At 64.4% G+C, this 56,696-nt stretch carries 48 protein-coding genes, 2 tRNA genes and 1 pseudogene (1 of these 51 running past the window's edge); 21 read left to right on the top strand and 30 right to left on the bottom strand.

Annotated features, from left to right (window positions below; translation table 11 throughout):
- The 4 genes in view from ACLQ7E_RS06840 to ACLQ7E_RS06825 are tightly spaced (at most 15 nt apart) and all read right to left on the bottom strand, a layout consistent with a single transcriptional unit that may run on beyond the window.
- Positions 1 to 455 carry the 5' portion of an amino acid ABC transporter ATP-binding protein gene (locus tag ACLQ7E_RS06840; RefSeq protein WP_411731821.1) on the bottom strand. The gene continues 310 nt to the left of window position 1, outside the view, so 455 of the gene's 765 nt are visible here — the first part of the coding sequence; it begins with the start codon at positions 453 to 455; its stop codon lies off the left edge, out of view.
- Complete coding sequence (locus tag ACLQ7E_RS06835; RefSeq protein ID WP_411731820.1) at positions 452 to 1,378, bottom strand: amino acid ABC transporter permease; 927 nt, start codon at positions 1,376 to 1,378, stop codon at positions 452 to 454. The genes ACLQ7E_RS06840 and ACLQ7E_RS06835 overlap by 4 nt, the downstream gene beginning before the upstream one ends.
- 15 nt (positions 1,379 to 1,393) lie before the next feature.
- Positions 1,394 to 2,329, bottom strand: a complete 936-nt coding sequence (locus ACLQ7E_RS06830) for an ABC transporter substrate-binding protein (protein ID WP_411731819.1) — start codon at positions 2,327 to 2,329, stop codon at positions 1,394 to 1,396.
- Positions 2,330 to 2,331: 2 nt separating this feature from the next.
- Positions 2,332 to 3,627 (bottom strand): alpha-hydroxy acid oxidase, encoded by a 1,296-nt coding sequence (locus tag ACLQ7E_RS06825; RefSeq protein ID WP_411731818.1) that lies wholly within the window; start codon positions 3,625 to 3,627, stop codon positions 2,332 to 2,334.
- Between the two features lie 130 nt (positions 3,628 to 3,757).
- On the opposite strand from ACLQ7E_RS06825, the gene ACLQ7E_RS06820 reads away from it, so the two are divergent.
- Positions 3,758 to 5,443, top strand: coding sequence for a PucR family transcriptional regulator (locus ACLQ7E_RS06820; RefSeq protein ID WP_411731817.1), 1,686 nt, complete (start codon positions 3,758 to 3,760; stop codon positions 5,441 to 5,443).
- A 40-nt stretch (positions 5,444 to 5,483) separates the two neighbouring features.
- Here ACLQ7E_RS06820 and ACLQ7E_RS06815 read toward each other — a convergent pair whose 3' ends face one another.
- Positions 5,484 to 5,879, bottom strand: coding sequence for a RidA family protein (locus tag ACLQ7E_RS06815; RefSeq protein WP_411731816.1), 396 nt, complete (start codon positions 5,877 to 5,879; stop codon positions 5,484 to 5,486).
- A 103-nt stretch (positions 5,880 to 5,982) separates the two neighbouring features.
- Entirely contained in the window at positions 5,983 to 6,459 is a 477-nt protein-coding gene (locus ACLQ7E_RS06810; RefSeq protein ID WP_411731815.1) for an Lrp/AsnC family transcriptional regulator, read from the bottom strand.
- A gap of 403 nt (positions 6,460 to 6,862) precedes the next feature.
- Between ACLQ7E_RS06810 and ACLQ7E_RS06805 the strand changes: the two genes are divergently transcribed.
- From ACLQ7E_RS06805 to ACLQ7E_RS06790, 4 genes are all read left to right on the top strand, one after another.
- Positions 6,863 to 7,072, top strand: coding sequence for a helix-turn-helix domain-containing protein (locus tag ACLQ7E_RS06805; RefSeq protein ID WP_411731814.1), 210 nt, complete (start codon positions 6,863 to 6,865; stop codon positions 7,070 to 7,072).
- Positions 7,073 to 7,151: 79 nt separating this feature from the next.
- Positions 7,152 to 7,224, top strand: a tRNA-Ala gene (locus tag ACLQ7E_RS06800).
- A 415-nt stretch (positions 7,225 to 7,639) separates the two neighbouring features.
- Positions 7,640 to 8,794: a N(5)-(carboxyethyl)ornithine synthase gene (locus tag ACLQ7E_RS06795; RefSeq protein ID WP_411731813.1), complete on the top strand. Its 1,155-nt coding sequence runs from the start codon at positions 7,640 to 7,642 to the stop codon at positions 8,792 to 8,794.
- An 87-nt stretch (positions 8,795 to 8,881) separates the two neighbouring features.
- Positions 8,882 to 9,553: an alpha-ketoglutarate-dependent dioxygenase AlkB family protein gene (locus tag ACLQ7E_RS06790; RefSeq protein WP_411731812.1), complete on the top strand. Its 672-nt coding sequence runs from the start codon at positions 8,882 to 8,884 to the stop codon at positions 9,551 to 9,553.
- 23 nt (positions 9,554 to 9,576) lie between these two features.
- Here the strand turns inward: ACLQ7E_RS06790 and ACLQ7E_RS06785 are convergent, their stop codons facing one another.
- Positions 9,577 to 10,446, bottom strand: coding sequence for an endonuclease/exonuclease/phosphatase family protein (locus ACLQ7E_RS06785; RefSeq protein WP_411731811.1), 870 nt, complete (start codon positions 10,444 to 10,446; stop codon positions 9,577 to 9,579).
- A gap of 353 nt (positions 10,447 to 10,799) precedes the next feature.
- On the opposite strand from ACLQ7E_RS06785, the gene ACLQ7E_RS06780 reads away from it, so the two are divergent.
- Complete coding sequence (locus ACLQ7E_RS06780) at positions 10,800 to 12,053, top strand: NAD(P)/FAD-dependent oxidoreductase (protein ID WP_411731810.1); 1,254 nt, start codon at positions 10,800 to 10,802, stop codon at positions 12,051 to 12,053.
- 204 nt (positions 12,054 to 12,257) lie between these two features.
- On the top strand, positions 12,258 to 13,487 hold the full coding sequence (locus tag ACLQ7E_RS06775; protein ID WP_411731809.1) for an MFS transporter: 1,230 nt from the start codon (positions 12,258 to 12,260) through the stop codon (positions 13,485 to 13,487).
- A gap of 21 nt (positions 13,488 to 13,508) precedes the next feature.
- Here ACLQ7E_RS06775 and ACLQ7E_RS06770 read toward each other — a convergent pair whose 3' ends face one another.
- Entirely contained in the window at positions 13,509 to 14,066 is a 558-nt protein-coding gene (locus tag ACLQ7E_RS06770; protein WP_411731808.1) for a TetR/AcrR family transcriptional regulator, read from the bottom strand.
- Positions 14,067 to 14,542: 476 nt separating this feature from the next.
- Between ACLQ7E_RS06770 and ACLQ7E_RS06765 the strand changes: the two genes are divergently transcribed.
- A tRNA-Ala gene (locus tag ACLQ7E_RS06765) sits at positions 14,543 to 14,615 on the top strand.
- Between the two features lie 62 nt (positions 14,616 to 14,677).
- On the opposite strand, the gene ACLQ7E_RS06760 is transcribed toward ACLQ7E_RS06765, so the two are convergent.
- Entirely contained in the window at positions 14,678 to 15,094 is a 417-nt protein-coding gene (locus ACLQ7E_RS06760; protein ID WP_411731807.1) for a hypothetical protein, read from the bottom strand.
- Positions 15,095 to 15,412: 318 nt separating this feature from the next.
- Here ACLQ7E_RS06760 and ACLQ7E_RS06755 point away from each other — a divergent pair, with 318 nt between their 5' ends.
- Positions 15,413 to 16,579 carry an SH3 domain-containing protein gene (locus ACLQ7E_RS06755; protein ID WP_411731806.1) on the top strand — a complete coding sequence of 389 codons (1,167 nt, stop codon included), beginning with the start codon at positions 15,413 to 15,415 and terminating at the stop codon, positions 16,577 to 16,579.
- 34 nt (positions 16,580 to 16,613) lie between these two features.
- Here the strand turns inward: ACLQ7E_RS06755 and galK are convergent, their stop codons facing one another.
- Positions 16,614 to 17,759: a galactokinase gene (galK, locus tag ACLQ7E_RS06750; RefSeq protein ID WP_411731805.1), complete on the bottom strand. Its 1,146-nt coding sequence runs from the start codon at positions 17,757 to 17,759 to the stop codon at positions 16,614 to 16,616.
- A gap of 11 nt (positions 17,760 to 17,770) precedes the next feature.
- Complete coding sequence (galT, locus tag ACLQ7E_RS06745) at positions 17,771 to 18,907, bottom strand: galactose-1-phosphate uridylyltransferase (RefSeq protein ID WP_411731804.1); 1,137 nt, start codon at positions 18,905 to 18,907, stop codon at positions 17,771 to 17,773.
- Positions 18,908 to 19,171: 264 nt separating this feature from the next.
- On the opposite strand from galT, the gene ACLQ7E_RS06740 reads away from it, so the two are divergent.
- On the top strand, positions 19,172 to 19,948 hold the full coding sequence (locus tag ACLQ7E_RS06740; protein WP_411731803.1) for a DeoR/GlpR family DNA-binding transcription regulator: 777 nt from the start codon (positions 19,172 to 19,174) through the stop codon (positions 19,946 to 19,948).
- A gap of 21 nt (positions 19,949 to 19,969) precedes the next feature.
- Here ACLQ7E_RS06740 and ACLQ7E_RS06735 read toward each other — a convergent pair whose 3' ends face one another.
- The 6 genes from ACLQ7E_RS06735 to ACLQ7E_RS06710 form a co-directional block, all read right to left on the bottom strand.
- Positions 19,970 to 20,497 (bottom strand): methylated-DNA--[protein]-cysteine S-methyltransferase, encoded by a 528-nt coding sequence (locus ACLQ7E_RS06735; protein ID WP_411731802.1) that lies wholly within the window; start codon positions 20,495 to 20,497, stop codon positions 19,970 to 19,972.
- The gene (locus ACLQ7E_RS06730) at positions 20,490 to 21,890 is read right to left on the bottom strand and encodes an SRPBCC family protein (protein ID WP_411731801.1); all 1,401 of its coding nucleotides are present in this window, start codon (positions 21,888 to 21,890) and stop codon (positions 20,490 to 20,492) included. Before ACLQ7E_RS06730 ends, ACLQ7E_RS06735 begins: the two co-directional genes overlap by 8 nt.
- Positions 21,891 to 21,921: 31 nt before the next feature.
- Positions 21,922 to 23,442: a S10 family peptidase gene (locus ACLQ7E_RS06725; protein ID WP_411731800.1), complete on the bottom strand. Its 1,521-nt coding sequence runs from the start codon at positions 23,440 to 23,442 to the stop codon at positions 21,922 to 21,924.
- A 163-nt stretch (positions 23,443 to 23,605) separates the two neighbouring features.
- Positions 23,606 to 23,983, bottom strand: a complete 378-nt coding sequence (locus tag ACLQ7E_RS06720; protein ID WP_411731799.1) for a DUF4282 domain-containing protein — start codon at positions 23,981 to 23,983, stop codon at positions 23,606 to 23,608.
- Between the two features lie 116 nt (positions 23,984 to 24,099).
- Positions 24,100 to 25,617: a sodium/proline symporter PutP gene (putP, locus tag ACLQ7E_RS06715; RefSeq protein ID WP_411731798.1), complete on the bottom strand. Its 1,518-nt coding sequence runs from the start codon at positions 25,615 to 25,617 to the stop codon at positions 24,100 to 24,102.
- A gap of 179 nt (positions 25,618 to 25,796) precedes the next feature.
- Positions 25,797 to 26,741, bottom strand: a complete 945-nt coding sequence (locus ACLQ7E_RS06710; RefSeq protein WP_411731797.1) for a LysR substrate-binding domain-containing protein — start codon at positions 26,739 to 26,741, stop codon at positions 25,797 to 25,799.
- A gap of 228 nt (positions 26,742 to 26,969) precedes the next feature.
- Here ACLQ7E_RS06710 and ACLQ7E_RS06705 point away from each other — a divergent pair, with 228 nt between their 5' ends.
- From ACLQ7E_RS06705 to ACLQ7E_RS06695, 3 genes are all read left to right on the top strand, one after another.
- Positions 26,970 to 30,506 carry a bifunctional proline dehydrogenase/L-glutamate gamma-semialdehyde dehydrogenase gene (locus tag ACLQ7E_RS06705; protein ID WP_411731796.1) on the top strand — a complete coding sequence of 1,179 codons (3,537 nt, stop codon included), beginning with the start codon at positions 26,970 to 26,972 and terminating at the stop codon, positions 30,504 to 30,506.
- A gap of 216 nt (positions 30,507 to 30,722) precedes the next feature.
- Positions 30,723 to 30,941: a hypothetical protein gene (locus tag ACLQ7E_RS06700; protein ID WP_411731795.1), complete on the top strand. Its 219-nt coding sequence runs from the start codon at positions 30,723 to 30,725 to the stop codon at positions 30,939 to 30,941.
- Positions 30,942 to 31,367: a PIN domain-containing protein gene (locus ACLQ7E_RS06695; protein WP_411731794.1), complete on the top strand. Its 426-nt coding sequence runs from the start codon at positions 30,942 to 30,944 to the stop codon at positions 31,365 to 31,367.
- 149 nt (positions 31,368 to 31,516) lie between these two features.
- Here ACLQ7E_RS06695 and ACLQ7E_RS06690 read toward each other — a convergent pair whose 3' ends face one another.
- From ACLQ7E_RS06690 to ACLQ7E_RS06675, 4 genes are all read right to left on the bottom strand, one after another.
- Positions 31,517 to 32,752 (bottom strand): ABC transporter permease, encoded by a 1,236-nt coding sequence (locus ACLQ7E_RS06690; RefSeq protein ID WP_411731793.1) that lies wholly within the window; start codon positions 32,750 to 32,752, stop codon positions 31,517 to 31,519.
- Positions 32,749 to 33,630 carry an ABC transporter ATP-binding protein gene (locus tag ACLQ7E_RS06685; RefSeq protein ID WP_411731792.1) on the bottom strand — a complete coding sequence of 294 codons (882 nt, stop codon included), beginning with the start codon at positions 33,628 to 33,630 and terminating at the stop codon, positions 32,749 to 32,751. Before ACLQ7E_RS06685 ends, ACLQ7E_RS06690 begins: the two co-directional genes overlap by 4 nt.
- Positions 33,631 to 33,767: 137 nt before the next feature.
- On the bottom strand, positions 33,768 to 34,466 hold the full coding sequence (locus ACLQ7E_RS06680) for a response regulator (RefSeq protein ID WP_411731791.1): 699 nt from the start codon (positions 34,464 to 34,466) through the stop codon (positions 33,768 to 33,770).
- Entirely contained in the window at positions 34,463 to 35,851 is a 1,389-nt protein-coding gene (locus ACLQ7E_RS06675) for a sensor histidine kinase (RefSeq protein WP_411731790.1), read from the bottom strand. The genes ACLQ7E_RS06680 and ACLQ7E_RS06675 overlap by 4 nt, the downstream gene beginning before the upstream one ends.
- 119 nt (positions 35,852 to 35,970) lie before the next feature.
- Between ACLQ7E_RS06675 and ACLQ7E_RS06670 the strand changes: the two genes are divergently transcribed.
- Positions 35,971 to 37,806, top strand: coding sequence for a glycoside hydrolase family 15 protein (locus ACLQ7E_RS06670; protein WP_411731789.1), 1,836 nt, complete (start codon positions 35,971 to 35,973; stop codon positions 37,804 to 37,806).
- A 20-nt stretch (positions 37,807 to 37,826) separates the two neighbouring features.
- Here the strand turns inward: ACLQ7E_RS06670 and ACLQ7E_RS06665 are convergent, their stop codons facing one another.
- Positions 37,827 to 39,005 carry a metallophosphoesterase family protein gene (locus ACLQ7E_RS06665; RefSeq protein WP_411731788.1) on the bottom strand — a complete coding sequence of 393 codons (1,179 nt, stop codon included), beginning with the start codon at positions 39,003 to 39,005 and terminating at the stop codon, positions 37,827 to 37,829.
- Positions 39,006 to 39,460: 455 nt separating this feature from the next.
- On the opposite strand from ACLQ7E_RS06665, the gene ACLQ7E_RS06660 reads away from it, so the two are divergent.
- Complete coding sequence (locus ACLQ7E_RS06660) at positions 39,461 to 39,835, top strand: VOC family protein (RefSeq protein ID WP_411731787.1); 375 nt, start codon at positions 39,461 to 39,463, stop codon at positions 39,833 to 39,835.
- A 111-nt stretch (positions 39,836 to 39,946) separates the two neighbouring features.
- On the opposite strand, the gene ACLQ7E_RS06655 is transcribed toward ACLQ7E_RS06660, so the two are convergent.
- Positions 39,947 to 41,224, bottom strand: a complete 1,278-nt coding sequence (locus tag ACLQ7E_RS06655) for an MFS transporter (RefSeq protein ID WP_411731786.1) — start codon at positions 41,222 to 41,224, stop codon at positions 39,947 to 39,949.
- Positions 41,225 to 41,366: 142 nt separating this feature from the next.
- Between ACLQ7E_RS06655 and ACLQ7E_RS06650 the strand changes: the two genes are divergently transcribed.
- Positions 41,367 to 41,915 (top strand): acyl-CoA thioesterase, encoded by a 549-nt coding sequence (locus ACLQ7E_RS06650; RefSeq protein ID WP_411731785.1) that lies wholly within the window; start codon positions 41,367 to 41,369, stop codon positions 41,913 to 41,915.
- Between the two features lie 33 nt (positions 41,916 to 41,948).
- Here ACLQ7E_RS06650 and ACLQ7E_RS06645 read toward each other — a convergent pair whose 3' ends face one another.
- Positions 41,949 to 42,329 (bottom strand): hypothetical protein, encoded by a 381-nt coding sequence (locus ACLQ7E_RS06645; RefSeq protein ID WP_411731784.1) that lies wholly within the window; start codon positions 42,327 to 42,329, stop codon positions 41,949 to 41,951.
- Between the two features lie 111 nt (positions 42,330 to 42,440).
- On the opposite strand from ACLQ7E_RS06645, the gene ACLQ7E_RS06640 reads away from it, so the two are divergent.
- Positions 42,441 to 43,304, top strand: coding sequence for an SDR family oxidoreductase (locus ACLQ7E_RS06640; RefSeq protein ID WP_411731783.1), 864 nt, complete (start codon positions 42,441 to 42,443; stop codon positions 43,302 to 43,304).
- A gap of 260 nt (positions 43,305 to 43,564) precedes the next feature.
- On the opposite strand, the gene ACLQ7E_RS06635 is transcribed toward ACLQ7E_RS06640, so the two are convergent.
- On the bottom strand, positions 43,565 to 44,749 hold the full coding sequence (locus ACLQ7E_RS06635) for a PucR family transcriptional regulator (RefSeq protein ID WP_411731782.1): 1,185 nt from the start codon (positions 44,747 to 44,749) through the stop codon (positions 43,565 to 43,567).
- A 240-nt stretch (positions 44,750 to 44,989) separates the two neighbouring features.
- On the opposite strand from ACLQ7E_RS06635, the gene ACLQ7E_RS06630 reads away from it, so the two are divergent.
- Both ACLQ7E_RS06630 and ACLQ7E_RS06625 read left to right on the top strand, forming a co-directional pair.
- Positions 44,990 to 46,324: an MFS transporter gene (locus ACLQ7E_RS06630; RefSeq protein ID WP_411731781.1), complete on the top strand. Its 1,335-nt coding sequence runs from the start codon at positions 44,990 to 44,992 to the stop codon at positions 46,322 to 46,324.
- A 49-nt stretch (positions 46,325 to 46,373) separates the two neighbouring features.
- Positions 46,374 to 47,675 carry an ArgE/DapE family deacylase gene (locus tag ACLQ7E_RS06625; protein ID WP_411731780.1) on the top strand — a complete coding sequence of 434 codons (1,302 nt, stop codon included), beginning with the start codon at positions 46,374 to 46,376 and terminating at the stop codon, positions 47,673 to 47,675.
- Between the two features lie 679 nt (positions 47,676 to 48,354).
- Here ACLQ7E_RS06625 and ACLQ7E_RS06620 read toward each other — a convergent pair.
- The 4 genes from ACLQ7E_RS06620 to ACLQ7E_RS06605 all read right to left on the bottom strand — a co-directional run bounded on the left by ACLQ7E_RS06620 (position 48,355) and on the right by ACLQ7E_RS06605 (position 54,399).
- Complete coding sequence (locus ACLQ7E_RS06620) at positions 48,355 to 49,641, bottom strand: M20 family metallo-hydrolase (protein WP_411731779.1); 1,287 nt, start codon at positions 49,639 to 49,641, stop codon at positions 48,355 to 48,357.
- 40 nt (positions 49,642 to 49,681) lie between these two features.
- Entirely contained in the window at positions 49,682 to 51,349 is a 1,668-nt protein-coding gene (locus tag ACLQ7E_RS06615) for an amidohydrolase (protein WP_411731778.1), read from the bottom strand.
- Positions 51,346 to 52,986, bottom strand: a complete 1,641-nt coding sequence (locus ACLQ7E_RS06610) for a thiamine pyrophosphate-dependent enzyme (RefSeq protein ID WP_411731777.1) — start codon at positions 52,984 to 52,986, stop codon at positions 51,346 to 51,348. The genes ACLQ7E_RS06615 and ACLQ7E_RS06610 overlap by 4 nt, the downstream gene beginning before the upstream one ends.
- Before the next feature lie 90 nt (positions 52,987 to 53,076).
- Positions 53,077 to 54,399, bottom strand: coding sequence for an MFS transporter (locus tag ACLQ7E_RS06605; protein ID WP_411731776.1), 1,323 nt, complete (start codon positions 54,397 to 54,399; stop codon positions 53,077 to 53,079).
- A 162-nt stretch (positions 54,400 to 54,561) separates the two neighbouring features.
- Here ACLQ7E_RS06605 and ACLQ7E_RS06600 point away from each other — a divergent pair, with 162 nt between their 5' ends.
- Both ACLQ7E_RS06600 and ACLQ7E_RS06595 read left to right on the top strand, forming a co-directional pair.
- Positions 54,562 to 55,746, top strand: a complete 1,185-nt coding sequence (locus ACLQ7E_RS06600) for a helix-turn-helix domain-containing protein (RefSeq protein WP_411731775.1) — start codon at positions 54,562 to 54,564, stop codon at positions 55,744 to 55,746.
- A gap of 26 nt (positions 55,747 to 55,772) precedes the next feature.
- Positions 55,773 to 56,351, top strand: a complete 579-nt coding sequence (locus ACLQ7E_RS06595) for an antibiotic biosynthesis monooxygenase (protein WP_411731774.1) — start codon at positions 55,773 to 55,775, stop codon at positions 56,349 to 56,351.
- Positions 56,352 to 56,430: 79 nt separating this feature from the next.
- Here the strand turns inward: ACLQ7E_RS06595 and ACLQ7E_RS06590 are convergent.
- A pseudogene (locus tag ACLQ7E_RS06590) lies at positions 56,431 to 56,696 on the bottom strand (diaminopimelate dehydrogenase); the annotation flags it as partial.

The raw sequence follows: 56,696 nt of genomic DNA, 5'->3' as shown, positions 1-56,696 counted from the left end.
GAGAGCTCCTGGGGGTAGGACCGGCCGCGGTCGCCAAGACCCACCCGATCCAGCAGCACCTGCGCCTCGGCGGTGATTTCCTTGCGGTTCCGGCCCAACACCTGGATGGGAGCCTCGATGATGTTTTCCATGATGGTCATGTGCGGGAAAAGATTGAAACGCTGGAAGACCATGCCAGATGCGCGGCGGGAAAGCGAGGTCTGGCGGTCCTTCATCTCGTGGAGGCGGCCATTGCGTTCGGTGTAGCCCACCAGGGAACCATCAACGTAGAGGCGGCCTGCATTGATCTTCTCGAGGTGGTTGATGCAACGCAGGAACGTGGTCTTGCCCGAACCCGACGGGCCGATCAGGCAGGTGACCGAGCCGCGTTCGACCTTCAGGTCGATGCCCTTGAGGATTTCGTGGGATCCGTAGCTCTTGCGGACTCCCTTGGCCTCGACCATGACGATGCTCATCGTGCGCTCCTGACTTTGCGTGGACGCTTGCGCATGATGATGGCGTCAAAGCCGCGTCCGTAGTGACGTTCGAGTTTTTCCTGGAAGTAGCTTAGGACGGTTGTCATGAGCAGGTACCAGAGGCTGGCGACGATCAGCAGCGGGATCGTCTGGTAGTTCTCCGAGTAGATGATCTGGGCCGAGTACAAAAGGTCCGAGATGGCCAGCACGGAGACCAGCGAGGTTCCCTTGAGCATGGAGATGACCTGGTTGCCTGTCGGGGGAAGAACCACGCGCATGGCCTGGGGCAGGATGATGCGGCGCATCAGCTTGGACCCGCTCATGCCCAGCGCCTTCGAGGCGTCGTACTGGCCCCGGTCCACCGAACCGATGCCGCCGCGGATGATCTCCGCCATGTAGGCGGCCTCGTTGAGCGACAGGCCCAGCAGCGCGGCCCCCAGCGGGGAGATCAGCACGTTGGCCGAGCCCAGTACGATCGAGGGGCCGCCGAAGGGGAGCCCCAGGGCGATGACCGGGTAGAGCGCGGCGATGTTGTACCAAAAGATCAGCTGGACCAGCAGCGGGGTGCCGCGGAAGAACCAGATGTAGGCCCGGGCGATCATGCTCAGGATCGGGTTTTCGCTCAATCGCATGATTGCCAGCACGGCGCCGAGGGCGATGCCGACGGTCATCGAGACGACAGTGAGCACCAGGGTCAACACGGCGCCAGTGAGGATGCGCGGGGCGAAGAGGTAGGAGACGACGACGTCCCAGTGATAGCGGTCGTTGAGCGCCACGTCGATGGCCGCCAGGGCCGCGACGACGACAACGAGAACGGCAATGGCGTTACGCACGGGGTGCTTCAACGGAATGACTGGTGCCGATTCCTCGAGGGCGGTGGCCGGAGCCTGCCCGGCCTGTTCAAGGGGTTTCTGGGTTTGCATGGAGTTCACTCCCACTTACTGCGCGAAGTTGACGCGTGCGTCGGTGATGGCGCTGGTTTCCAGGCCGTACTTGGCCAGCACCTGCTTGTAGGCATCGGACTTGATGATCTCGGCCAGAGACGCCGCCACGGGATCCTTGAGTGCGGAATCAATGGGAACGCCGGCCGCAACAGCCGTGAAGTCATACTCCGAGGCGATCTCGATGGTCGGATTCTGCGTGACCGCAAAGCCCAGGATGGGTGAGTCGGCAAGCACCGCATCCTGGCGTCCGCTGGTGAGCGCGGAGATGGCCTGGCGGGTGTCCTGGTACTGGTTGGAGACGATCTCCGGCTTGCCCGCCTCGGCGCATTCCTTGTTGTAGTCGGGGACGTTTACGGTGAGCTGGTAGGAGCCGGTGAGCAGTGCGACTTTCTTGCCGCACAGGTCCTGGTACTTCCCGATTCCGGCCGGGTTTCCTTGGGCCACGGCGACCGAGGTGCCCATCTGCATGTAGTCGACGAAGTCAAGGACCTTCATGCGTTCCTTGGTGGGAGTCATGGAGGAGACCGTCATGTCGTACCTGTCGGCGGCCATGCCTGGGATGATCGAGTCGAAGTTGGCCACCTGGATGTCGACCTTGAGCCCCAGGGACTCGCCGATCAGCCGGGCAATGTCCGGGTTGATCCCGGTCATGTCCTGGGTGCCGGGAATATAGAACTGCGTGGGCTGCTCGTTGGTGGGAATGCCCACACGGAGGGTCTTGGACGCCTTCACCGATTCCGGCAGCAGCGCGATGGCGGCCTCGTTGAGTTCGATCTCCGGCACGGCGGTGCCCGCCGCGGCGGATTCTCCTGAGGCCGGGGTCTCGGTGGCGGAGCAGGCCGTCATGGCCAGGAGTGCGCCGGCCGCCAAGGCGGTCGCTGCAGCAAAGCGGCCGCGCCGTGAACGGAGGCGGGTTGACTCGTTTTTCATGGTTACAGGCTCGTTTCTGCGTAGCTGTGGTTGGTCGGAGTGGGCGTCGTTGCCCGTGCGGTGGGGAATGCCTCGCTGTAGTGGCGCAGCAGCTCGCGGCCGTTGGCGCGAAGTTCCTCGATGCTGGTGACGCCGAGCATCATCATGGCGCGCATCATCTCGTCGCGGAACAGGTTGATGACGTGGGAAACGCCGGTCTCGCCGGCGGCGGCCAGGCCGTAGAGGTACGGGCGGCCGATGGAGCAGGCGGTTGCGCCCAGGGCAATCGCCTTGACCATGTCCGAACCGCGGCGGATGCCGCCGTCGACGATGATTTCCATCCGGCCGTCGACCGCTGCAGCGATATCCTCCAGCACGTCCAACGGAGAAGTCATGTGGTCGAGCTGGCGTCCACCGTGGTTGGAAACCTGGATGGCGTCGAAGCCGTACTCGGCCGCAAGTGCCGCGTCCTTCGGGTTGACCACGCCCTTGAGGATGATCGGGCCGCTCCAGCGCATGCGGATCTCGCGGAGGTCGTCCCAGTTGGTGGGCTCGTAGGCGCCCGCAAGCAAGGTGCGCCACATGTCCGGGCTGCTGGCCAACGGGCCCATGGGCTCCTCGGCGTCAAGGTTCGGGAAGGCAATGGCGTCGTTGGCCAGGAATCCCAGGGCCCAGCGCGGGTGCAGCGCACCCTCGACGACGGTCTTGGGCTTGATGGTCGGCGGGGCGGTGAAACCGTTGCGGTAGTCGCGTTCGCGGTGGCCAATGGAACGGCAGTCGACGTTGACGATCAGTGCCTCGTAGCCGGCGCGGGAAACGCGGTCCAGCACCGCCTGCAATTCGACCTTGTCGGCGATCGGCTCGAGGTTGAACCAGCGACGAAGGTTAGGGGCTGCGGCGCTGACATCCTCCATGGTGGTGGTGCTCAGGTGCGCCAAGCCGTAGGGGATTCCCTGGGCCAGGGCTGCACGTGCCACGGCGGTTTCGCCCTTGGGGTTGAACAGTCGGGTTCCACCGGTGGGGGAGAGGTAGAACGGCAGCGACGTCGGGCCGCCCAGGAGGGTGGTGCCGAGGTCCATCTTGTCGACCGAGCCCCACTTGGGCATGAACGACCAGTCATCGAAGGACGAGCGGTTCCGTCGCATCGAGAACTCGTCCTCGCCGCCGCCTTCGATGTAGTCGAAGATGGACTTGGGAAGGCGTTTCGATGCGAGTTTGCGCATGTCAGCCACGCTGTGGCAGCTTCGTCCGAGCCTTTCGGCCGTCGAGCGGGCCGGGCCCTGGATGGACGCGAGCGCCGTGATGTCTTTCAATCGCATGGTGGGGTTTCCTCAAATCCGTGGCTGGGAACTTTTACTGTCCGCTGCATCAATAGTGACCCACATCTCGACGCTGGGGTATGTACATAACTACACAAGGTTGCCGACATACTTGTGATAAATTCCAAGTATGGATTCACAAGAGCGAGACCGGACGGCTTCGGAACACGGTGCGGGCACGGTGCGGCTGGCCGACTGCATCCAGTTCATGCAGGCGGACCTCGTCCACGCCAATCCCACGCCGGAGAACCTGGCACACGAGGTCACCGACGTGCTGATGTACGACCCGTTGGACGAGTGGACGAACGCCGACAATCGCATCATCCTCGCCGTCGGGTTCGCCTACGGATCGGCGGATTTTGACCAGTTGCTGCACCGGGCTGCCAACAGCAACGCGGCCGCGGTCATCGTCAAGGCGCACGGGGCACACATCGAGCAACTTCGCGATGCCGCGGTCCGCCATGAATTGGCCGTATTGGTCGCACCCGGGAATGCGGACTGGACGCGACTGGTGGCACTGGCCAGGGCCTCGGTGGTCGGTGCCGCGGCGGATTCGGTATCAGGTGTCCGATTAGGGGACCTGTATGCATTTGCCAATGCAGTCGCATCGATGACCGACGGGGCTGCAAGCATCGTCGATCCCCTGGGGCGAATCCTGGGGTATTCCACCTTGCCGGGCCAGCCGATCGACGAGTTGCGCCGCGTCACGACCCTTGCGCTCCAGGAAAGCGGCGCACCGGCCTTTGATGCTGACTTCAAGGCGGTCTACGCTGCCGCCGAGGCGCTGTACATCCCCTCCACCAAGGAGGGAGTGGCAAGATTGGCGCTGGCCGTGAGGGCCGGGGGCGAGCTGCTGGGTTCCATCTGGATCATTGACCCGGGGGAAGGGCGCCATCAGGCGGCGCTGGAGGCGCTGAACCGCATGGCCCCGCTGGCCGGCCTGCACATGCTGCATGCACGTTCGGCCTCCGACTTTGGCGAGCGCCGAAACGGGGACCTCATTCGAACGTTGATCGACGACCCCGAGCATGCATCGTTTGCCGCTGCCCAGCTTGGCCTGGATATCAACCAAGGGCTCGCCGTCGTGGCCCTGACCATCGCCCAGCCCGAATCCGGAAGCCTCGATGCGGTGCGCGAAATCCATCGCTTACTGCACCTAGTCACCACCGTGTGCAACGTCAGGTTCACGACCAGCCACAGCGCCCTGATCGGCTCGGTGGTCTACGCGCTATTTCCCTGCCAGGGCGATGAACCGAGGGCAACACAGCGCCGCATCGTGCAGGAGATTGCTGCCTATGGGCATTCCATCAGTTCCCACCCGCTGGTTGCTGCGGTGGGAAGCGTTGCCCGCCGGATCCAGGACCTCCCGGAATCACGGGAGAGCGCATCAAAGACATTGCAGTACCTCTTGGGTCAATTGGCGCCAGCGGTTCGTGGCCGTGCCGGATTGACGTCAGCGGTGGCACTTTTTGAGGACCACCAAATTCCGCTGGGCCTGCTGCAGGTGGGGGAGTTCATGCAGGAGCGGGGGCTTGCTGAGTCCGACCAGCTGGCGGCTCTCCACGCCCATGACGCGGAGAACCAGACCGATTACGTGGAGACGTTGCGGGCCTACCTGGCCAGCAACGGCAGCATTTCTGCCATGGCAGGGACGCTCAATGTCCACAACAACACCGTCCGCTACCGCGTTGCGCAGCTGTCGAATATCTTTGGCCTGGACCTGGATGATCCGCAGAAGCGCCTGTGGCTGTGGTTGCGCCTGGCCACCGAGGATCTGGGCATGCAAATGAACCGGCAGGCAAGGCCCGGGAAGTAGCGCGGCCGGGAACCCCTGCCCGCCGGCTCGGGCGGAACGGCTAGTTTCCGGCCCAGGCGGTGGCTTGCACCTCAACCAGAAGCTTGGGTGCCAGCAATGGTGCGACGATGGTTGCACGCGAGGGGCGGTGGCCACCGAAGGTGTCGACCCAGGCACGGTTGTATTCGCCGGCCATGGAAGCGTCGTTGATGTAAACGGTCGTTGTGGCGACGGCATCGAGTCCAAGTTCATAGCCGGCCAGCACGGTCTGCAGGTTCTTGAGGGTCTGGACAGTTTGCGCGTAGATGTCACCTTCGCCAACCAAGACCTTGTTTTCGTCTTTGGAGACCATGCCCGAAACGAAGACAAAGTCACCGGCGCGGGTGGCGCTGGGGAACGGGCTTGCCACGGTCGTGATGCCTGCAACGTCGATATTAGTAAGGCCTGTGATGCCCATGGTGCTCCTCAATCGGATGTGGTTCGGTGGCAGGTCGCCGCCCAGAAAAGACTAGGGCATCAACCGGGCATTCACGGGGACATGGTGCGCGGGCGCGGGCCTGCTAGCCCAGGCGGTTGAGCAGGGCCGTGGTGCGATACGGGATCACGTCGCGCAGGATCATCGACGTGGAAGTCCGGGTGATGCCCGGGCAGAGACGGATCTCCTCGCTGACCCGGTAGAGGTCATCCGGATCCTTGGCGACGGCGCGGATCAGCAGGTCGGTGTCTCCTGCAGGGGCGACGCATTCGAGGACCTCGGGAATCAGGCTCAACGCCGCGATGGCTTCTTCCAGGTGCGACTGGTCAAGCTCCGCGCTGACGACGGCCGAGACTCCGCGGCCAACCGACGCCGGCTTCAAGCGGCTGGAGTTCGGGCGCAGGGCCCCGGAACTCGCCAGCCGCTCCATGCGGGTCTGAACGGTGCCACGGGCCAGGCCCAACCGCTGTGCCAGCATCATTGTGGGAACCCGTGGATCCTCGTCCAGGGCCAAGAGAATGCGCCTATCCGTATCATCCAGTTGGTACGATTCCGGCGTCATTCCGGCTCCTTCGCCTAGGTTCGGTCAGACTGACCAAGTTGTTCGGTAGCTACCGCTCCATGTTAGTCAAAATGATCAGTGATTCCCAACTGTGTTGCACGGTATGCCCGGTTGTTGCTTTAGTAGTTGTTAGAAGCTCAACCAAAGTCACAAGCTACGGCGAGCAGACCCCCGTAGCCGGACCGGATCCAGGCCGCGCTACGGGTTGGCCCACAAGGTCTCAGGTCGAATAATAAGAGTGGTCCGCAACGATTCCAAGAACTTGGAGCCATCGCGGACCACTCTTGTTTTTGACGCACTATCACCGCCACGTTGCCCTTGCAACGAGCCGCAGTTATCCACAAAACTGCTTGGGAGCGGTTCGCTGGTTCCGCGAGCGGGTAGCCTTCAATACATGAGGTTCATGCGTCTAGAAGATGTCGCCGACGAGTTGAATGTAAACCTGCCGCAGGTGCGGTCTTTGGTGCGCAGCGGGGACCTGCCGGCAATCAAGATTGGTGGACGCGGCGTGTGGCGCGTGGAGCGCAGTGAACTTGAGGCATACATCCAACGCCAATACACGGTGGCGCGGGAATCCATTGAAGCCGGAGCCGCCGACGGCGAGGAGACATAGGGATCTAGTCGACCATCAATTTTGCGTGCGGGCCACCACGGGTTTAGGCTGAAAATGTTGCGGCTCCAAGCCGTAATACGGGGCATTAGCTCAGTTGGTAGAGCGCTTCGTTCGCATCGAAGAGGTCAGCGGTTCGATTCCGCTATGCTCCACACTAGTAACCCTCTGTCCACGGAAACGTCGGGCGGAGGGTTTTAGTTTGCCCAGGTTCGCGGGTAAACGCGGCCATCCACTTCATCTCGGGTCACGAACGAGTAGCCGACATACCGCTTAGACGGATGTCGATGAACTGTACGTTGTGGCACACGGACATGTGCGGCCCGGTACGCGCCTTCGCGAGTCATATAGCGGCGTGACGGGCCACAAATGGCAAGATCACGGCGGACTTCTCGCGGACATATCGGCCACTGGATTGGCCCTTCGATGCTCCCGACAACGCCCAATGGCCCGGAGACTCAGGGGCTCGATGCCAAGACTTTTCGAACGCAGGAGAAGCCGACCCGTGTACCGTGAGCCCTATGGGGCGGGTCATTTTGGCCTGCTCCAACTAGGAAGAGAACAAGACGCATGGGCTTTAAGAACGAACTTACACTGGGTGTCATTGCCACTTCCAACAAGGTGGACGAGCAGCGTTTGCCGATCCACCCGTCGCACTTTGAACGGATTGACCCGCGCTTCAAGAACCTCATCACGGTAGAGACCGGTTACGGGGTGGCCTGCGGCATTGACGACGAAGAGCTCGCGCCGTTCGTCGGAAAATTTGCCACCCGCCAGGAAGTTATCGCAGGCAGTGACATCGTCCTCCTGCCCAAGCCCCAGCTCGCGGATCTGATGGAAATGCATGAGGGGCAGACCCTGTGGGGCTGGCCGCACTGCGTCCAGGACACTGCGCTGACGCAGCTGGCCATTGACAAGAAACTCAACGTGATTGCCTTCGAGGCCATGAACCACTGGGGCACGGACGGAAGCTTCGGGCTGCACGTGTTCCACAAAAACAATGAGTTGGCCGGCTACTCATCGGTCATTCATGCCCTGCAGCTCTGCGGCATCACGGGTGACTACGGACGCAGGCTCTCGGCAACCGTCATTGGGTTTGGCGCCACCGCCCGCGGAGCGGTCACCGCCCTGCGCGCCCACGGGATCCACGACGTGCGCGTCCTCACCGGTCGCTCCGTCGCGGCGGTCGCCTCACCCATCCACGCTGTCCAGATGGTGCAGTTCGACCACGACGGCGGACCGAACCTGAGCGAGGTCATCACCGACGAAGGACGAATGCCGCTGGCGCCATTCCTGGCCGAAAGTGACATCGTGGTGAACTGCACGCTGCAGGATCCAAACGCCCCGTTGATGTATCTGCAGACCGAGGACCTTGCGGCGTTTTATCCGGGCAGCCTGATCATCGATGTTTCCTGCGACGAGGGAATGGGTTTTGAATGGGCCAAGCCCACGACATTCGCCAAGCCAATGTTCACCGTCGGACGGAACATCAACTACTACGCAGTGGACCACAGCCCCTCCTACCTGTGGAATTCCGCGAGCTGGGAAATCAGTGAAGGTTTGTTGCCGTTCCTGGATGCGGTGATGGACGGACCGACGGCTTGGCAAGAAAGCGAAACGATTGCACGCGCCATCGAGATTCGAGACGGCGTTATCCAGAACCAGGCCATCCTGGAATTCCAAAACAGGTCTGCGGAATACCCGCATTTGATGGCAAAGAACTGATTCCCGAAACAGGTTCGGGAACGCGGCGGCAGCAGTAACCACGCAGGGGATTCCCTCACCGCCGCCAGAGCAACGGGAGGCGAAGACATGGGTACCCTCTTCTCCGAGAGCTTTCTGGGTCGGCCAAGACGGGAGCTTGCGCCCGGTGCCCATTGGGTTCCCGACTGGTTGGACACGGAGGAACAGCGTTGGCTGGTTGCTCGGTTCCACGAATGGGGACGGGGCCCGGTGCCGCCGCGTGCGGCAATGATTGGCGCCCATGAAATGTCGGTGCAAACCGTTTGCCTGGGGTGGCACTGGCGACCCTACGCCTATTCGCGTGAGGCCATCGATGTCAACGGCAACCGGGTCCTGGAGTTCCCCGACTGGATGGTGAGGCTTGGCCGCAAGGCACTCCTCGCCGCCACCCAGGACGCGGCATCCGCCGAGCGCTACACCCCGGACACCGCCCTGGTGAACTACTACGGGGCAGAATCCAAGATGGGCATGCACCAGGACCGCGACGAGCGGTCGGTCGCGCCGGTGGTCTCAATCTCCATCGGTGACACCTGCCAGTTTCGGTTCGGCAATACGCAGAACCGGAACAAACCTTACGAGGACATCCTGCTGGCCTCGGGGGACTTGTTTGTGTTCGGGGGACCGGCTCGCCTTGCCTACCACGGGGTCACCAAGGTCCTGCCCGGAACGGCACCCGCCGATTGCGGGCTAGAAACGGGACGAATCAACATCACCATGCGGGTCACGGGACTGGCCGACTGACCGGGTGCCCGGCCACGGCCTGCCTATTTCCCGGGCAGATTCAACACTGCTCGAACGGCGAAATGGTCGCTGAGTCCGGCTTCGACATTGGTGTTCGAGGTGACCTCGAGGCCGCGCACCAACACGTGGTCAAGGCGCATCATGGCAAAGGGCGACCGCGGCCAGGTGAAGCCAAGGAGGCCGTCATCCTGGTTGGGCTCCTCAAGGATCGTGGAGATCTTCTTGAAGGCGCGGTCGGTGCTGGTTGCATTGAAGTCGCCCACGGCAACCATGTTTTCATGGGGATCGGACCGCACCGCTGATGCCAACTGCACCAGCATTTCGTCGCGATCGACGTGGTCGTTGGGACGGGCCGAGGCAGCATGGATGACATAGAGCCGGAGGCTTCCGTATTCAGTGTCGACCTGCGTTGACAGGGCACGCTTCCATCCCAGTCCGAGCTCGAGCGATCGGGAATTCGAAAGTGGATACTTGCTCCAAACCCCTACCGTGCCCACCACGAAGTGATGCGGGTAGTCTTCCTCGAGGGCAGCGGTGACACGCTGGGCGCTGCCGGCATCGAGTTCCTGCAAGGCAATGACGTCGCTTCCGTCTGCGGCCAGTTCAAGGGCGGATTGTGCGGCAGCCCCGGTACCCGCCTTGATGTTCTGGCTGCTGAGCGCCAGTGTGTGGGCACCGGGTTGGGGTGCCGACCAAGACAGCGGAACAATGGCAGGGCCAAAGATGAAAAGCCAGGTCAACGTTGGGACCAGGAGCACCGCCAGGGAGGTTCTGCTGCGAGATGCCAAGGCCAGCAGCAGCAAGGCCGGAACCGCCAGACCCATCCATGGCGCGGCGTTGTCCAGGAGCAAGCCCATGCCCAGGACGTCGGGGACCCGTGTGTGGTAAGCCATCAGAAGCGCACAGGCCAGAGACCCAATAAGCACCAGGAAGCGCAGGAACCGGTGGGTACGCGATCGCCGGCGCCGCATACTTTTCGCAGCGCCAGACCGGGCAGAATAATCAGACATCGCTACCAAGGGTCGCACATTGGCCTGTGCGGTGCATGAACCGCGGCTGTGACTCGGCCGAGGCCAACCCGGACTGGATCGGGACCGGCGCCGGGGCAAACCGGTGGTCGGCTGCCGACCTCTCGACTCTGGGGGTGCAAGGTGAGATTCTAAAACTAGGAATACTAATCGCTACAACGACTTTCCGGACCTGGCCGGTTTGTTGGGTGGCACCATTCTGGCAGGAGATGAGCACCATGAGTGAATCGGCAATGACTGAACCGGCGGCGCAAGGTGAATTGGGTACCGTGGTGATTGGCGGCGGACTTGCCGCGGCCCACTGCGTCCACTCATTGCGCGAGGGCGGCTACACCAAGCCGATTACGCTCATCGCCTCCGAGAACGAAGTTCCCTATGAACGGCCCCCGCTGTCCAAGGAATTCCTCCAGGGAAACAAACAGGCGCAGGAGCTCGAACCGTTTGCCGCCGACTGGTATGCCGACACGGACGTGGACCTGCGACTGGGCGTCACCGCCGAATCCATCGACACTGCCGCCAAGGCAGTCTCACTGGGCGGATCGGCCCCGGTGGGATATGAAAACCTCGTGATCGCCACTGGCTGCCGTTCCCGGCTGGGCGGCCGCAACGCGAACATGGCCGGTTGGGACCTGCCCGGCGTCTACACCTTGAGGTCGCTGGAGGACTCCAAGAAGATCAAGGAGCAACTGGTTTCCGGCAAGCGCCTGGTCATCATCGGCGCCGGGTGGATCGGCATGGAGGTCGCCGCCTCGGCGCGCACGGCCGGAGTGGAGGTCACCGTCATCACCCCGGACCAGGTCCCGCTCGCGACTGCCATGGGCACCGAATTCGGTGCCCACGTGGCGCAGCTACACATCGCCAACGGAGTCCAGTGCCGCTTCGGGACAGCCGTCAGCGGCATTGCCTCGGACCCGGAAAAGGGCCTGGTGGTGCAGACGCCAACCGGTGACATCCCCGCGGACTTTGTCTTGCTGGCCATCGGCGCGGTGCCCAACAACGAACTGGCCGTGGCCGCCGGTCTCGAGGTAGGCACCGGAGTGGTGGTCGATGAGTACCTGCGCAGCAGCGACTCCAACATCCTGGCCATCGGCGACATCGCCGAGGCCTACAACACGACCTTGGGCAGGGCGATGAGGGTCGAACACTGGGACAACGCCATCCGCCAGGGCAAGCTTGCCGCGGCCACCATCCTGGGACGCGACGAATCCTACGACTGGTTGCCGTACTTTTTTACGGACCAATTCGATCTGGGCATGGAGTACGTCGGCGACCGCGGAGCCGACGACGACGTCGTGGTGCGGGGCGACATGGCCGCGGGGGAGTTCGTCATCTTCTGGTTGCGCCAGGGTGTGGTCACCGCGGCCATGAACGTGAACATCTGGGACGTCAACGATCACCTGCGCAGCATGATCGGCAAGAACATTCCCGTCTCCACGTTGCAGGACACCGGCAACGACCTGATGACGCTGTAGCGCCAGGCACGGAAGTCGTTGGACCGGCACGCCGGCGGCCGGCCCGGGCGGCGTGGCCGGCACCGGATTCGCCAAGACGGTCGTGGCCGTGGGCGTGCTCACGATCGTTCCTGACGGCACCGGTGGCCACGTAGGCTTGAAGTGGCGGCGACGAGGCCAGATGCACTGCCGCCTACCCACCGCTGAACCATTGAAAAGGTACCCGTGAATTCCGACGCAACTGCCCTGGGCAACAGCAGGCCGACCCGCAGCACCCAACTATCCGGAAGGGCACTGTTCCTGGCTGTCGTGGCGCTTGCCATGGGCGGGTTCGGGATCGGCACCACGGAATTCTCCATCATGGGCCTGCTCCAGGAAGGTGCCGCAGACCTGGGCGTCAGCAATGCCCGGATGGGCTTGCTGATCTCCGCCTACGCACTGGGCGTGGTTGTCGGCGCCCCGATCCTGACCGCATTGGGTGCCCGTGTCGCCCGCAAAACCATGGTCCTGTGGCTCATGGCATTGTTCACCCTCGCCAACCTCAGCTCTCTCTTTGCCGCGAACTATGAATGGATGCTCGTCTCCCGGTTCCTTGCCGGTCTCCCGCATGGGGCCTACTTCGGCATTGCCGCAATCCTTGCGGGAACCTTGGTGCCTGCATCGATGCGCGGTCGCGCCATCGCGTGGGTGATGATGGGCCTCGCGGTCGCCAACGTCATCGGCGTTCCGCTGGTGACCTTCCTGGGCCAGAGCCTTGGCTGGCGATGGATGTTCGCAGTGGTCGGGCTGGTGGGGGCGTTGACTTGGGTTGCCATCCGTGTTTTTGTGCCATTTTCCCCGGCGCACGAAGGCGCAAGTATCCGCAGGGAGCTTTCGGCCCTGCGCAGCGGACAGGTCTGGATGGCCATGCTGACCGGCATTGTCGGCTTTGGCGGGTTCTTTGCCGTGTATTCCTACATCAGCCCGATCCTCACCGACGTTACGGGGCTGCCGATCACGGCCGTGCCGCTGGTGTTGGGACTCTATGGCATAGGCATGGTCGTCGGCTCGGTGATCGGCGGACGCATGGCCGATTGGTCGGTGCTCGGCGCCATTTACGTTTCGACCACCGCCATGGTCATCTTCATGACCTTGTTCGGTCTACTCTCCACCCACGCGGTGCCCGCGCTGATCCTGGTCTTCATCCTCGGTGGCACCGGGTCACTTCTGGTACCCGCCCTCCAGGCCTTGCTCATGGACTCAGCGCCGCACGCCCAATCACTGGCCGCCTCGCTGAACCACTCGGCACTGAACGTGGCAAACGCACTTGGTGCCGCGCTGGGTGCCGCCGTCATCACCGCCGGATTGGGGTACCGGGCGCCCTCGTTCCTGGGCGCCGGCCTCGCATTGGTCGGTCTGCTGCTGGCCCTGGCCACGGGCTGGCGTGCCAAGCGACTTGCTGCGGCAAAGAAGTAGCATCACAGCTACTGCCGCGCGCTATGCGTCGGCGGCCGCGGCGCGAAGTGTCTCCAGTTTCCGCTCCGTTGCTTCATGGGTCTGTTCCATCAACAGCTTCATGGTTCCAACGACGTCAATGCTTCGGTCCACCAGCCACTGCTGTTGCAGTCCATCGGCCGTGGCAAGGACCATTCGGGTCACCGCATGGAGGTACTGGAGTTCTTCGGCCGACGGCGCGGGCTTGTCGGCGTAATAGGAGTCTTCGGAAATCTTCAGCAGCCGGGCATTTCGTTCGTGGAAGTACGCCGCGGCGGGATGCTCGGGATCCGCGGCAGCGGCCGCCATGGTTACGTACAGGGCAATCAAGCCCGGTTCGTGGTGGCCCTGCCCCAAGATATCCGCTAGGCGTCCTTCTTGTTCCTCGATGGTGCCGCTGATTTCATTGCGGGCGTCGCGCTCGCGCAGGATCTGGACCAGCAGGTCTTCCTTGGAGTCGAAGTAGTGCATCACTCCGGCCAGGGACAGGTCGCAAAGACTTGCGACCTTGCGTAGCGATGTTCCCCGGTATCCCTCGACGGCAAACACCTCCAGCGCCACAGCTAGAATCTCGGCGCGCTTTGCGATGCCCTTTGCGTATGAACCACGTATTGCCATGTTGATAGAGTAGCGAGATTTTGAGCCAAATCTTACTAACCTTTCGACTGTCGGTATTTGGTAGGCGGCCTGACTTGCAATGACTCGGGGAAATCCATCCTTGGGAACTCGGGGCGCGGCGGACACGCCAAGGCGGCAGATGCCAACGCGGCAGGGCTCGTCCGGCCATTCCATGCCGAGATTTCGGCGCATCCGAGGGTTCCGAGCGTGTCCAGCACGGCTGTGATCGACGTCATGATCGGTTGGGTTGCTGGTGTTTTTTTCCGCATGTTTTCGCGCTTCGGAGTTGTCGCCTGTTGATATTTCGTCTGCGCGAAACGGAAGTGGCCCAAGCTCGATTGGCGTTCGGGTGCCATCGTGCTGTAGATTATTATCTCGGTTCGGCAGCCTTTCGGGAAAGCCTGAAACCAATCCTTTTCGGGGGTATGGCGCAGTTGGTAGCGCGTCTGCATGGCATGCAGAAGGTCAGGGGTTCGAATCCCCTTACCTCCACGAAATACAAAAGGCCTCAAACATTGCGTTTGGGGCCTTTTGCGTTTCCCATGTCATTGGGCTCAGCTGACCGCCCGATATCCGGAATAGCCGATCATGGCCCTGAGCCACGTCACCAGGGGATCGATCCCTGTGTGCGGACGTCCATCATCCCCGACGGTAAAGACCGGTACCTCGCCGCGCATGTGCCTGGGCAGCAGGCGAAGAATGCGGTCGGTGTCGCCGCTTCCGGTCAGTAGCAACGCAACGGGACGGAATCCGAAGACCGCGTTGACCAGCGCCAATCCATGCATGCGCGAAAAACGCAGCGGACCGACCAACACCATTCCGTCAAAGTAGATGAGCTCGTGGGCCGACGAACTGGTGACCTCGAGGATCTCGCTGCGCAATTCGTAGGAATGCAGCTTCTCGGCCAGCTCCGCGGCACGCAACTTGGCCAGTGCATCACGCTGGTAATAGACGATTGCAACGCGATCCATGTGAATCCCTCATCCCTGCGACAAATGCATCCCACGGGCCCTAAAACCCGCGGATCATTCCATTTCAAGCTAGGCCCGAATCCCGTGAATTGGCTGGGAAATCGTCGCCGGCATGCAGTGCCAAGCTGTTATTTTTCGCCGACGAAGGCATGGCATGTTGCACGATTTGGAAACGGGTTGGCCCACCGCATTGCTTGGGCAGACCGGCGGCCCCATACTTGCCGCAAGAGTCTTCTTGGGGAAGCAATCAGAGGGTGGATTAAGATGCTGTGGCATTGGGGACAAAGCAATCTCGCTTGGGGTGCCTGCGGAATTTTCGTGGCAGCGGCACTTGTGATTTCATCGGCACCGGCGCTGGCCACCGGAACAGTTCAGGTTCAGGGCGCAGCTTCGACTTCAGTGATGGTGGCAACCGCGTTGCCGGCCAAGGTCAAGACCACGGCGAACCTGAACATGCGCACCGGCCCGAGCACCGCCTATCGAATCCTGCTGACCATTCCCCAGGGGACCACTGTGACGGTCACGGCGCAGGCATCCACTGGTTGGTACAAGGTCAGCTACGCCGGACACACTGGCTGGGTCAGCAACCGCTACGTCAGCATTGTGGGCTCGTCGGCACCGGCACCGAGCACGCTGCCTGCCACGGTGCGAACCACGGCGAACCTCAACCTACGTACCGGACCAAGCACGGCCTATGCGATTCTGCTGACCATTCCCCAGGGCACCACCGTGAAGGTGTTGGCCCGCGCATCCAATGGCTGGTACAAAGTCAGCTACGCGGGACGCACGGGTTGGGTCAGCAATGCCTACGTAACCACCAGCACCGGCACCTCGACGCAGGCACCCAGTGCGCCGCAATCCACGGGGCCAAACCGCACCTCGAGGGTGGTGCTGACCTTTGACGATTGCCCGCGAACGCTCAGTTCCTTCAACGCCACCATCAAGTACGCCGCCGACCACAACATGGGCTTGGTTATTGCCCCGACGGGCAATTGCCTCTCATCATTCAGGTCGCGCTACGGAGTGGATCTGGCTGCCTTGGCCCGGGCCAAGGGGCAGTGGGTCATCAACCATTCGATAAGCCATCCTGACCTGCGGCCCCTGAGTTGCGCTGCCGCCGCGGCCCAGCTCGGCGGATCCGGGGTGCACACCAACTTTGGCCGCCCACCCTACGGAGCCATTGATGCCAGCGTGCGCTGCGCCTACGACAAGGTGGGCATGGCGATTTGGACCTGGTCGCGCGACACCAGGGATTGGAGCACGAAGTCCAAGTCCATCACGGTGGCCCGGGCCTCGGCAGCAATGCCGCGGGACACCGTCCTGATGCACATGCAATGGCAGGGCTTTGCCCCGGACTCGCTGCGGCAGATCAAGGCCAACCTAGCCAACCGCGGAGTCAATGTCTGCCGCGCCTACCACGGGTCCGATGGAGTCGGAGCTGTTGCCAGGACCCCGATCCTGTTGCCCTCCTCGCTGCCCTGCTAAACCAGGCGCTCGGAGCCGCGCTCGAAGAGAGTCGTCACTGGCGTCGTGCCCCGGGGCCGGGTACCACGGAGAAGATTTCCGGGGTGATGTATCCGGCCTCGGCAAAGGCGCGCCGCACCGCCGCGGCCACGCCCTCGGCACGCGAGGCCTCGAGCAGCGCGATCGCCGATCCGCCGAAGCCGCCGCCGGTCATGCGCGCACCAATGGCGCCGGCGGCCATGGCGGTGTCGACGGCCAGGTCCAATTCATCGCAGGAGATTCCGAAGTCGTCGCGCATCGAGGCGTGGCTGGCGAGCAGGAGCCCGCCGATGGCCACTGGTCCACGGCGTTCCAGCAGTTCGACGGTGTCCAGCACCCGCTGGTTCTCGGTGACGATGTGCTTGACCCGGCGGTAAATCTCCGGTGCCAAGGTTTCCCTGGCTTCGTCCAGCCGCTCGATGCCGACATCGCGCAGGGCGGTGACGCCCAGTTCCCTGGCGCCCCGCGTGCAGGCGAGCACCAGTTCCTTGTAGCCGCCCGAATCGTGCGAGTGGCTGACCCTGGTGTCAATGACCAGGACCTGCAGGCCGTTGGCCGCCAGCGGCAGAACGACCTGGCGGGCCTCCCTGGTGCGGCAATCAAGGAACAGGGCATGGTCGGGGGTGCTCAGCAGCGAGGCCGATTGGTCAAGGATGCCGGTGGGCGCCCCGACGAACTCGTTCTCCGCCAACTGGCAAATCAGCACGAGCTCCTCACGCGTTAGGCCCAGACCCAATTGCTCGTTCAGGCCCAACGCCACGGCGCATTCGATGGCGGCCGAGGATGACAGGCCGGCACCGACCGGAACCGTCGAATCCAGCAGGATGTCCGCGCCGGGCAGGGCAAAGCCGCGTTGTTCCATCGCCCAGAAGACCCCAGCAACGTAGCGGGCCCAGGGGTCCACCATGGAGGGAACCAGGCCGGTGGCTTCCGCCTCGACCACCTGCCCGCCGCGGGTCGAGGCAATGCGCAGCAGCCGCCCGGACTCCTCGGGGCGGATCCTCAGCCCGATGCCCGCCACCTTGTCGATGGCGAACGGCAACACGTAACCCTCGTTGTAGTCGGTGTGTTCGCCAATGAGGTTCACCCGTCCCGGCGCGGCAAAGCACGCCTCGGGGGCGAGGCCGTAAAGGGCGGTGAAGGCGTTTGCCAGGGTGGTCATTGAATCGTCCTTCACAGGGCGTGGGCGTGGGATTCGAGGCGCGCGGCGGCTTCGCGCAGGGACTCGGCGGTGTCTTCGGGGGTGACGTCCCCGATGAAGGCTCCCATGGCGGCCTCGGACCCGGCAAGGTACTTGAGCTTGTTTTCGGCTCGTCGCGGCGAGGTCAACTGCAGGTGCAGCCACGCCTCGCCTCGGTGCTCATGGTACTTCGGGGCCTGGAACCAGCCGGCGATATACGGAGTGGGGGTGGGATAGAGCGCATCCACGGTGGAGAGCAACCGGTGGTACATCGATGCCAGCTCGTCGCGCTCGGGGCCCGTGAGTTCGCCGAGGTCGGCCACCTGGCGATGCGGCACCAGATGCACCTCGATAGGCATGCGGGAGGCATAGGGAACGAAGGTCGTGAAGTGGGTGCCACGCTCAAGGATGCGCCGCCCGTCCGCGACCTCGAAGTCAAGCACGTCGGCCATGAGGTTGCGCCCGGTGCGTGTTTGGTGTGCGGCCGCCCGCGCCAGGTGGTTTTCGGTGCGCGGGGTGACGTAGGGGTAGGCGTAGAGCTGTCCGTGCGGATGGTGCAGCGTCACCCCGATGTCGGCGCCGCGGTTTTCGAAGGGAAAGACCTGCTCGACACCCTCGAGTCGACCCAGCTCCCGGGTGCGGTGTGCCCAGGCCTCGATCACGGTGCGGATGCGGCGAATCCCGAGGGAGGCCAACGAATCGGTGTGTCCGGGGCCGAAGGAGATGACCTCGCAGCGGCCGTGGGACGGGCGTGCCGCGCCGAGCTCGACCGGGGAATCGACTGAGTGCTGTTCGGGCCCGAAGGAGGGGAACCGGTTTTCAAAGACCACGACGTCGTAGGCGTCGGCCGGGATTTCACTTGCCATTTCCGGGCGCGTGGGACACAGTGGGCATTCGCTTGCAACGGGCAGGTGCGTGCGTGTTTGGCGGTGCGCGGCAAAGGAAATCCATTCGCCGCTCAGGGCGTCGTAGCGCAGCTGCGATGTCGCCGGACGGGCCGGCAACTCTCGGGTGTCCGGCGGTGCCAGGAAACCAGCGGGAGCATGGCCACCGTCGAAGAAGTACAGCAGCTCACGTCCGTCAGCAAGTTCGGCACGAACGGGGTGCGACGGGTTCGGATTCTGCTCCACGGCGTCTCCTGGGTGATGTGCGAAAGGGATTAAATTCAAACAAATTCGATCATATTCTATCGGAAAGCGACGCGACGCGGAAGGCCCGAGCCTTCAGGTTTCGGCGATCCCTGCCGGTCAGTCGTCGACCCAAGCCAGGGCCCCGCGGAAACCCGAGGACGGTTGGCAGGACATATTTCGCGCAACTTCGAACATATTCCCACGTGCCGTGTTCGTTTCTCGCTACCATGGAGGGCAAGCAAACGCCCGACCGAACGGATCGCCATGACAGAGATGCTGGCCAGTGCCCGGCAGCAGCGCATCATCGATGCCCTGCGCGAACGCGAGCAGGTGCGTGTCACCTCCCTGGCTTCGGAGCTGGGCGTCTCGGAGATGACGGTGCGACGCGACCTGAACGCGCTGGCCGCCCGCGGCGCCCTGGTCAAGGTCCACGGCGGGGCCACGCTGGATGCCGCCCCGACCAGCAACGAGCCGGGGTTCACGCACAAGCTGGCGCTGGAGTCCGGGGAAAAGCAGGCCATTGCCCACGCTGCGGTCAAGCTGATCAGGCCGGGCATGTCCATCGCGCTGAACTCCGGAACCACCACCTTCGCCCTCGCTGCCCAATGCACCGGCATCAAGGACCTGACCGTGGTGACGAATTCTCCACGGATCGCCGAGGTCTTCTATGCTGCGGCGAACCCGAGCCAAAACATCATCCTCACCGGCGGGACCCGCACCGTCTCCGACGCCCTCGTGGGGCCGCTGGCGCTCTCGGCCCTGGGCCAGCTGCACGTGGACCTGCTCTTCCTGGGCGTGCACGGCATGACTGCCGAGGACGGGTTCACCACGCCCAACATGCTCGAGGCACAGACCAACCAGGCGTTCATCAAGGCCGCGGCACGGCAGATCATCGTGGCCGACCACACCAAGTGGGGAGTGACGGGGCTGTGCCAGATTGTCCCGCTGTCCCAGGTCGATGCGCTGATCACCGGACCCCGGCTCGAGGCGGAAGCGCAGGAAATCCTGCGCCAGTCCCTCGACACGCTGATCCTCGCCTGAGGCGGGGAGACGGGGACCCCCTTAGAACAAGGTAGCCTCGGCCTCGGGCAGGATCCCCTCATGGCGCAGCAGGAATTCCTTGGCGCCCAGCCCGCCGGCGTATCCGGTCAATGATCCGTCGGCGCCGATGACCCGGTGGCACGGAACCACGATCGAAATCGGGTTGCGCCCATTGGCGGTGCCCACGGCCCGGGTCAGTTTTTCATCGCCCAGCTCCAGGGCCAACTGGCCGTAGCTGCGCCAGGCGCCAAAGGGAATCCGGGCCAGCTGAGCCCACACCCGCTGCTGGAACTCGCTTCCCTGCGCATCCAGGGGCACGGCAAATGACGTCCTGGTCCCGGCAAAGTACTCGGCAAGCTCGACGGAACATTGGGCAATGAACGGGTCATCCGCCACCGCGGACAGGCGCGCGCCCAGCACCTCGGGGGCCAGCGGGTGGGCATGGTTTTCCATGTAGATCCCGGCGATCCCGCGCCCGGAGGCCACAAGCCGCAGCTCGCCAAGGGGGGAGTCCACCACGGCATGGCGCAGCAGGCGCCCGCTAGCCAAGGATCCGCCCCAGCGCTGCCTCGAAGTCCGGGAACTCGAACTCGAAGCCGGCCTCCGCCAGCACCGAGGAGGTCACATGCCGTCCGGTGGTGCCCAGCGCCGGGTCGGTGTGCAGCACCACTGCGCCCGCGGCCAACACCGGCCGCGGGGTGGGCAGCGAGAACCTGCGCAGGGGCCTGGGCGCCACCTTCGCACGCAGCGCCGCCATCATTTCGCGGTTGCGCACCGGGTGCGGGGCCGCCAGGTGGATGACACCACCGGGGAGGGTCAGGTCCCCCTCCAACCCGAGGGCGGCGCGAACGATGCGCAGCCAGTCGGCCAGATGGATCCAGCTGACCCATTGCTCCCCGCCGGCCACCGGGCCGCCAAGGCCGACGCCGGCCAGCAGCGACAGCCGGTCAACCAGGGGACTTTCCTGCTCGAAGACCAGGGAGGTGCGCAGGATGTTCAGTCGCCTGGTGTTGGCCCCGGAAGCCGCCGCTTCCCAGGGCTTGGCCACGCCCGTCATCTGGGGCAGGGCACGGGCGCCGGTGGGCAGCTCGGAGTCCTCGGAGAGTCGGTGTTCCCCCGCGTCTGCGAAGATCGCGGTGGTGCTCGATTGCAGGAATGCGGCCAGCGGGGCGGGCGCAGCACGGGAGGCATCCACCAGCGCACGGGTGGAATCGACGCGGGAGCTGCGCAGCAGGTCGATGTTGGCCTTGGTCGGCGGCAGGTCCACCAATTCCCCGGCCAGGTTCAGTACCGCGGTCTCGCGCCCGGCGCGGTACAGGACGGTGGACCAGGGGCCTTGGTTCTTCCCGTCCCACAGGACCTGGGTGAACGGGCTGTCGGCGCGAATGTTGCGGGTGAGGATGACGACCTCGTGCCCGCGGCACAATAGGTCCGCCGCGGCCCGCTTGCCCAGGAACCCGTGGCCCCCGGCAATCACGATGCGCAATTGCTGCGTAGTGGCCCCGCCGGCCAGGGCGTAGAGCCGGGCGCAGTTTTCGGCGAAGCTCGAGGCGATCGGCATGCCCCCGACGCGCGCGAAAACCGCGGACGCGGAACCTGCGACAGACACGCGCTGGGTGAGTTCGGTGCCGCCCGCCACCGCGCGCAGAGACCAGCTCACCATCAGGTGGCCGCCGGGCTGGGGCTGGCGCCAGGTGATCGAGGTGCCCTCCTCGACGCGGGTAAGCACGGCCGGAGGTGCGGTGGCCGAATGGATCTTGCCGATGAGGTTCCCGGCGGGGAGAAGGTCCAGCAGGGTCCCGGCGCTTGCGGGGACATCGTGTGGCCGCAAGCGCGCGATGGCCCCGTGCCACTCGGGAACCCGGGCCGGATCGCGCAACACCTCCCACAGGGTCGCGGGCGTAAGTGCGAGGAAATGGGTTTGCGTGCGCTGCCATGCCATGGTCCCAAGCATAGCCACCATTGCCGTGCGGCTAGGCCCGCGTGACGAATTCGGCCAGGGCCGCCAGTTGCGTGCTGCGGATGGCCGGATCCAGGTACATCATGTGCCCGGCCGCGTGGTGGTGGTGCGTGATCCGGGTCCGGGCCGCTGCCGGGACCTCCAGGTGCGCCCACACGTACTCGGCGGCGAAGTGCGGGGTGGCCCCGTCGTGATAGCCGTAGTCCACGTGCACGCGCAGCTCCGGGATGTCGATGAGCAGGCGCTCCAGGTCCCGGGTCACGTCGATCGGCTTGCCCTCGAAGCCGTCATAGCTCCAGGGGTGCACGCGGCCGGTGAGCACCTCGTAGGGCAGGTCGGATTCGTAGCCCAGTTCCGCGCGCACGTAGTGGTTGATGGCGGCGGCATAGGCAGGGGTGATGGCGCGCAGCGACGGGTCGTCCCAGGTGTGGGATTCCTGCAGGCGCGGGGGCACCCCGGTGAAGCGGCCGTCGATGCGGCCGACCATCAGCCCGTTTTCGCGCAGCAGCTCCGTGGCGAACTCCATGTATTCCCAGCGCAGGTTGGTGCGGCGGATGAAGGATTCGGACAGCGTGGTGAGTTCGGCGAGGTGCTTGACCACGCCGTCGTACTTGCGCTTGGAGAGCCGGTTGCCCAGGTGCAGCGCCACCACGTAGTCGCCGGAGGCGTAGTCCTCGGCGTCCCGCACTATCTCTTCCAGCGGCCGGTTGCCGTGGCGGCCGTGGTAGTGCGCGATCGCCGCGTAAGTGGGCAGGTGCAGGGCATAGGGGGTGTCGTTGCCCGGGGCAAAGTCCAGGGTGGAAAGGTTCAATACCGTGGAGATCAGACCCAGCCCGTTGACGGCCAGGCCGTGGGCATCCTGCAGGCGCCGGGCCACCGCCACTGCGCGCATCGTCCCGTAGGACTCGCCGATGAGGTACTTGGGGGAGAGCCAGCGCTGGTTGCGGGTGATCCACAGCCGGATGACCTCGGCCACCAGGTCGCGGTCTGACTCGAAGGAGTGGAACTCGTCGGTCGTGCCGCCGGCCACCACGCGGGAGAACCCGGTGTTCACCGGATCGATCATCACCACGTCGGCATGCTCAAGCAGCGATTCCGGGTTGTCGATGACGCCGTAGGGTGCCGGGACCATGTTTCCCACGTCCCCGGAATCGACGATGCGAGGGCCGAGCAGTCCCATGTGCAGCCACAGGCTGGCGGAACCGGGGCCGCCATTGAAGGCGAACACCACCGGGCGGCGGTTGGCCGAGGGCGGGCCGGCCGGTTTCTTGGCGCGGGGCTTGGCGCCCTGCCCGGCGGCGGGGGCTTCCTCGGTGTCAGCGGTGTAGGATACCAGGAAGATCTCGGCCTTGGCGTTGAACCCGTCGGCCTTTCCCTCGGCGTCCTCTTCCTTGCGCAGCACCATGCGGCCGGTGGTGCTGGTGTAGCGCAGCCCGGAGGCGGTGCGGTGGCTCCGGGTGACAAAGTCGTCCACGGCATCGGGCTTGGGCGTGGTTTGGGGCGCGGTCGGGGAGGTTGCGGAAGCATCAGGCATGCCAAGATCCTACCGCCGAGTTCCTACGTTTCGCAGTGAGTCCCGGGCAGCCGGCGCAGGGGGAACCTGGTAGGCAATTTGGGCAAAACAACGAGGGCGGTGGATCGACCGGCGCCTGCGCGCCCGCCGATCCACCGCCCCCATCGTGGCGTGGTTGCCAGCCTTAGGCCTGCGGGGCGTTCCCGTAAGGGTTTGCCGGGGGAGCGGTTGGACCGCCCGGGTAGGTGCCGCCGTCGTGTGGGGTGGCCCCCGGGGCGTTGCCGCCGGCAAGTCGCACCAGTTCACCGGTGTTCTGGGCGGTGCGGATCGTGGCGATCAGCGATTCCAGGCCCATGCGCGCCAGGGCCAGGTAGATCAGGACGACCAGCGGGCCGACGATGATCAGGGCGAAGAAGCCGAAGGCAACCTGTCGAGTGGCAAATGCGGAAATCACGATGCCCAGGTACAGGATGCCCAGCCCGATGGTGATCAGGATGTAGACGATCTTGACGAGCTTCGGGGTGACGAAGCTGTCGAAGTTGAAATCAAAAAGTGCCTTCACGGGTGAGGCTCCCTTTCTTTGTACAAGAGATTGATGATCTGTCGCTCCTAGTCAAACACAAGGAACCCCCTCACCGAAACCGGTGAAGGGGTTCATGTCGCAGCATGATGCGTTGGCTAGGAAACGACGTAGGGAGCGTTCTCCTCGATTTCATTTTCCATTGCGGTGAACTCTTCCTCGATGGTCGCGTTGTGCTTGTATGTGGCACGCGAGACCAGTACGGCAACGATGAGGTTCAGCACGAAGCCCGGAACAATTTCGTACATGTTAGAGGCGAGCGCGTCGATGTTGCCCCAGACGAACACGGTCACCGCACCGGTGAGCATGCCCGCAAGCGCGCCGGTGGAGGTGAGCTTGCGCCAGTAGAGGCTCAGCAGCACGATCGGGCCGAACGCGGCGCCGAAGCCTGCCCAGGCGAAGGAAACCAGGTCCAGGATGCTGGAGTCTCGGTTCAGTGCCAGTACCGCGGCGACAATTGCCACGACTAGCACGCCGGAGCGGCCGAGCATGATCTCGCGCTGGGGGCTCAGCTTCTTGCCGGCAATGTTGTACAGGTCCTCCACCAGGGCCGAGGAGCACACGATCAACTGCGAGGACATGGTGGACATGATGGCAGCCAGCACCGCGGCGAGCACCAGACCGGCCACGAAGGGGTGGAAGAAGATCTGGCTCAGCAGCAGGAAGACGGTCTCCGGGTCGGTGATTTCCTTCTCCGGACTGCCGGCGAAGTAGGCGATGCCGACCAGGGCGGTGACGATGGCGCCGATGGCGGTGAGGACCATCCAGCCGATGCCGATGCGGCGGGCGGTCTTGGCCTCGGACGGGGAGCGCAGGGCCATGAAGCGCACGATGATGTGCGGCTGGCCGAAGTAGCCCAGGCCCCAGGCTGCTGTGGAGAAGATGGCCACTGCCGCCAGGAACCCGTTCGTGGTGTTGAAGCTGGAGAACAGGTTCAGGGCCTCGGGGTTGACGTCCTTGATCCTGGTGACCAGATCTCCGGGGTTGCCCATCTGGAAGATGGCGACAATCGGAACGGCGATCAGAGCGGCGAACATCAGCAGGCCCTGGGCCACGTCGGTGAGGGTGGCGCCGAGGAATCCGCCGAATAGCGTGTAGAGCAGGGTGACGGCGGCGACCACAAACAGGCCGGTGAAGTAGTTCCAGCCGAAGGATGACTCGAAGAACTTGCCCGCGGCCACCATGCCCGAGGAAACGTAGAAGGTGAAGAACGCCAGGATGATCACCGAGGCGCCGATGCGCAGGAAATGGCTGTTGTCCTTCAGGCGCTTCTCAAAGAAGCTCGGGATGGTGATGGCGTTCTGCGCCACCGCGGTGTAAGAGCGCAGTCGCGGGGCCACGAACTTCCAGTTCAGCCAGGCGCCGATGGTCAGGCCGATGGCGATCCAGGCCTCGATGAGACCGTTGAGGTATATGGCGCCGGGCAGGCCCATCAGCAGCCAACCGGACATGTCCGAGGCGCCAGCAGACAGGGCTGCAACCCCCGGCTTCAGCCCGCGACCCGCGAGCATGTAATCGTCGATGTCGTTGGTGCGCTTGAAGGCAAAGTAGCCGATGCCGAGCATTGCTGCGAGATACACCGCTATCGCTATCAGCTGGAATGTTGAGTCGGACATGTTGTGGACCTCATGAAGGTTGGGCGAGCCGGGGAAGGGTGATCCTCGGCGTGTTTGCTGTCAGGGGCATGGTTGCACTGCCCCGTGGGACGTGCCGTTCGTTCGCAACCGACCTCGAGTATGACAGGAAAATTCGGTGTCGCGTGGCCGCTCTCACCCCGGCGTTACCTGTTTGTGACCTAAGTTACAACCTCCGGGTCGGTGTCCTGCGGTCCCGGAAGTGCGGCCGCCTGGGCGTGCAGGGCGCTGCGGACCGCGACCAGCCCCGGGTGCTGGGTGGAGGAGTGGCGCACGGAGGTGAAGATGGTGCGTTGTGGCGCCCCGGGCAGATCGACGATGCGCAGCTCGCGCTTGCGCGCGGTCCAGACCAGGTCCGGCAGCAGCGCCACGGCATTGCCGGATTCGACCAACCTGACGTGGGCCTGCAGGTCGGCTGTTTCGTAGCGCACGTCGGGTTCGAAACCGGCCATGCGGCAGGCCTGCTCGGCCCAGTGGCGCGATGCGGCACCGCGCGGTTCCATGACCCAGGGCAGGCCGGCGGCGGCCTCGATTGAAGTGACGTGGTGGAACTCGGCAGGCATCGCTTCGTCCCGGGCCGGCAGGGCCAGACGGATGGCGTCGTGGGCCAGGATCTTGCGGTCCAGGGTGGCATAGTGCGGGGCCGCGTGCCCGGGGTATTGCTCCGCGACGACCAGGTCGAAATCCCTCGCCCACGTCTCACGAAGCGCAGTTTCCGGTTCGTGCTGCACCATCTCCACCCGCAGGTGGGGGAAGTCCTGGCGCAACTCGCGCAGCACCGAGGGGATCAGTGAAAGGACTGCGGTCTGGAACACCGCCAGGCGCACCGTGCCGGCAACTGCCTGCTGGGTGGAGGCCAGGTCGGCCTCGGCCCGTTCCATGGAATCGAGCAGCTCGTCGGTGTGGGCCACCAGGACCTCGGCCTGCGGCGTGAGCTGCAGGCGCCGCCCGACCTTGCGCAGCAGCTTCACGCCTGTCTCCTTTTCCAGCAGGGAAAGCTGCTGGGAGATCGAGGAGGGGCTGTAACTGAGCGCGTCCGAGACCTCGGCAATGGTGCCGCGGATGCTCAGCTCTCGCAGCAACCGCAGGCGGCGGATTTCCAGCATGGTCGACTCCTTGTGGTGCCGGGTGATCGTGGTGGATCACGGTGGTTGGTGACACCCCAGAATACATTGGCAAACCCGAAGTAAAACCTTCGGTTTTGTTCACTTTTGCTGAATGGATGATTCGGGTCATACTGTCTGGTGAACCCCGCCTATCAATGCGACACCATACGTGTGCAAGATGGGTAGTGGTAGCTCCCCAGCCACCCTTTCTTCCTAGGAGAAGCAGCCGTGTCCCAATCGACTTCGCACGTGCGAGTAATCCCACCGGCCCAAGACGCCGATGGCACCCCCCTGGTCCGCCCGCAGGACCTGGCCGACGAAACCATCAAGTTGGTGCGCCATTGGCTCACCGAGGGCTCGAAGGTCCCGGTGGATGCCTCCGCCGCACAGTTGGCCGGCGTGTTGAAGGACCCCAACGGCCTGGACTTCACGGTCGGCTTCGTCGACGGCGTGATCCGCCCCGAGGACCTGAAGGTCGCCGCCCGCAACCTCAAGTCCCTGGCGCCGAAGGTCCCCTCCTTCCTGCCTTGGTACATGAAGTCCGCGGTAGCACTCGGCGGCACCATGGCCCCGATCCTCCCCGGCATCGTCGTCCCCATCGCCCGCAAGGTGCTGCGCGAGATGGTCGGCCACCTGATCATCGACGCCACCGACGCGAAGCTCGGCGCCTCGATCTCCAAGATCAGGAAGGAAGGCATCGACCTCAACGTCAACCTCCTGGGCGAGGCCATCCTCGGCGAGGGCGAAGCCGCCCGCCGCCTCGAGGGCACCCACAAGCTGCTGGCACGCGACGATGTCGACTACGTGTCCATCAAGGTTTCCTCCACCGTGGCCCCGCACAACCACTGGGCCTTCGACGAGGCCGTCGAGCACATCATCGAGAAGCTCGTCCCGCTCTACCGCCTGGCCGCCACCTCCGCGCCCAAGAAGAAGTTCATCAACCTGGACATGGAGGAGTACAAGGACCTGGACCTGACCATTGCGGTCTTCACCAAGATCCTTGACCGCGCAGAATTCCGCGACCTCGAGGCCGGCATCGTGTTGCAGGCCTACCTGCCGGACGCCCTCTCCGCCATGATCCACCTGCAGGAATGGTCCGCCCAGCGCACCGCCATCGGGGGAGCCCCGATCAAGGTGCGCGTCGTGAAGGGTGCAAACCTTCCGATGGAGCAGGTCGAAGCGAACCTCCACGGCTGGCCGGTTGCCACCTGGAACACCAAGCAGGACTCGGACACCTCCTACAAGTCGGTGCTGGATTACGCGCTGCGCCCGGGACACGTGGAGAACGTGCGCATCGGCATCGCCGGGCACAACCTCTTCGACGTTGCCCTGGCCTGGCTGCTGGCCCAGGGTCGCGGCGTCACCGAAGGCATTGAGTTCGAGATGCTGCTGGGCATGGCCACCGGCCAGGCCGAGGCCGTGCGCAAGGACGTCGGACGCCTGCTGCTCTACACGCCGGTCGTTCACCCGGGCGAGTTCGATGTGGCCATCGCCTACCTGATCCGCCGCCTCGAAGAGGGCGCCAGCCAGGAAAACTTCATGTCCGCCGTCTTCGAGCTGGACAAGAACGAGGCCCTGTTCGAACGCGAAAAGAACCGCTTCCTGGCATCCCTGGCGGACCTGGATGACAGCATCCCGGCCCCGCACCGCATCCAGGACCGCAACGTGGTCGACACCGAGGCCATCGAGGCCAAGCTGGCCGGCCTGGCCGATGGCACGCTCGACTTCGAGAACACCCCGGACACCGACCCTGACCTTCCGGGCAACCGCGCCTGGGGCCGCGAAATCGTCAACAAGATGGTCGACTCCACGCTCGGTACCGAATCGGTGGCAAAGTCCCTGATCCACACCGAGGACGAGCTGAACAAGGTCGTTGAGACCGCAGTTGCAGCATCGGAATCCTGGGTTGCCATGGGTGCCGCGGCCCGCGCCGCCATCCTGCACCGGGCCGGTGCCGCACTCGAGGCGCGCCGCGCCGAACTGCTTGAGGTCATGGGCTCCGAATGCGGCAAGACCCTGGACCAGGGAGACCCCGAGGTCTCCGAGGCCATCGACTTCGCCCACTACTACGCACAGCGTGGATTGGAACTGGAGAACGTCGACGGTGCCACCTTCGTGCCCTCGAAGCTGACAGTCGTCACCCCGCCGTGGAACTTCCCTGTCGCCATCCCTGCCGGATCCACCCTGTCGGCGCTTGCTGCAGGTTCCTCCGTGATCATCAAGCCTGCGGGCCAGGCAGCGCGTTCCGGCGCCGTCATGGTTGAGGCCCTGTGGGAAGCCGGCGTGCCGCGCGATGTCCTGCAGCTGGTTCAGCTTTCCGAGCGCGACCTGGGCACCGAGCTCATTTCGCACCCGAGCGTTGACCGCCTGATCCTCACCGGCGGCTACGAGACCGCCCAGCTCTTCCGTTCCTTCCGCAAGGACCTGCCGTTGTTGGCAGAGACCAGTGGCAAGAACGCAGTCATCGTCACCCCGAACGCCGACCTGGACCTGGCGGCGAAGGACGTCGCGGCTTCCGCCTTCGGCCACGCCGGCCAGAAGTGCTCGGCCGCCTCGCTGGTGATCCTGGTGGGCTCGGCAGCGGAATCGAAGCGCTTCCACAACCAGCTGATCGACGACATCCGTTCGCTGAAGGTCGGATACCCGCAGGACCCGCAGACCCAGATGGGCCCGGTCATCGAACCCGCACAGGGCAAGCTGCTGCGCGGACTGACCATCCTGGGCGAAGACGAAAAGTGGGTCCTCGAGCCCAAGCAGCTCGACGACTCGGGCAAGCTGTGGAGCCCAGGCGTACGCTCCGGCGTCAAGCGCGGTTCCGAGTTCCACCTGACCGAGTACTTCGGCCCGATCCTTGGCGTCATGACCGCCGAGACCCTCGAAGAGGCAGTCTCCATCGTCAACGACATCGACTACGGTCTGACCTCCGGCCTGCACTCGCTGGATTCCGATGAGATGGGCTACTGGTTGGAGAACATCCAGGCCGGCAACCTCTACGTCAACCGCGGCATCACCGGTGCCATCGTGCAGCGCCAGCCGTTCGGCGGCTGGAAGAAGTCGGCCATCGGCGCAGGCACCAAGGCCGGCGGGCCGAACTACCTGGTGGGCATGGGCTCCTGGGAGGACGCCCCGGTGGCACAGGCCGGCCAGCTTTCGGCAGCGTCCACCGCACTGCTGAATGCTGCACGCGGAACCGACATCGCCGAGGGTGATCTGGCTTGGCTTCAGGGCGCACTTGCGTCCGATGCGACCGCATGGACCACTGAGTTCAACACCGCCAAGGACGTCTCCGGCCTTCACGCGGAGCGCAACGTGTTCCGCTACCGCGCCCTGCCGGTGACGGTTCGCTTCGAGAACGAGACCTCGGGCCACGGCATCGCCGAGCTTGTTCGCGTCGTTGCCGCAGGCATCGCCGCCGGTTCCCGCGTCACCGTTTCCTCCGCAGTCGAGGTCCCTGCCGCGATCCGCACGGTGCTCGCAGAATCCTCCGCCACCGTCGTGGTTGAGGACGGCCAGGCCTTCGGCGCCCGCGCCGCACGCCTTGCAGCCAAGACCGGCCCGGATTCCGCAGCCCGCATCCGCCTGATCGGCGGCTCGGTCATGGACGTTGCCGAGGCCACGAACGGCAAGCCGGATGTTGCCATCTACGGCAACAACGTGGTCTCCGCAGGTCGCGTGGAGATGCTGACCTTCCTGCACGAGCAGGCAGTCGCCATCACCGCGCACCGCTTCGGCACCCCGAACCACCTGAGCGACTCGGTCATCTAGGTAACCGACTCCTCACGACGGAGGCCCGTGGTGTTCCCTTGCGGGGAGCGCTACGGGCCTCCGCTGGTTTGGTTCCATGCTCGGCGGGCGGGTGCAGCTGACCTTAAGCCGCCGTGGTTGCCACATCTGGTTTTCATGGCCAGGGCACCCCTTTCCCAAACGACCGCGGCTCTATATAATTGCCTATATAAGCGAACCGTAGGGAGTGTGGTTTCAATGGCAATCACTTCAGTCGATGTCGATAAGGCCAAGATCGAGGAAGCGAAGGCAATCTTGTCGGCTGGCTCCGCTCGGGAGACGATCGATAAAGCACTCGATGTCGTTTTGGCGTTGCATCACCAGCGGCTTGTGCTGGACGAAATGAAGGCAAATCCTCTCACCTCTGAGCACTGGCGGGCAACCATTATCGACTACTCCGATACCGCTGTCGCATAGGTGCGGGCTCCTGCGCTGTCGCTCCCTCTATACATAGTTGATGCGAGTGCTTGGTCGCGCTACGGAACAAGAATCGCGGTCACTGAGTACATCGATGAGGTTGTGAGTCGCGGCTTGATCATGACTTGTCCGCCAGCCTCGCTGGAATACTGCTTTATGGCGAGAAACAAGGCGGAACACGATGTCTTTCGGTCACGCATGGCCAACTTTAAGCAGCCCGATCGGCATCCAGCGGTATCAGACGTACTTGCGATCCAGTCTGCACTTTGGGGCAGCGGGCTCGTCCGTGCTGCAGGGTCCTTGGATACATTGATCGCTTCCTATGCTTTGCTGCACAACGCGACCATCATCTCCTGCGATCGGGATTATGCGCATATCTCAACAGCTCTTGATGGTGCGCTGAACTACGTTCACCTCCATCCGTAGCTCCTGCCAGGTGCAGACCTTTGGAATGTGATATCGGCGAGCTGCCGGTCAGGTCAGTGTCCATACACGGCGGTGCCACAAACAGCAGTGGCGCGCGACTCCCATTGTGGGATCGCACGCCACCGCCGCTTGTCTATTCAGGTCTCGGGTTAGTCCTCGAGCTTCAGCGCCTTGCGCCAGGACAGTGCCGAACCTGTCTGCATGATGGCCCTGCGGTAGATGCGCTCACCGAGCAGAACCATGGCCCAGGCCGCCGCGAGGGCGACCGCCAGCGAAGCTATCGGCTCCCACAGCGGAACCTCGCTGCTGAGCAAGCGGATGGGCATGGCCACCGACGAAACAACCGGAATGTACGAGGCGATGACCAGCAGGGATCCCTTGGCGTACATGCCTGTGAACAGCACTGCAACCAGAACCATGATGACCGGGCCGGTGGACTGCTGCAGGTCCTCGGTGCGTGAGGCCATCGCTCCCAACGCCGCCCACACCGCGGCCAGGATCAGGAAGACGGCCAGGAAGAAGGCCAGGAACCAGCCGGAGGTGGCAATGACGACCGAGATGAAAGGGATCTCCGTTGGCATCATGGTCAACGCCAGCAAACCAATGCCGACGAATAGGCACAGCTGGCCCATGGCCAGGATCAGGTTGCCGAGGATCTTGCCTGCCAGCAGCTGGCGGATCGGGATTGCCGTGGCCAGGATTTCGATCACGCGGTTCTGCTTTTCCTCGACCACCGAGTTGGCGATCGGCATGCCGAAGATCATTGCAGACATGTAGAAGAGGAACGAGAAGATGAAGCCCATGACCATGGCCATCGAGTTGCGTTCCTGGTTCCCCTCGAGCAGGACCTGGGTGACGGCGGAACCGGCGGTCAACTCATCGAGGGTGACGCCAAGCTTGCCCGCGTTGAAGTCCAACGCTTGGGCCTCGACCGCATCGGCGAGCAGGGACTGGATGTCGCCCGGCACGTCGTTGAGCCCGGTGAGGCTGTAGCCGTCCGGGGTGGGTGCGAGCACCAGATCAGCATCCTTGGCGTGCAGCGTCCCGAGTGCTGCATCCTCGGAAGCCACCGGCTGGGCGGTCAACTTGATCTTCTGGTCGTTGGTGGCGGCCAGCTCGTTGGCCGAAGCCAGAAGAGCTGCGGTCCTGCCGTTTTCGGCAAAAGCGATCGTCGAAGTGGTGGTCTTGTCTCCCATGATGCCGGCGAACACCACCGAGCCCACGATGAGCGCGACGGTGATCAGCGTGGTGATGATGAACGACTTGTCGCGGACCTTCACCGTCACCTCGCGCAGGGTCACGATCAACCACGGCGCGCCCTGCTTTTCGGCCGCAGGGGCTTGGAGAGGTGCGGCAGCTGGCTTGTTGCGTACATCGGTGCTCATCGGATGACCTCCCGGTAGATTTCTGCCAACGAGGGACGTTGCGGGGCGAATTCGGTGACTGCCCCGCGGTCGACCGCGGTGCGCAGGACACGCTGGGCCGTGGCGTCATCGGCGAACTCGACCAGGGCCCGCGGGCCGGCGACATCCACGACGCTCACGCCGGGCTGTTCGCGCAGCCACCCGGCATCCGGCGGGGTTACCACCACGTGCTTGGCGCTGGCGCGTGCCCGCAGGTCCGCAGCCGTTCCGGAGGCCACGATCTTGCCCCCTGCAAGCACCACCAGGTTGTCGCAAAGCTGGTCGATCAGATCCAGCTGGTGGCTGGAGAACAGGATGGGCACCCCGGTGGCCGCGCGCTCGGCCAGCAGCGAGGTCATTGAATCCACCGCCAGCGGGTCCAACCCGGAAAACGGTTCGTCCAGCACCAGCGCCGTGGGGTGGTGCATCAGTGATGCGGCGACCTGGACGCGTTGCTGGTTGCCCAGCGAGAGGGATTCGAGCTTGTCCTTGGTCCGGTCGGCGATGCCGAAGCGGTCCAGCAGGTCAAGGGCCTCGGTGCGGGCGTCCCCGCGGCTCATGCCGTGCAGCTGCCCCAGGTATTGGAGCTGGTCCAGGACCTGCTGCTTGGGGTAGAGCCCGCGTTCCTCGGGCATGTAGCCGAAGCGTGCCCGGTCGGCATCGGCGATCTGCGTGCCGTTGAAGTACACCGACCCGGAGTGGGACTTCAGCACACCCATGATGATGCGCATGGTGGTGGTCTTGCCGGCGCCGTTGGCTCCGACGAACCCGGTCATGCCGTCGGCGGGGACGGAAAACGACACATCGTCTAGCACCGTCCGATCCCCGAAGCGCCGGGTGAGACTCTTGACTTCCAACATGGTAATTCGATCCTCCGGTTTGCGCGGCGCCAGCCTGGGGGCGGGCCTGATCCCGTCTTCCAATCTATGCCGCGGCATGGGTTTCAAGGATCGTTCAAAGGAATGAAGTTCGGCCTCGACGTGGGATCGCGTCGGGCTCAGGCCTCCATCGAAGGGATGAGCCCGGCACGGTAGGCGAAGACCACGGCCTGGACCCGGTCCCGCAGTCCCGCCTTGGCCAGGATGTTGGACAGGTGCGTCTTGACCGTGGCTTCCGAGACGTAGAGCGTGGTCGCGATTTCCGCATTGGACAGTCCGCCGGCCAACTTGACGAGCACCTCGCGTTCCCGCGCGGTCAGCCCATCGAGGATCCGCTGGTCTTGTGGATCCGGAACGCCCGCCGGGGACTGGACCTGCGTCGGTTCCGGTCGCGCGGCCGCAGTGCCTCGCTGGATGATGCGCAGCGTGACCTCGGGGGCGAGCAACGCCTGTCCGCCGGCGGCGGCATGGACGGCCTGGATGATCACCTCGGGTTCGGTGTTTTTCAGCAGGAACCCGCTGGCCCCGGCATCGATGGCGGCGAAGAGGTAGTCGTCGCGGTCGAAGGTGGTCAGCACCACGACCTTGGCGCGGGTTGCGGCCGTGATCTGCGCGGTGGCGCCGACCCCGTCGAGCACGGGCATCTGGATGTCCATGAGCACCACGTCGGGTTGCAAGTCCAGGGCCGCTGCGACGGCGGACTGTCCGTCGGCGGCCGTGCCGACCACCTCAAGCGCCTCGTCGGTGCCCAGGATTAATTCCAGGGAGGAGCGGATCAGTGGCTGGTCGTCGCACACCAGGATGCGGATCTTGTTCATCGGTCTCTTCCGTTGTCCATAGTTGAAAGTGATGATGTGTTCAGGGCGCGCAACCGGGCGCGGGTGCGCCAGCCGCTGGGGGAGCGCGGTCCGATGTCCACCAGCCCGTGATGCAGCTCGGCGCGTTCGCGGATGCCGCGCAGGCCAAATCCGCCGCCTGCCGTTCCGGGCCGCGGGCTGCCGTCGTCGGTGACCTCGACCTCAACCCATTCCCCGGTGTCGTCGCGACCGCTGCGCAGGGACAGGACCGCGGTGCGGGCCGTGGAGTGCTCGCGCACGTTGGCCAGGGACTCGGCGGCGATCCGGTAGAGCGCCAGGCCCAGCCCGGCACCGACCTCGTCCAGGAATCCCACGCGGTGCTCGACCACGATCAATTCAACCCGCACCCCGGCGCGACCCGACTGCTCCACCAGCGCGGGAACCTCGGCCAGGGTGGGTTCCGGGGAACGTTGGGTTCCCGCCTCGCCCGATTCCTCGGCGTCCACTGCCTCGTGCCGCAGCACGCGCAGCAGCGACCGGGTTTCGCCCACCGCTTGGCGAGCGGAGTCCTCGATGCCTCGCATCAATTGCGCCGCCCGCTCCGGATCCCGGGGTTGGACCATGCGTGCGGCGGCTGCCTGCACCCCGACCGCCGAGATGTGGTGGGCGACCACGTCGTGCAGTTCGCGGGCAATGCGCAGGCGTTCGTCGATCACCGCGCGGCGGGCCAGCTCGAGGGCTTGCTCCGTTAGCTTCTCGGCCTGGTCCACCACCACTCCGTGCTGCCAGGCACCGCGCCACGACATCATTCCCAGGTAGATGGCCCCGCCGAAGTAGAAGAGGTTCACCAGGAAGTTGTAGCCGGCATAGGCGATCACCGGGTCGATGAAGCCCGAGGTCTCGATGGCCATCGGCAGGTCCAGCTCCGTGCCGAACACCAGTTTGGCGTTGGTGATTCCCACAACCAGCCACAGGAACATGGCCAGGATGACACCGGTCAGTGCGAAGCGCAGGGCGCGCCTGTCCCGCGCCCAGGTGACTGCCGAATAGAGCCCGACGAAGTAGGTGATCTGCGGCGCCAACTGCATCATGACCGCCGGCATCCAGATCCCGAATCCCATGAACATCGCCGAAAGAACCAGCATCGAGCCGATCGGGAAGCGACGGCGAACCGCCAATGGGGCCGTCAGCGCGCACATGGCCAGATAGCTTGGCAGCCTGTCCGGAGCATTCTCGGCGGGGGCAAAGCTGAGCACCATTTCCATGCCGATCAGCGCGGCGGCCATGACCAGCAGCGTCACCCAGACATCGCGCCGCAGCAGCCCACGCGTCGGCTGTGGGCGCTCCCATTCCTCGGGCGGAAACTCGCCGGGCAGGAAGTGTTGGCGCAGGGCCAGGAATTTCATGGTTCGTCCTCGGGGCACATAGCCGGTCATCATCCCACCATTGAACCTATCGCATGGCCAGCATCCCTCAAGCCCTTGTTGCCGCGCGGGAGCCAAAATACCTTGTCTGGAAGCGGCAAATGCGATTGGGTGGGGCCATGGGCACTTTGATCGAAGACTATGCGCTGCTCTCAGACCAGCGCACTGCGGCATTGGTCTCCCTCCGCGGCTCGGTGGACTGGCTGTGTTTTCCCCGTTTCGACTCGGGGTCTGTCTTCGCCGCCTTGCTGGGCACCAGGGAAAACGGCCGCTGGTTGCTGGCACCGCTTGAAGGTGAAGTGATCAGCCGCAACTACCTGGATTCCTCCTTTGTCCTGCGCACGCTGTGGGGCAGCGATACCGGGCAGGTCCTGGTCACGGACTTCATGCCCATGGGCAATGGCGGATCCAGCATCATGCGCCGGGTGGAGGGACTCTCGGGGTCCATGAAGTTTGAGCACGAACTGGTCATCAGGTACGACTACGGCCAGGTGCTGCCGTGGGTGCGGCGCAACTTCGACCCGGTGCAGGGCACCGAGTCGCTGGTTGCAGTCGCCGGCCCGCATGCGGCGGTGCTCCACGCCACCCGGCTTCCCAAGGCCAAGCACCATACCCACCGCGACGAATTCGAGGTGCGGGCCGGGGAAGTCTATGACTTCGAGTTCGCCTGCTACCTGGGCCATGCGGGGATTCCCGCGGCGAACGACCTGGGCCTGGCCATGACACAGACAGCCCGCCACTGGCGTGAATGGGCGGCCAAGATCCCGCCGCACGGTGACCACGAAGCGCTGGTGCGCCGCTCGCTGCTGGTGCTCAAGGCGCTGACGCACCGTGAGACCGGCGGCATCGCCGCCGCCCCGACGACCTCGCTGCCCGAGTTCTTCGGCGGCGAGCGGAACTGGGACTACCGCTTCTGCTGGTTGCGCGATGCCGCACTGACCCTGCAGGTGATGATGACCCACGGCTACGAGCAGGAGGCCCTGCAATGGCGCGACTGGCTGTTGCGGGCCATTGCCGGCGACCACCACACGGTGCAGGTGATGTACGGGGTCGCCGGCGAGCGCGAGCTGCCCGAACGCATCCTGCAGCACCTGCCCGGCTACGGCGGGGCCAAGCCGGTACGCATCGGGAATGCGGCAGTGCGCCAATACCAGGGGGACGTGGTCGGGGAGGTCATGGTGGCACTGGATGAGTTGCGCACCATGGGTGGGCACGAGGACCACTTCTCCTGGCCGCTGCAAAAGGCGATGATCGCGGACGTGATCGCCAACCTCGAGCGCAGGGACCACGGCGTGTGGGAAATGCGCGGGGACCCCGAGTACTTCACGCATTCGCGGGTCATGATGTGGGCGGCCCTGGAGGCAGGGGTGCGGGCCGTGAGGCACCACGGCCAATCCGGCGATGTGAACAGGTGGGAGGCCGCACGCGATGCGCTGCGCGCCGAGATCCTGGAGAAGGGATACAACGCGGAACTGAACTCGTTCACGCAGACCTACGACAACACCGAGGTCGACGCCTCGTTGCTGGTACTTGCCCAGGTCGGGTTCGTCGACTACGGGGACCCCCGCATGCTGGGCACCGTGGCGCGGCTGGAAAGCGAGCTGTTGGGCCAACACGGCTTCGTCCGGCGCTACCGGACCGAGGCCGGGACCGACGGGTTGCCGCCGGGGGAGTACACGTTCGTGGTCTGCACCTGCTGGCTCATCGAACAGTATGCGCATTCCGGGCGCATCGACGATGCCCGGCGGCTTCTTGCGAAGCTCGCCGGGATCGTCAACGACGTCGGGCTGGTGGCCGAGGAATTCGACCCGGTCTCCGGTCACATGGCCGGGAACTTCCCCCAGGCACTCTCGCACCTGGGGCTCATTCGTGCGGCCGATGCCATCGAGGAGGCGGCGGGGACACGTCCGGCCAGGCCGCGCCGCGGCCCGAAGTAGGGCGCTGTGGGTTTCCGCCGTTAGCGCTGGGGCAGGGGCAGCGGCTCGGCCAACGGCTGGCCCTTCGGATCCATGTCGATCCCGTAGTCCTTGGCGAAGAGGGTGCGGGTGCCGGAGTACACGCCCTCGTGCTTTTCGTCGAGTTCAAAGACACGCGCGCCGCGCAGGCTGTGCTCCTGCGCACCGCCCATGCCATAGGTGCCGAACCCGGTGCCGGGGCCGTAGCCCAGCTCGATGCCGTAGTAGTCGCCCATGAAGGTGTTGATGTGGTCGTGACCGCAGTACGCGCCGCGCACATCGCCGCGTTCCTGCATGGCGGCGAACAGACCCGAGTTGAATGCGCCGACGTAGACGTCCTCGTTCTTCACGCCCACGATTCCGTGCTTCGTCACGGCCTTGGCGTGGTCAGCGTCGTTGGAGGTGAACTGGGAACCGAACCACATGTGGTGGTGTTCCCACAGCGGGATGTGGAAGAACATCAACGACGGGATCTTGCCGTGCCGCACCTCGGTGGCGCGGGAGGTCTCACGGTACCAATCGATCTGTTCAGGGCGGATCCAGTCGTAGGACATCAAGCCCTCGAAGTCCTGCCCGGCGATCTTGTCGGGGGCGTAGCGGCCCGAGTCCAGCAGCCAAACGCCGAAGACCGGCTTGCTGCTGCGCGACGAGGCGATGAGCAGCTGGGAATTCGAGGAGCCAAAGGTCTCGTCGTCCTTGGTGTTGACGTTGTAGTCGTAGCCGTGCACGAACTCGAGGATCTTCGCCTCGGTCATCTTCGTGCCGTTCGACAGGGAATCCTCGTCGTGGTTGCCGAAGGTCAGGGCCCACGGGATCTTTCGGGATTCCATGGGCTGGACGACGTTGTTGATGGCCTGCTTGACCTCCGTCGCGGAGATGGGGGAGCCGTTGATGACGTCTCCGTTGATCAGGACGAAGCCCGGCTTCTCGGAGTCCAGCACGGCGTCCATGAGCTCGAGGGTGCGTCGGTCGGTCCGCGGCCCGTCCTGGGTGTCGTTGAACTGGACTACCTTGAACTTGCCGTCCTGGCCAAACTTCAGTTTTGCGCTCGCCGGCGACCCCTGCTTCTTGGGAGTGACGGCTGCGGCCGGACGGGCCCCGGCGGCCAGGATGCCGGTGAATGCGGCGGCCGTGCCACCGAGCAGAATGCCACGGCGGGGGACGGAAGAAGGGGTTGTCATGGTGCGCCTTTCAAACGGGTTTCGACCAGAGGGGATTATCGAACGCGATGGCTCGAGGTCGTGAACTAGACCTTAGGGAGGATTGGTGTCCGAAAGGTTAAGCCTTGGTGGCCCCCGAGTGCCGGAGGGCCAAGGAGTGAGCGCGGATGCGCCTAGTCACCCGACAGGCATCGAGGTTTTTGAAGGGTTCTCCCCTTGAAACCGCGCTTTCGCAGCATGCAAGAATTCTTGGTGTGCACAGATGAGCAGAGACTGAGGGAGGCCAAGGCCACACACGTTGTCGCCACAACATGGCGATTGGAGGTCCTGCCCCGAGCCTTCGGTGGTGACGATCTTGCGTGCAGCAAGAGCCCTTCCGTATCGGGCGCACACTCACCTTTTTCCATTGCCTGGCACGTGGGCCAGGCGTTGCCTTAGTCCTTCTGATTCACCGAATCGAGAAGTTGGAAAACACCATGAGCATTTCCTTCAACCACACCATCATTGCCGCCAAGGACCGCGAGGCTTCGGCACAGTTCTTCATCGATCTCACTGAGGCCCACCGGATCGTCAGATGGAGTCCCTTCACCAACATCCAGCTGGACGACGGGGCCATGCTGCAGTTCGCCGAACCGCCCATCGACTTCCCGCCGCAGCACTACGCATTCCTGGTCGACGACGCGCACTTCGACCGCACCTACGCGCGGATCCGGGAACGCGGCATCGAGCATTGGGCCGACCCGCAACGAACCCGCCCGGGCCAGACGAACACCGAACACGGCGGCCGAGGCGTCTACCTTCTGGACCCGGCGGGCCACTACATAGAGTTCATCACCCGCCCCTACCTGTAGCGACGGGCTGCCAGGGCCGGTGGCAGAAGCCGCTGCAGCTCCTGGAGGGGCGGGAAACCGGGCGGCGCCTGCGGCTTGCCGGCACCCGTGTGCCCGGCAATCCGACGCAGGTCAGGCGTCCGTCGGTTGTGGTGCCGCTTCACGATCGAGGGGATGCTCGATCTCGTCCCGGTACATTCGTCCGGCGAACCAAGCCACAACACCGATCACCGGCGAAGCCACGCCCGCCACCACGAAGATCGTCCACAAGGGAATGACCTCGGCAAGCGGCCCGGCCAGGGCCATGGACACCGGCATGAGCGCCAGCGAGACGAAGAAATCCAGCGAGGAAATCCTGCCCAGCATGTGGTGCGGCACCCGGCGCTGCAGCAGCGTGCCCCAGATGACCTGTCCGAGTCCGCCGGTGATGCCCGGGATGACCATGATGATTGCCAGCGCAAGCGGCGTGCTGGTGAGCCCGATCAAGGCCATCGGCAGCGTGCCGAAACCCCAGAACATGATCATGAAGGTGAGGTAGCGCCTCGGCAGCGGGAAGGAAGAGGTCACCATCGAGCCGATGGCGCTGCCGATGCCGTAGGCGGCGAGCATGAACCCGAAGGTCTTGGCGTCCCCGCCCAGCTGTTCCTCCACGACGAACGGCAGTAGCACCTCGATGGGGCCAATGAAGCTGAGCACCGAGACGACGGCGAAAAGCAGGGTCCAGAGCAGCCACGGGGTGCCCACGGTGTACCCGACGGCCTCGCGCAGGTCGGCCAGGACGCTCGGGCGCTTCTGGTTGGGTTCCAGGTGCGCGTCGTAGGCCTTGTGGTGCCCCAGCATGTTCAGGACCACGAACGCGACAAGGTGGCAGGCGGCGATCCCGAGAACCGCCATTGACGGATTGAACGAGGCGACCAGCACGCCGGCAATCGCGGGGCCGGCGGCCTGTTGCAGCACCGGGCGGAACATGCCCTCCATGCCGTTGGCGGCCAGCAGGTCCTCGGCCGGCAGGATGCGGGGCAGCAGCGCGGAATAAGCGGGGAAGAAGAACGCGGCGCCCGCACCCTGGATGAAACCGGCCACGGCCAGGTGCCAAAGCTCCATGGCGCCGGTCAGCGCCAGGATCGCCACGGTGGTCATCACGGCCAGCGAGACGGCCTCGACAGCGATGATGATCTTCCGGCAACTGACCCGGTCGGCGGTGATGCCGCCAACGAGCACGAAGCCAAGCAACCCCAGCGATGTTGCGGTGGCCACCACCGAAAGCTGGGCGGGGCCGCCGCCCAGGTGCTTGACCTGGTAGACCATGGCCACCGCCCACATGCCATGGGCAAACACACTGATGGCCATCGCGATCAGGAGGATACGGTAGTCGCGGTGGGCGAAGGGTCGTAGCGCGCGCGGGGCCATGGGTGGGTCCTGGAGGTGGGTGCGGAGGGTGGAAACACGGTGGTGTCCGTGATCAATCTTGAGGTAACCCATTGATGAATGTCAATCACTGCCTGCTGTGAGCTGGGTGACAGTAAAGTTACCCATGAGTAGGATGGGTTTCATGCATGCACTCCTTCGTCTCCTGATTCTGCTGTCCACGGCCCGCAAGCGCCCCAAGCTCTCCATGTTCGAGACCTCCTCGGTGCCGATGCGCGCCCTGCTCACCGACATCGACATGGCCGGGCACATCAACAACGGGATGTACTTTTCCCTCTTCGACCTGGGCCGCTTCGACCTCATGGTGCGTGCGGGGGTGTGGGACGAGATGAAGAAAAACAAGTGGACGCCGGTGGTCCAGTCCGAGACCATCACCTTCCGCAAGTCCGTGGTGTTCAACCAGAAATTCACGCAGGAAACCAGGATCCTGGGCATGGACGAAAAATCCATCTACTTCGAGCAGCGGATGGTCGTCGACGGCGAAATCTATGTGCAGGCCACCATCGCCACGCGTCTGCTGTCCAAGGAGGGCCCGGTGGCCAACGAAAAGATCCTTGCCACGATGGGGCTCGGCCCTCCGGAGGACCTGGTTCTTCCCGAGTGGGTGGCGCGCTGGCGCGCGGACACGGCATTGCCGGGCGCGCGCAGGCCTGCCCCGCACCTTTGGGTCTAGGGCGGATCCCGGAGGGCCCCAAGCCCCTGGGCCTCAGCGTTTCGGGATGTGGGTCACCAGCGACTCGGCCGCGTTCACGACCTGCTGTGCGTGCATCTTCGCGATGAAGTCCAGTGGACGGTCCTCGTCAAGCAGCGGGTTGGCGGTCTGCAGCCATGCTGCCGCCGCCCCCGGATCCTCCAGGCTTTGCAGGGTCAGCCACACCCGGTAGCCAAGGCGCAGGCGTTGTTCCGTCACGGCATCCAGCTCGGTGCCCTCCGGATGGGCCCAGCGGTGCGGGGCAGTGCGGTCCGTGGTCCCGGACAGCACCTGGACCTGGGGTGCGCCGATGGCGTCAATGAGGGTGCGGACAAGATCGTGGATGTCTGCCCGTGTTGCTTCCACATACACGGCGCTGTGGTTCAACGTTTTCATGCTTCCAGCATCGCCCCGCCGCGCCCGGAAATCCATGCCCGGAGACACATCGCCTGCCCGTGCCCGGGCGGCTTCCTATGCCGGGGCCGGGTTCAGTGATGGAATGTAACCATGAAGCTCATTCCGCCACCGCTGGCCGTGACCGGGTCCACCGGGGAACTCGGCGGCAGGGTCGCCGCGCTGCTCAGTGCCGCAGGCGTGAAGCAGCGCCTGCTGGCCAGGACCCCGCGCAAGGCGCCGCCGCTTGACGGTGCCACGGTGCTGCAGGCCGCCTACGAAAACACCTCGGCCACCCGCACCGCGTTGGCGGGGGCCGAAACAGTGTTCATGGTTTCCGCGTCTGAAAGCCGGGAGCGGCTGGATCAACATTGCGACTTCGTGGATGCCGCAGTGGAGGCCGGGGTGCGGCACCTCATCTACGTCTCGTTTGTCGGTGCCGCCCAGGATGCCGTGTTCACCCTGGCCCGCGACCACTACGCCACCGAGGAATACATCCGGGCCTCCGGGCTCCACCACACGTTCCTGCGCGACAACTTCTACGCCGATTTCCTGCCGGACCTGGTGGGGGAGGACGGGCTCATCCGGGGGCCGGCCGGCGACGGCAAGGCCGCAGTGGTTGCCCGGTTCGATGTTGCCCGGACCGCCGCGGCGATCGTGCGCGCACCGCAGAAGCATGTCGGTGCGACCTACGAGCTGACCGGACCCGAGGCCCTGTCGCTGGCCGAGGTCGCTCGGCTCCTCAGCGACCTCGGCCCGCGCCGTGTCACCTATGTGAACGAGAGCGTCCAGGAGGCCTACGCCTCGCGGGCCTCCTACGGCGCCCCGCCGTGGCAGCTCGACGCCTGGGTCTCCACCTACTTGGCCATCGCCGCCGGCGCCCTGGAAAGGGTCAGCGGCGACATCGAGCGGATCACCGGGGAACCGCCGATGTCCCTGGCGCAATTGCTGCGATCCGCGCGGGCCGGAACAGCCTAGGCCGAGGGGCAGAACGGCGTTGGCGGCTGTCACAGTGACCTTAGGAAATTTAGCGCCGGATGGCTTGATTTGGGCGACTGCCGACTAGTGGTGAGAACTTCAGAGTTGCACAGTTCTTTTTGCTCGCTGCTCGACCGTTTCCGGCCTCTGGTCCCTTTCCCTTCCCGATTGGGGGGCCCTGCTGCCCGACCTCGCTGGGTGATCGACTTATCGGGGTCGAGCAGGATTCAATCAATATATTGACGTTGAAAACCCTGCATTCACATCGCCCGTCGATTCTTCATGTCACCGCAGGAAAGAGCGATCTGTATGTAGGCGGCATCGACTGGTCTGGTCGGGTCGAATCCTGTGACTTGTTCAAACCTGCCGAGTCGGTTCAGTACCGTGTTGCGGTGGCAGTAGAGATAATCAGCTGTGGAACTTACTTTTCCGAAACGGAAATATCCGCGTACGGTTTCGACAATCGCTTCGGCTTCGTGTTCCGGAAGACCTTCCAGCCCAGCCAGAATAGATCGCGCTAGCGTTTCCCCCACTTCCCCGAGACGGGCAGCCGCGATCTGGGACCACGCGTCACGAAGCGTGATGGGAGACGGGGGCGGATTACCCACGCAGGCGGCCATGTCGGCGGCTATCCTCCATATTCTTGGAATATCTGCGAAGGAACGGGCGACAGGCGAGACAATGCATTGTTGCGTCTCTATCCATGGTGGAATCGTCGCCTGCTCGCGGGAGGGGAAATCCAAAAGGAGGAAGAGCGAACCGTCTCGTTCATAAAGGCTCTTCAGAGCGTTGGCCCGGGTGGCCGCCGCCCGGAAATCCTGTGAGCTGGTGTCCAAGGAGAGAATAATGAGGAATGCGCCTTGGAGGCTGAGGTTGAGTGACCGTGCAGTTTGGGCCAGCTGATGTTGATCATCCGGGGTCGAGGACAAAAGCCGGTGAAGGTGATACGCCTTCTCTTGCTCCCGCTCACGAGCCATGCTGGCGCGTTCGTTCATGTACCCGGTGTGCACGCCAATGGTATGGAATTCAACAGCTTCCCAGACGGATACTGCACCGCGGGTGAAATCTGCGAGCCTTTCGGCGGGCACATGCCGCAACATGGCCGTCCACAGGATTCTGAAATCCATCCGGACCGCTTTGAGCAGAGTTTCAATCGGCACACCCTGCTGGGCCCTCCGCTGGCCGATCGATTCTGAAAGACTGGTCAGCTGCCGCCTCAGGGGCAACCCACCGATGAGACACAGCAACAGCTCAAGTGACGCGGTGGCAGTGTCATACAGGTCTTCCGACGCTACGGTGGACGGCTCATAGCCGCTGATCTCCCTGACCTCTGCAACATAAGCCTCTGCCAAAGTATCGATCTCCGCCAGGCACAATTTTACGACTGCAAGTACTGACGGCGTAGCTAAGGGGAGATTGGGCAATCTGTACCGTTCGTTCGACATTTGCCCATTCTAGAGGCTGATACGGGTGTGTTTATCCATTGCCGCAGCCCCCTTACAAACGCCATTCTTGAATGGAAGCCCTAAAAAATTAGGCAATCGAGCGGGATACTTGCTCGCACGGCCCATCAGGGTTCTCCGGGGGGCATTAGCAATTTGCACAACAGAGTATTTTTCGATGGTGTTTTGGTCATCCTCGGAGCACCGGCCAAGAAATACGACACAGAGTAAACGGAGTTTTTCATGCAGGCATCAGAGAACGTCGAGCAGAACGTAGCAGCGGAGAGCGGGCCCGTAAAGCTTGGCAGCCATGATGCGGGGAGGATCGCACGGGCCGCGTTCGTCGGCACGGCGCTGGAATGGTACGACTATTTCCTATTTGGTACCGCGGCGGCCATCGTCTTCAACCGGCTCTTTTTCACGACTTTGGATCCGGGGGCGGCCACGTTGGCGGCCTTTGCCACCTTCGGCGTGGGCTTTGCCGCCCGCCCAATCGGGGCGGTCCTGTTCGGCTACATCGGTGACCGCATGGGTCGCCGCCCGGCGCTTCTGATTACCATCGTCATGATTGGCGTTGCGACCGGGCTCATCGGTCTGCTCCCGGATTTCGGCAGCATCGGTCTGGCCGCACCTATTGCCCTCGCAGTGCTCCGGCTGGTTCAAGGTCTTGCTGTGGGTGGCGAGTGGGGCGGGGCCATGACTATCGCCATCGAGCACGCGCCGATCGAGCAACGTGGACGTTACGCCGCGCTTGTTCAGATAGGATCGCCCGTTGGCACACTCATGTCTTCCGGGGCGTTCGCTTTGGTGCTTTTGCTGCCACCATCCGACTTCGATGCCTGGGGATGGCGCATTCCATTCCTTGCGGCCTTTCCGTTGCTGCTCGTTGCCCTCTACATTCGTCTCAAAGTCGAAGAATCGCCGATCTTCCAGGACCTTGTCAAGCTTGAGAATAAGGCAAAAATTCCTGCGCTCGACATCTTCAGGCATGCCTGGGGTCGACTCCTCGTCGCGGTTGCAGCCGCGCTCCTTGGCGTGGGCGGCTTCTACATCATGACTACGTTTGTGGTCAGCTACGGTGCCAATACCCTGGGCCTCGATAGGGGGCTCATGGTCAATTCCACCCTTGTCGCCTCGGTCGTCCAGATTCCCGTGACTATCCTTGCTGGCCGCCTTGCGGAACGCGTGGGTCCCGGACGCATGGTCTTCTGGGGCGCCTTGGCGACAGCCGCCGGAGCCTTCCCGCTGTTCTGGCTCATCGACAGTAAGAACCCCGCTGCCGTCGTCTTGGCCGTGACCCTGGGAATTGCCTTGGTAACTCTCGCCTACGCGGTGACCGGCGCCCTACTTACCGAACTTTTTCCCCCAAATCTTCGCTATAGCGGGGTGGCCCTCGGGTACAACATTGCAGGTGCCATCACCGGTTTCCTCCCACTCATTGCCATCGCACTTCTTGCCACCTCCGGTGGCGCGTCGTGGACGGCGGCGACTCTGCTGATAGTCATATCTCTGATAACTGCCGTCGGCGGATTCTTCGGCGAACGCCTCCGAGTGAAGGACAAAGAGCTTGTCAGCTAAGCGAACCTCAGCCACACCGAATCTTCCCAACTCTACAAAGGAGCCAGGCATGCTCAACCAAGACCACAAAGATCGAATCACCGCCGCCGTTGACGCCGCATTCGACCAACAACTCCACTTCACAGGTGAACTAATCCGGCATCCCTCCGTACGGACGGAAGAAGGAAGCGCGCAAGACTTCCTCTACGCGGCGATGCGTGACCGAGGGTTTGCGATGGACCGGTGGGAGCTGGACGAGAAGGCACTCAAAGAGCACATCGGATACGGGCCGAGCACCGTCACGTATGACGGAGTAACCAACGTCGTAGGCACGTTCACGCCCGAGATGGAGAGGGGGAAGTCACTCATACTCAACGGCCACGTTGACGTGGTTCCCGTCGGTCCCGAGGACCAATGGAATCGCTCACCTTGGGACGCTGCCATCATCGACGGATGGATGTACGGTCGCGGCAGCGGCGATATGAAGGCCGGACTGGCGGCCAACCTATTCGCCTTTGACGCGGTTCGCGCAGCCGGGCTCATCCCCACCGGGACGATCCATTTCCAGTCCGTCGTGGAGGAAGAATGCACAGGAAACGGTTCGCTGTCCGCGCTAATGCGCGGTTACACAGCCGATGCCGTGATCATCCCCGAACCGGAAGAAAACATGCTGGTGCGAGCGAATGTTGGGGTGATCTGGTTCAAGGTGCGGGTTGCGGGAAAGCCAACGCACGTTCGGGAGATGAGCGAGGGATTTAACGCAATCGATGCTTCCTATACGGTCATGGAAGCACTTCGTCGTTTGGAAACAGAGTGGAATGCAGAAAGGGATGAGCACCTCTACTTTGAGAACGTCGAGCACCCCATCAATTTCAACTTCGGCCTCATTCGAGGCGGAGACTGGCCCTCCAGCGTGCCGGCTTGGTGTGAATTCGACGTCAGGGCAGCGCTCTATCCGGGCGTTCCCGCCGAGAAAGCTTGGAAGGCCATCACCGATTGCCTCCAAGAATCGTCAAAGTCCTTGGGCACCGCCGATGCTGAAGTAACGGCAAACAAAACTGGGTTCTTTTCTGAAGGCTACGTACTGGAGGAAGGAAGCACAGCCGAGTTGGTCCTGGAACGTTGCCATCAAGATGTCTTCGACACGCCCTTGGAGACGTTCACGACCCCCGGTTACCTTGACGGGCGGGTCTTCACTCTCTACGGAAACATGCCGACCCTCGTCTATGGGCCCATTTCGGAAGCCATCCACGGATTCGACGAACGCGTCAATATCGAATCCGTTCGCCAAATTACCAAATCAATCGCCTTGTTCATCGCCGAATGGTGCGGCGTATCCGAAGAGGAGGCCAGAACCCAGAATCGCATCTAAGCACCGGCTAAACAGCAGCACGGACCCGTCTCGATCCGGTCTCAAGAATCTCGGGACGAAGCTCCAGTGTGCGTGGACTGGACTCGGCTTTAGCCCAGCCCATCAACCTCGACTCCGTCCCTGACGCGATAAGCCATGACGGGTTTCCCCGAATGCAGCAACGCTCCCGATAACGGATTTTTTGGGAGCGTTGCTGCATATTTGTTAACTTCAGGCATGACTTGTCAGCCGCCGCCAACAAATTTGAATGGTGCCAACTTAACCTGCCTGTCGCCAGTGATCTTGAAATCTGACAGTCGGGTCCCCAAAGCCTCGCTGGTCGGCACCGTGTCCCCGGGCAATCTGGCCGCGAATGGCTTGAGCAGGGCCCCTGCTGCCCAGAGGGGGCAAACCCGGGGCCGGGATTCCTGGGGCAGTGGTCGGGCCCCACTCGCCTATCCGTTGCCGGATTCGCCCGTTGCCCATGCACCTGCATGAAGTTATGGCAGGAGGAAGGCAACTTCTTCGCAAAGACCGCATTCTCCAGCTCGTGCGGCACCAGAAGCTTGCCCTGGATTCCCAGTGCTGCCTCCGGCGTCTTATGGATACCTCAAGTCAGCGTTTCCGGATGCTGGCCCACGCTGTGTGCGAGAAGCCATGCGGCCGGCAAGCGGCGGGCCGCACGACGTACGTGGCGTGATCAGCGCACGAGAGACGAATCCGCCGCGGATTCCCGCCCATTCTCTGCGGGGGACACGAATTCGCCGCGCACCACGCGCAGGAGCACCTCGGTGAGCAGGTCCACGCCGTCGAGCATGTCAGCATCGTGGGTCAGCTCGCGTTCGTTGTGGCTGATGCCCTCGACGCTGGGAACGAACAGCATGATGGTCGGGACGATGTCCTTCATGTTCGTTGAATCGTGTCCCGCGAGGGTGCGCACCACGCCGTGGCTCAGGCCCAGCGACTCGGCGGCCTCGGCGGCCAGCTTCAGCCCTGCCCGGTCGTAGGCCTTGGCGCCCCAGACATGCTCGGCACCGCGCTCGATCCGAACGTTGGCCATCTTCTCGATCCGCGCCACGCGGGCGTGCAGGTCGGCATCCGCCGCGGCAAGCACGTCGGGGTCGGTGGACCGCACATCCACCAGCAGGTTCACGCGGCTTGCCACCACCACCGGGGAGTTGGGGAAGACATTGAACTCGCCGCAGGAAGTGATGACCATGTGCTCGTCCGTGGAGTGTTCCAGGGCGATCTCGCGGGCGGCAACCACCAACGCGGAGGCCCCCAGCAGCGCGTCCTGGCGATCGGCGATGACCGTCGCGCCGGTGTGCGCCTGGTCGCCGTGCACCACGAACTCGTACTTGTTTGCGCCCCACGTCGATTCGACCAGCCCGATGCTCAGCCCGGCATCTTCCATGGAGCGACCCTGCTCGATGTGGATCTCCACGTAGGCGGCCACGGGAAGCTCGAGGTCGCCGATGGTGCCGATGGCTTCGAGTGCCTCACGCACCGTGACGCCCTGGGGGTCGGTGGTTTCCAGCACCTGGGCGGCCGGGAGCTTGCCGGTGTAGACGGAACTGCCCATCATCGAGGGCTTGAACCTGCAGCCCTCCTCGTTGAACCAGTTGATCACCACGATGTTGAACTGCGCCTCGTCACCGGCCAGGGATTCCTGGACGCGCTTGGCCGCGTGCGCCCCGGCCAACACGCCGTAGGCACCGTCGAAGCGGCCGCCCAGCGGCTGGGAATCAAGATGGGAGCCTACGGCGATCCACGGGGCGCCGGGGGCCAGCTCGAGCATCGAGTACTGGTTGCCGACCTGGTCGTAGTGCACGGTGAAGCCATGCCCCTCCACCAGGCCGCGGAACCAGTTGCGGTTCTGCCCGTCGGCCACGGTGGCGGCCTGGCGCTCCACGCCTCCACCGGCGGTCGCGCCGTGGCTGCTCATCGAGGTGAAATCGGCAAGGAATGCGCTGTTGTTCGAGGTCATGATGTCTCCTGCTAATTGGTTGGGCGGCGAGGTAGGGGGCTCAGGCGTTTGCCGGCACGTTGGCGGCGGAGCGCGCGTAGCTGGCCTTTCCGCCAACGAAGGTGCCCAGGACCTGCAGCGCTGCAATGTCAGTGGCGCGCAGCGGGGATTCGGAAAGCACCACGAAGTCAGCGAGCTTGCCGCGGGCCAGGGACCCGCGGTCGGCGAACAGGCCGGTGGCCTTGGCGGCGTTCACGGTGTAGAGGCGCAGCGCCTCCAGCGGGCTCAGGCACTCGGCCGCTCCGCCCAGAATCTTGCCCTGCTCGGTCTTGCGGTCAACTGCCGAGGCCATGGCCCGGCGCACGTTGTTGTCCGCCACCGGCAGGTCCGAGCTGCCCGCCGCCAGGACCCCTGCCTCCAGCAGCGACTGGCCGCGGTAGAGCCAACCCTCGCGCTCGGGGCCGACGAGCTTGGCGAACTGGTCGCCGAGCGGGCCGATGAACGAGGCCTGCGGGGTCACCGCAATGCCGTGCAGGGCGACGGCCTCCACCTGGTCGGGGCGGGCGATGCCGAAGTGCTCGATGCGGTTGGGCAGCGCATTGGGGCCGTGCTTTTCCTGCAGCCCGGAGATGATCTCGATGGCCAAATCGATGGCCGCATCGCCGATGGCATGCAGGGCCACGGGCCAGCCTGCGCGGTAGGCGGCCGCGATCCGTTCCCGGTAGGACTGCGGGTCATCGAGCAGGTAGCCGGTGTTGTGCTGGTGCCCGCAATAGTCCTCGGTCACCGCCGCGGTGGCGCCCAGAAGCGATCCGTCCATGAACACCTTGACGGGGCCCAGCGAGAGGTGTTCGTTGCCGAAGCCTGCCCTGATGCCCAGATCCAGCCCCAGCCCGATACCGGTGCCGTGGGCGTCCTCGGCGTGCGATTCCTGCCCGCGCAGCGCATCGAGAGCCGGCATGAGCTGGGCGCGGGCATGGAGCTTCCCTGCGGCCAGCGCCTGCTGGTAGGCGGTGATTTCGATGGGGGAGTGGCCGATCCAGCCGCCGCCGATGCCGGCCTCGGTGAAGGAAGTGATGCCCTCGGCGGCGTAGCGGTCGGTCGCGGCATCCAGGGCGCCGACGATCTGGTCCACCGAGTAGGGCAGTAGCATCTTCTGGATGATTCCCTGGGCCGCTTCCTCGACCAGACCGGTGGGAGCCCCCTGGCCATCGCGCACCACGGCGCCGCCCACGGGATTGGCGAAGTCCGGCTCCAACGCCCCGGCCAGGGCGAGGGTGGCGGTGTTGGTGATCGAGGCGTGGCCCGAGACGTGGCGCAGGTACAGCGGGCGGTCCCCGGTGATCGCGTCGAGCCGCTTGATGTCGGGGAACAGCCCCTCGTGGTTCTTGTGGTTGAAGCCGGTGCCGTTGAGCCACACGCCGGGCTTGGGGGCCAGCCGGTGCATTTCGGCTTCGAGCAGGGCATAGAGTTCCTCGAGCCCGCGTGCCTCCGAGAGGTCCAGTGCCGAGAGCCCCAGTCCCCACCAGGTGGTGTGGCAATGGGCGTCGATGAAACCGGGGGTGATGCAGGCGTCGCCGAAGTCCTCCGTGCGATCTGCGGTGCAGCCAGCCAGGTCCTCGTCGAACCCGACGATGCGCCCGGAGATGATCCCCATTTCGCGGGCAGTGGGGCGCGCGTCGTCCATGGTCAGGATGGTGCCGGCGCGCACCAGAAGATCGAGTCTCATGCCGAGACCCCTGCGCGGTGCGCCACGGTGCCCGGGCCCATGGTGGAGGGATCGGTCTTCAGGTGGAGCACCGCCGGCAGGCCGCTGGCCAGGGCCCGTTCAAGCGCCGGGGCGAATTCGGCGGTGGTTTCGACGAATTCGCCGTGCCCGCCGAAGGACTCGATCCACTGCGCGAAGTTCGGGTTGTCCATCGCCGTGCCCGAGGGCCGCTGCGGGTAGTGCTGCTGCTGGTGGGCCACGATGGTGCCGAAGATGCCGTTGTCAGCCACGATGACCAGCGGGGTCCCGCCGTGCGCGAAGGACACCGCCAGTTCCTGGGCGTTCATGAAGAAGTCCCCGTCCCCGCAGACGGCCACGACGTGGCGCCCCGGGTGCATGATGCTTGCCGCCACCGCAGCGGGGACCGAGAGCCCCATCGCGCCGTTGCGCGGGCCCACCAAGGAATTTGGTCCGTGGTGGGACAGGTAGCGGTGGCCCCAGAGCGTGGCGTTGCCGGCGCCGTAGGTGAGGATCCGGTCCTGATCCAGCGCGGATTCAAGGGCCTCGAACGCCAGCCCCAAATCCACCCCGGTGCCGCCGTCGGGTCCCGGGGCCGTGAAGGCCAGTTGTTCGGCGCGCAGCGTGTCCATCCACAGGGGGCCGCGGGTTCCGCGCAGCGTGTCGCCGGCGGGAAGGGCGGAGACGAGCCCGGCGGGGGTCACTGCCAGGTGGGCGTCGATGCGTCCTGCATGGCCGACCAATTCCGCATCGTTGGAGACAACGATGGTGGGGGTGTCCAATGCCGCCTTGTAGCCCTCGGAGAGCACATCGGAGCGGGTGCAGCCGATGAACACCAGCAGGTCGGCGTCGTTCAGGGCGGCCACCGTGCGCTCGGCCCTGCCGTAGCCCAGCCAGCCGGCGTAGGCGGGGGAGTCGTGGTCGATCGCGTCGTAGGCGCGCCAGTCGGTGAGCACCGGGACGTGGGCGGCGGCGGCGAAGTCGGCCAGCACCCCCGAGGTGGCGGTGTCCCAGCCGTCCCCGCCGACGATGATGGCAGGGCGCTGGGCGGTACCCAGCATCGTGGCCAGGGTCCCGAGGCCGGAGGCGCTCGGGGCCGCATCGGGCAGCGGGAGGATCGCGGGGACGGGCGAATCCGTCAGGCGGACCAGGACGTCCTCGGGCAGGCCCACCACCACGGGTCCCGGGCGGCCGGTGGAAGCCAGGCGCATGGCGCGGGCCACCAGGTCCCCGGCCTGGTGCTCGTCGTCGAGCACAAAAACGCCCTTGGCGGTGGTGGAGAACCAGCCGCCCAGGCTGAACTCCTGGAAGGAATCGCGGCCGCGGTCGGCCAGCGGGATCAACCCCACGAAGAGCACCATGGCCGTGGCGTCCTGCCAGGCGGTGTGGATCGCGATCATGGCGTTGGCTGCACCCGGGCCGCGGGTAACCATGGCAATGCCGGGGGTTGAGCCCAGCCGGCCCTCGGCCAACGCCATGAAGCCGGCCCCACCCTCGTGGCGGGTGACCACGGTGTGGATCGAGGAGTCGTGCAGGCCGTCGAGGACATCGAGGTAGCTTTCCCCAGGTACTGCGTAGACGCGACAGACGCCCTGTGCCTCGAGGGTCTTGACGATGAGGTGTCCGGCTGACATGGTCATGGGCTCTGTTGTTCCTTTGCGGTGGAGCGTGAAGAAAGGTGGAGATCCGTCTGGGCCCCGCACGGGGTGCGGGGCCCGGACGGCGGGTGGCTAGTGCTTGAAGCCGGGCAGGTCGACGCTGAGGCGAGGGGCAATGACCCCTGCAACCGCGGTGAACAGCGAGAGGAAGATGAGCATGGCGGCCGCCGGCCACCAGTGGTTGGAGGCCGCCGCGACCAGGGCGGTGGCGGCCAGCGGGATGAACCCGGAGATCATGCCGGCGGTGTTCTGCGCGAAGCCCACGCCGGTGTAGCGGGTCTTGGCCGGGAACAGCCCGGTGAGCACCGTGCCGGAGGCCGCATAGGGCAGCGAGAGCGCGGCAACGGCCAGCGTCATGCCGCCGATGACCAGCACGTCGTTGCCGGAGGCAATGAGCAGGAAGGCCGGCCAGGCGATGATGGCGGAGAAGATGCCGCCGTAGGTGATGACCTTGGAGGAACCGAAGCGCTCGCCGAGGCGGCCGCCGAGGATCAACACGGGGATTTCCACGACGGCGGCAATGATTCCGCCGAGCAGCATCAGCGAGCGCTCGTATTCCAGCACGTTGACGCCGTACCAGACCACAAACGCGGTGACCAGGTAGAAGCCGCCGATGCCCAGCATGCCGGCGGCCATGCCGATGATGATCTGCTTCCAGGATTCCTTCAGTGTGGTGCGGATCGGGGCCTTTTCGGTCTCGCCCTTTTCCATCAGTTCCTTGAAGACTGGGGACTCGTCGAGGCGGCTACGGATGTACAGGGCCACCAGCAGCATCGGGATCGCGGCCAGGAACGGGATGCGCCAGCCCCAGGCGTCGAAGCTCTCCTTGGAGAAGAACACCGTCATCAGGAAGAAGCCGCCGGAGGAGAGGATGGTGCCGATCGGCGAGCCGATTTGCGGCAACGCCGCGTAACGGGCACGGCGGTGCAGCGGGGCGTTTTCCACCACGATGGTCATGGCGCCGGACCACTCGCCGCCGACGAACAGGCCCTGGGCGATGCGCAGCAACACCAGCAGGATCGGGGCGCCGATGCCGATGGCGGCGTAGGTCGGCAGCAGGCCGATCAGGCCGGTGATAATGCCGATGCCGACGATGGTGACCATGAGCGTCTTGCGGCGCCCGATCTTGTCTCCCATCACGCCGAAGATCATGCCGCCGATGGGGCGGGCCACCAGTCCCACGCCGAACGTGGCGAAGGCTGCCATGGCGGCCGCGGTGGCATTTTGGCTGGCGAAGAACTGGACGTTGAAGACCAGTGCCGCGGCGGCGCTGAAGAGGAAGAAGTCGTACCACTCCATGGCCGTGCCAATGAGGGCGCCAATGGCAACCTTGGTGGCCTCCTTGTCGGAGATCTGCCGTGTTGCACCCGCTTCGAGTGTTCCAGTGTGGGTCATGGGATTATCTGCCTGAATCTCAAGGGGAAGGCCGTTGCGTCGCTGCACGCCATCCGTATGGTGGGGACGTCATATATCTTGCCAAGGATTGGCGGTGACATGGCGCACGTTTCACAACGAGTTCCATGCCACAAACGGTGCAAATGCACATATTATGGGGGAATGTTAACGCCAGATTTCCCGGGAATCACACAAAACGACCAATCCGACGATGCGCGGCGCTGGGTCGCGCTCTTGGAGGGACTGGACATCGGGGAACTGACCGACGAATTCATTGAACGCCTCGGTGCCGTTCCCAGCTACGCCAGCTCCCCGCTGCCGGTCAGCGAAATCAGGCGCACGGGCAGTGCCTCCTTCGAGGCGCTGATCCTGGCGATGAAGGCGGACAACGATGAGCCGGACTACCTGCGCGAACGCAGTGCCATCGCACTGGACGTGGGGGTCTCCCGGGCTAGGGCCGGCGTTCCGATCGAGGCGCTGATGACGGCGATCCGGCTGGACTTCTCGGTAATCTGGGAAGCCATCACCGGCATTGCCGAGCCGGGGGACGCACAGCTGCTGGTCGGGCACACCGCCCGGGTCTGGGAGGTCGTCGACGGCTACGCGGGGGAAACCCAACGCGCCTATGTCGACGAACTTGCCAGGATCCAGGCGGAGGCGGCCAGCATGAGGCAGGGTTACCTGGCGACGCTGTTCAGCGAGAAGAACCTGACCCCCGCGGAATTGGATCGGATTGCCGAGGAGCTGGGCCAGGACCTGGAAACCGAATACGTCGTGGCAGTCGCTTCGTGGGACCACATCCCCGCACTGCGTCTGGCTTTGGCCAATGCGCATGCCGGCGGCCAGGTGTTTACCTACTCAAGGGCCGATGCCCTGGTGGTCTTCTTTCCGCTGGGGCTTCGTGCAGGATCCGGGGCGCAACGGCTTTACGCGAGCCTTGAACGGCTGACCTGCGGATTGTTGGGCGAGGGCTGCACCTTGGAACGGGTTCCGCAGGCGGCGGCGGTGGCCGCCTCGTTGGCGAAGCTGCTGGAGCCGGCGGAACAGGGCGCCATGACCTGGACGCGGGGCTGGGCGCGCATGGCCAGGCGCGAGCTCGACAGGGCGGGGGCTCCTGGACTCGGCGAGGTCGAGCGGGCCCTGGAAAAATGCGGAACGACCGAACGCCGCCGCCTGGGCGCGGCGGTGGAGGCCTACCTGGAGACCGGCAGCATCTCGCATGCCGCGGACCGCTTGTATTGCCACCGCAACACCCTGATGAACCGGCTGAAGCGCTTTGCCCAGCTCACCGGCGTGGACCCCACGATTCCGGTCCAGGCGGCGCGGCTGGTGGTGGGTTGGGCGTAGGCGGGGGAGGACGTTAGATTATGGGCATGCCACAAGCGACGCCCATCACCGTCTCCATCACCCGGACGGTATTGCCCGAACACCACCGACGCTTCAACGCCTGGGTCCAGGCTGGCCAGGAACTGGCCCGCGAATGGGACGGTTACCTCGGATCCGGTTGGATCCGCACCGCGCCGGATTCCAACGAATGGCATGTGCTTTACCGTTTCTCCTCGGCCAAGGCGCTGGCCGCCTGGGACGAATCGGCAGAACGGCGCTGGTGGATGGACAGTGCGGCGGAGCTGGTGGAAATCACCAAGGTGGAACACCGCACGGGGATCGAGGGTTGGTTCGAGCAGCCCGGGGACACCACCCTCACGATTCCCGACATCGTGGTTCCCCCGCGCTGGAAACAGGCGGTCAGCATCTTCCTGCCGTTCTTCCCGCTGAGCCTGCTGTCCAACATCCTGCTGATGCCGCTGCTGGGGGACTGGCCGCTGGTGTTGGCCGTGTTGCTGAACATCTGCATCCTTACCCCGCTCATGACTTACATCTTCCTGCCGGTGACCACCAGGTTGCTGCGGCCCTGGCTACAGCAACCGCGCAGGGACAGACCCCCAAGGTAGCCGCCGGAAGTCGACACGGGCGCACGGGAACAGACCGGAGGGGCCGACCCCGCACGCCTTGCGGTCCGGGCGGTGCCGGCTACAGCAATTCGGCGCGCAGCTGTTCCGGGGACTTGGGGGAGAGCAAGCCCGGGGCCACGTCAAACACGGTCTTCGCGCCGATCTGGCCCGCCTGGTTCATCCTGTGCACCGCGCGGGCGTAGGCCACCAGCACGCTGGAGGTGAACTCCGGGTTGGACTGCAAGGAAAGCGAATACTCGATGACCTGTGCATGCTCATCGGTGGTGTTACCGCTGCGGAAGACGAAGCCGCCGTGGGGCATCGCGGTGTGCTCGGAAACCAGGG

The sequence above is a fragment of the Paeniglutamicibacter sp. genome (assembly GCF_046714615.1).
In the GTDB taxonomy this organism is placed as follows: domain Bacteria; phylum Actinomycetota; class Actinomycetes; order Actinomycetales; family Micrococcaceae; genus Paeniglutamicibacter.
This window is presented reverse-complemented; position numbering and strand designations above follow the sequence as displayed.

Coding starts and splice junctions, on each gene's coding strand:
- putP (WP_411731798.1), bottom strand. CDS start 25,617: ATGTCCGACTCAACATTCCAGCTGATAGCGATAGCGGTGTATCTCGCA.
- ACLQ7E_RS06820 (WP_411731817.1), top strand. CDS start 3,758: ATGGATTCACAAGAGCGAGACCGGACGGCTTCGGAACACGGTGCGGGC.
- ACLQ7E_RS06625 (WP_411731780.1), top strand. CDS start 46,374: ATGCTCAACCAAGACCACAAAGATCGAATCACCGCCGCCGTTGACGCC.
- ACLQ7E_RS06700 (WP_411731795.1), top strand. CDS start 30,723: ATGGCAATCACTTCAGTCGATGTCGATAAGGCCAAGATCGAGGAAGCG.
- ACLQ7E_RS06680 (WP_411731791.1), bottom strand. CDS start 34,466: ATGAACAAGATCCGCATCCTGGTGTGCGACGACCAGCCACTGATCCGC.
- ACLQ7E_RS06760 (WP_411731807.1), bottom strand. CDS start 15,094: ATGGATCGCGTTGCAATCGTCTATTACCAGCGTGATGCACTGGCCAAG.
- ACLQ7E_RS06805 (WP_411731814.1), top strand. CDS start 6,863: ATGCGTCTAGAAGATGTCGCCGACGAGTTGAATGTAAACCTGCCGCAG.
- ACLQ7E_RS06710 (WP_411731797.1), bottom strand. CDS start 26,741: ATGCTGGAAATCCGCCGCCTGCGGTTGCTGCGAGAGCTGAGCATCCGC.
- ACLQ7E_RS06620 (WP_411731779.1), bottom strand. CDS start 49,641: ATGACCTCGAACAACAGCGCATTCCTTGCCGATTTCACCTCGATGAGC.
- ACLQ7E_RS06610 (WP_411731777.1), bottom strand. CDS start 52,986: ATGACCATGTCAGCCGGACACCTCATCGTCAAGACCCTCGAGGCACAG.
- ACLQ7E_RS06600 (WP_411731775.1), top strand. CDS start 54,562: ATGTTAACGCCAGATTTCCCGGGAATCACACAAAACGACCAATCCGAC.
- ACLQ7E_RS06690 (WP_411731793.1), bottom strand. CDS start 32,752: ATGAGCACCGATGTACGCAACAAGCCAGCTGCCGCACCTCTCCAAGCC.
- ACLQ7E_RS06635 (WP_411731782.1), bottom strand. CDS start 44,749: ATGTCGAACGAACGGTACAGATTGCCCAATCTCCCCTTAGCTACGCCG.
- ACLQ7E_RS06785 (WP_411731811.1), bottom strand. CDS start 10,446: ATGGCTTACCACACACGGGTCCCCGACGTCCTGGGCATGGGCTTGCTC.
- ACLQ7E_RS06630 (WP_411731781.1), top strand. CDS start 44,990: ATGCAGGCATCAGAGAACGTCGAGCAGAACGTAGCAGCGGAGAGCGGG.
- ACLQ7E_RS06780 (WP_411731810.1), top strand. CDS start 10,800: ATGAGTGAATCGGCAATGACTGAACCGGCGGCGCAAGGTGAATTGGGT.
- ACLQ7E_RS06595 (WP_411731774.1), top strand. CDS start 55,773: ATGCCACAAGCGACGCCCATCACCGTCTCCATCACCCGGACGGTATTG.
- ACLQ7E_RS06835 (WP_411731820.1), bottom strand. CDS start 1,378: ATGCAAACCCAGAAACCCCTTGAACAGGCCGGGCAGGCTCCGGCCACC.
- ACLQ7E_RS06740 (WP_411731803.1), top strand. CDS start 19,172: ATGACAGAGATGCTGGCCAGTGCCCGGCAGCAGCGCATCATCGATGCC.
- ACLQ7E_RS06665 (WP_411731788.1), bottom strand. CDS start 39,005: ATGACAACCCCTTCTTCCGTCCCCCGCCGTGGCATTCTGCTCGGTGGC.
- ACLQ7E_RS06730 (WP_411731801.1), bottom strand. CDS start 21,890: ATGGCATGGCAGCGCACGCAAACCCATTTCCTCGCACTTACGCCCGCG.
- ACLQ7E_RS06655 (WP_411731786.1), bottom strand. CDS start 41,224: ATGGCCCCGCGCGCGCTACGACCCTTCGCCCACCGCGACTACCGTATC.
- ACLQ7E_RS06605 (WP_411731776.1), bottom strand. CDS start 54,399: ATGACCCACACTGGAACACTCGAAGCGGGTGCAACACGGCAGATCTCC.
- ACLQ7E_RS06645 (WP_411731784.1), bottom strand. CDS start 42,329: ATGAAAACGTTGAACCACAGCGCCGTGTATGTGGAAGCAACACGGGCA.
- ACLQ7E_RS06790 (WP_411731812.1), top strand. CDS start 8,882: ATGGGTACCCTCTTCTCCGAGAGCTTTCTGGGTCGGCCAAGACGGGAG.
- galK (WP_411731805.1), bottom strand. CDS start 17,759: ATGACCACCCTGGCAAACGCCTTCACCGCCCTTTACGGCCTCGCCCCC.
- ACLQ7E_RS06660 (WP_411731787.1), top strand. CDS start 39,461: ATGAGCATTTCCTTCAACCACACCATCATTGCCGCCAAGGACCGCGAG.
- ACLQ7E_RS06825 (WP_411731818.1), bottom strand. CDS start 3,627: ATGCGATTGAAAGACATCACGGCGCTCGCGTCCATCCAGGGCCCGGCC.
- ACLQ7E_RS06830 (WP_411731819.1), bottom strand. CDS start 2,329: ATGAAAAACGAGTCAACCCGCCTCCGTTCACGGCGCGGCCGCTTTGCT.
- ACLQ7E_RS06675 (WP_411731790.1), bottom strand. CDS start 35,851: ATGAAATTCCTGGCCCTGCGCCAACACTTCCTGCCCGGCGAGTTTCCG.
- ACLQ7E_RS06650 (WP_411731785.1), top strand. CDS start 41,367: ATGCATGCACTCCTTCGTCTCCTGATTCTGCTGTCCACGGCCCGCAAG.
- ACLQ7E_RS06640 (WP_411731783.1), top strand. CDS start 42,441: ATGAAGCTCATTCCGCCACCGCTGGCCGTGACCGGGTCCACCGGGGAA.
- ACLQ7E_RS06685 (WP_411731792.1), bottom strand. CDS start 33,630: ATGTTGGAAGTCAAGAGTCTCACCCGGCGCTTCGGGGATCGGACGGTG.
- ACLQ7E_RS06795 (WP_411731813.1), top strand. CDS start 7,640: ATGGGCTTTAAGAACGAACTTACACTGGGTGTCATTGCCACTTCCAAC.
- ACLQ7E_RS06810 (WP_411731815.1), bottom strand. CDS start 6,459: ATGACGCCGGAATCGTACCAACTGGATGATACGGATAGGCGCATTCTC.
- ACLQ7E_RS06725 (WP_411731800.1), bottom strand. CDS start 23,442: ATGCCTGATGCTTCCGCAACCTCCCCGACCGCGCCCCAAACCACGCCC.
- ACLQ7E_RS06615 (WP_411731778.1), bottom strand. CDS start 51,349: ATGAGACTCGATCTTCTGGTGCGCGCCGGCACCATCCTGACCATGGAC.
- ACLQ7E_RS06815 (WP_411731816.1), bottom strand. CDS start 5,879: ATGGGCATCACAGGCCTTACTAATATCGACGTTGCAGGCATCACGACC.
- ACLQ7E_RS06670 (WP_411731789.1), top strand. CDS start 35,971: ATGCGATTGGGTGGGGCCATGGGCACTTTGATCGAAGACTATGCGCTG.